The 54,912-nt window shown below is 67.2% G+C and carries 53 protein-coding genes, 2 tRNA genes and 2 pseudogenes; 31 read left to right on the top strand and 26 right to left on the bottom strand.

Features of this window, described 5'->3' with window-relative positions:
* From ACI3KU_RS14615 to ACI3KU_RS14570, 10 genes are all read left to right on the top strand, one after another.
* Positions 1–1,811: FtsX-like permease family protein (locus ACI3KU_RS14615; RefSeq protein ID WP_404923035.1), on the top strand; the 1,811-nt coding region annotated here is incomplete at its 5' end.
* A gap of 242 nt (positions 1,812–2,053) precedes the next feature.
* Positions 2,054–3,079, top strand: a complete 1,026-nt coding sequence (locus ACI3KU_RS14610) for a LacI family DNA-binding transcriptional regulator (protein WP_404923034.1) — start codon at positions 2,054–2,056, stop codon at positions 3,077–3,079.
* Positions 3,080–3,251: 172 nt separating this feature from the next.
* The gene (locus tag ACI3KU_RS14605) at positions 3,252–4,142 is read left to right on the top strand and encodes an ROK family protein (protein ID WP_404923033.1); all 891 of its coding nucleotides are present in this window, start codon (positions 3,252–3,254) and stop codon (positions 4,140–4,142) included.
* The gene (locus tag ACI3KU_RS14600) at positions 4,139–5,962 is read left to right on the top strand and encodes a class I mannose-6-phosphate isomerase (RefSeq protein ID WP_404923032.1); all 1,824 of its coding nucleotides are present in this window, start codon (positions 4,139–4,141) and stop codon (positions 5,960–5,962) included. Before ACI3KU_RS14605 ends, ACI3KU_RS14600 begins: the two co-directional genes overlap by 4 nt.
* 147 nt (positions 5,963–6,109) lie before the next feature.
* Positions 6,110–7,345, top strand: a complete 1,236-nt coding sequence (locus ACI3KU_RS14595) for an ABC transporter substrate-binding protein (protein ID WP_404923031.1) — start codon at positions 6,110–6,112, stop codon at positions 7,343–7,345.
* An 8-nt stretch (positions 7,346–7,353) separates the two neighbouring features.
* Positions 7,354–8,229, top strand: coding sequence for a carbohydrate ABC transporter permease (locus ACI3KU_RS14590; RefSeq protein ID WP_404923030.1), 876 nt, complete (start codon positions 7,354–7,356; stop codon positions 8,227–8,229).
* Position 8,230: 1 nt separating this feature from the next.
* On the top strand, positions 8,231–9,043 hold the full coding sequence (locus tag ACI3KU_RS14585; protein WP_404923029.1) for a carbohydrate ABC transporter permease: 813 nt from the start codon (positions 8,231–8,233) through the stop codon (positions 9,041–9,043).
* Positions 9,044–9,058: 15 nt separating this feature from the next.
* Positions 9,059–11,182: a hypothetical protein gene (locus tag ACI3KU_RS14580; RefSeq protein WP_404923028.1), complete on the top strand. Its 2,124-nt coding sequence runs from the start codon at positions 9,059–9,061 to the stop codon at positions 11,180–11,182.
* A gap of 45 nt (positions 11,183–11,227) precedes the next feature.
* Positions 11,228–12,385 carry a DUF4185 domain-containing protein gene (locus ACI3KU_RS14575; protein WP_404923027.1) on the top strand — a complete coding sequence of 386 codons (1,158 nt, stop codon included), beginning with the start codon at positions 11,228–11,230 and terminating at the stop codon, positions 12,383–12,385.
* Positions 12,382–13,107: an SGNH/GDSL hydrolase family protein gene (locus tag ACI3KU_RS14570; protein WP_404923026.1), complete on the top strand. Its 726-nt coding sequence runs from the start codon at positions 12,382–12,384 to the stop codon at positions 13,105–13,107. Before ACI3KU_RS14575 ends, ACI3KU_RS14570 begins: the two co-directional genes overlap by 4 nt.
* A 179-nt stretch (positions 13,108–13,286) precedes the next feature.
* Here the strand turns inward: ACI3KU_RS14570 and ACI3KU_RS14565 are convergent, their stop codons facing one another.
* The 5 genes and pseudogenes from ACI3KU_RS14565 to ACI3KU_RS14545 all read right to left on the bottom strand — a co-directional run bounded on the left by ACI3KU_RS14565 (position 13,287) and on the right by ACI3KU_RS14545 (position 17,534).
* Entirely contained in the window at positions 13,287–13,937 is a 651-nt protein-coding gene (locus ACI3KU_RS14565; RefSeq protein WP_404923025.1) for a hypothetical protein, read from the bottom strand.
* A gap of 350 nt (positions 13,938–14,287) precedes the next feature.
* Entirely contained in the window at positions 14,288–15,733 is a 1,446-nt protein-coding gene (locus tag ACI3KU_RS14560; RefSeq protein ID WP_404923024.1) for a hypothetical protein, read from the bottom strand.
* A gap of 328 nt (positions 15,734–16,061) precedes the next feature.
* Complete coding sequence (locus tag ACI3KU_RS14555) at positions 16,062–16,559, bottom strand: DUF2690 domain-containing protein (protein ID WP_404923037.1); 498 nt, start codon at positions 16,557–16,559, stop codon at positions 16,062–16,064.
* 120 nt (positions 16,560–16,679) lie between these two features.
* Positions 16,680–16,889 (bottom strand): annotated as a pseudogene (locus tag ACI3KU_RS14550) (helix-turn-helix domain-containing protein); the annotation flags it as partial.
* 569 nt (positions 16,890–17,458) lie between these two features.
* Positions 17,459–17,534: transfer RNA gene (locus ACI3KU_RS14545), tRNA-Ala, on the bottom strand.
* A gap of 59 nt (positions 17,535–17,593) precedes the next feature.
* Here ACI3KU_RS14545 and ACI3KU_RS14540 point away from each other — a divergent pair.
* Positions 17,594–17,824: a hypothetical protein gene (locus ACI3KU_RS14540; protein WP_404923023.1), complete on the top strand. Its 231-nt coding sequence runs from the start codon at positions 17,594–17,596 to the stop codon at positions 17,822–17,824.
* Between the two features lie 96 nt (positions 17,825–17,920).
* The gene (locus ACI3KU_RS14535; protein WP_404923022.1) at positions 17,921–18,784 is read left to right on the top strand and encodes an amidohydrolase family protein; all 864 of its coding nucleotides are present in this window, start codon (positions 17,921–17,923) and stop codon (positions 18,782–18,784) included.
* Positions 18,785–18,909: 125 nt separating this feature from the next.
* On the opposite strand, the gene ACI3KU_RS14530 is transcribed toward ACI3KU_RS14535, so the two are convergent.
* From ACI3KU_RS14530 to galU, 3 genes are read right to left on the bottom strand one after another with little or no spacing between them, the layout of a single operon-like run.
* The gene (locus tag ACI3KU_RS14530) at positions 18,910–19,929 is read right to left on the bottom strand and encodes a large exoprotein (protein ID WP_404923021.1); all 1,020 of its coding nucleotides are present in this window, start codon (positions 19,927–19,929) and stop codon (positions 18,910–18,912) included.
* Positions 19,930–19,985: 56 nt separating this feature from the next.
* Positions 19,986–20,618, bottom strand: a complete 633-nt coding sequence (locus ACI3KU_RS14525) for a GNAT family N-acetyltransferase (RefSeq protein ID WP_404923020.1) — start codon at positions 20,616–20,618, stop codon at positions 19,986–19,988.
* A gap of 17 nt (positions 20,619–20,635) precedes the next feature.
* A complete protein-coding gene (galU, locus tag ACI3KU_RS14520; RefSeq protein ID WP_404923019.1) occupies positions 20,636–21,523 on the bottom strand; it encodes a UTP--glucose-1-phosphate uridylyltransferase GalU in 888 nt (295 codons plus the stop codon).
* 46 nt (positions 21,524–21,569) lie between these two features.
* On the opposite strand from galU, the gene ACI3KU_RS14515 reads away from it, so the two are divergent.
* Genes ACI3KU_RS14515 through mscL form a run of 3 tightly spaced genes read left to right on the top strand, consistent with a single transcriptional unit; the run spans position 21,570 to position 22,900 of the window.
* The gene (locus tag ACI3KU_RS14515; RefSeq protein WP_404923018.1) at positions 21,570–22,166 is read left to right on the top strand and encodes a 5-formyltetrahydrofolate cyclo-ligase; all 597 of its coding nucleotides are present in this window, start codon (positions 21,570–21,572) and stop codon (positions 22,164–22,166) included.
* 34 nt (positions 22,167–22,200) lie between these two features.
* The gene (locus tag ACI3KU_RS14510; protein ID WP_404923017.1) at positions 22,201–22,455 is read left to right on the top strand and encodes an FmdB family zinc ribbon protein; all 255 of its coding nucleotides are present in this window, start codon (positions 22,201–22,203) and stop codon (positions 22,453–22,455) included.
* A 34-nt stretch (positions 22,456–22,489) separates the two neighbouring features.
* Positions 22,490–22,900, top strand: coding sequence for a large conductance mechanosensitive channel protein MscL (gene mscL, locus ACI3KU_RS14505; RefSeq protein WP_404923016.1), 411 nt, complete (start codon positions 22,490–22,492; stop codon positions 22,898–22,900).
* A gap of 50 nt (positions 22,901–22,950) precedes the next feature.
* Here mscL and ACI3KU_RS14500 read toward each other — a convergent pair whose 3' ends face one another.
* Together ACI3KU_RS14500 and ACI3KU_RS14495 are read right to left on the bottom strand one after the other, a co-directional pair.
* Positions 22,951–23,139, bottom strand: coding sequence for a hypothetical protein (locus ACI3KU_RS14500; protein WP_404923015.1), 189 nt, complete (start codon positions 23,137–23,139; stop codon positions 22,951–22,953).
* Complete coding sequence (locus ACI3KU_RS14495; RefSeq protein WP_404923014.1) at positions 23,129–26,851, bottom strand: AAA family ATPase; 3,723 nt, start codon at positions 26,849–26,851, stop codon at positions 23,129–23,131. The genes ACI3KU_RS14500 and ACI3KU_RS14495 overlap by 11 nt, the downstream gene beginning before the upstream one ends.
* Before the next feature lie 157 nt (positions 26,852–27,008).
* Between ACI3KU_RS14495 and ACI3KU_RS14490 the strand changes: the two genes are divergently transcribed.
* The 3 genes from ACI3KU_RS14490 (at position 27,009) to ACI3KU_RS14480 (ending at position 28,987) form a co-directional block, all read left to right on the top strand.
* The gene (locus ACI3KU_RS14490) at positions 27,009–27,590 is read left to right on the top strand and encodes a methylated-DNA--[protein]-cysteine S-methyltransferase (protein WP_404923013.1); all 582 of its coding nucleotides are present in this window, start codon (positions 27,009–27,011) and stop codon (positions 27,588–27,590) included.
* A gap of 81 nt (positions 27,591–27,671) precedes the next feature.
* On the top strand, positions 27,672–28,538 hold the full coding sequence (locus tag ACI3KU_RS14485) for a LuxR C-terminal-related transcriptional regulator (RefSeq protein ID WP_404923012.1): 867 nt from the start codon (positions 27,672–27,674) through the stop codon (positions 28,536–28,538).
* 107 nt (positions 28,539–28,645) lie between these two features.
* On the top strand, positions 28,646–28,987 hold the full coding sequence (locus tag ACI3KU_RS14480; RefSeq protein WP_404923011.1) for an Lsr2 family protein: 342 nt from the start codon (positions 28,646–28,648) through the stop codon (positions 28,985–28,987).
* A 118-nt stretch (positions 28,988–29,105) separates the two neighbouring features.
* On the opposite strand, the gene ACI3KU_RS14475 is transcribed toward ACI3KU_RS14480, so the two are convergent.
* Positions 29,106–29,663 carry a hypothetical protein gene (locus ACI3KU_RS14475; protein ID WP_404923010.1) on the bottom strand — a complete coding sequence of 186 codons (558 nt, stop codon included), beginning with the start codon at positions 29,661–29,663 and terminating at the stop codon, positions 29,106–29,108.
* A 93-nt stretch (positions 29,664–29,756) separates the two neighbouring features.
* Entirely contained in the window at positions 29,757–31,019 is a 1,263-nt protein-coding gene (locus tag ACI3KU_RS14470) for an ammonium transporter (protein WP_404923009.1), read from the bottom strand.
* A gap of 171 nt (positions 31,020–31,190) precedes the next feature.
* Here ACI3KU_RS14470 and ACI3KU_RS14465 point away from each other — a divergent pair.
* A tRNA-Arg gene (locus tag ACI3KU_RS14465) sits at positions 31,191–31,266 on the top strand.
* A 14-nt stretch (positions 31,267–31,280) separates the two neighbouring features.
* Here the strand turns inward: ACI3KU_RS14465 and ACI3KU_RS14460 are convergent.
* The 3 genes and pseudogenes from ACI3KU_RS14460 to ACI3KU_RS14450 form a co-directional block, all read right to left on the bottom strand.
* Complete coding sequence (locus ACI3KU_RS14460; protein WP_404923008.1) at positions 31,281–31,880, bottom strand: hypothetical protein; 600 nt, start codon at positions 31,878–31,880, stop codon at positions 31,281–31,283.
* A 20-nt stretch (positions 31,881–31,900) separates the two neighbouring features.
* A pseudogene (locus tag ACI3KU_RS14455) lies at positions 31,901–32,711 on the bottom strand (formylglycine-generating enzyme family protein).
* Between the two features lie 169 nt (positions 32,712–32,880).
* Entirely contained in the window at positions 32,881–33,804 is a 924-nt protein-coding gene (locus ACI3KU_RS14450) for a DMT family transporter (RefSeq protein WP_404923007.1), read from the bottom strand.
* Between the two features lie 41 nt (positions 33,805–33,845).
* On the opposite strand from ACI3KU_RS14450, the gene ACI3KU_RS14445 reads away from it, so the two are divergent.
* A complete protein-coding gene (locus ACI3KU_RS14445; protein WP_404923006.1) occupies positions 33,846–34,352 on the top strand; it encodes a MarR family winged helix-turn-helix transcriptional regulator in 507 nt (168 codons plus the stop codon).
* A gap of 6 nt (positions 34,353–34,358) precedes the next feature.
* On the opposite strand, the gene ACI3KU_RS14440 is transcribed toward ACI3KU_RS14445, so the two are convergent.
* The 4 genes from ACI3KU_RS14440 to ACI3KU_RS14425 all read right to left on the bottom strand — a co-directional run bounded on the left by ACI3KU_RS14440 (position 34,359) and on the right by ACI3KU_RS14425 (position 38,214).
* Positions 34,359–34,859: an HNH endonuclease gene (locus ACI3KU_RS14440; RefSeq protein WP_404923005.1), complete on the bottom strand. Its 501-nt coding sequence runs from the start codon at positions 34,857–34,859 to the stop codon at positions 34,359–34,361.
* A gap of 357 nt (positions 34,860–35,216) precedes the next feature.
* Positions 35,217–36,083 carry a M23 family metallopeptidase gene (locus ACI3KU_RS14435; RefSeq protein ID WP_404923036.1) on the bottom strand — a complete coding sequence of 289 codons (867 nt, stop codon included), beginning with the start codon at positions 36,081–36,083 and terminating at the stop codon, positions 35,217–35,219.
* Between the two features lie 249 nt (positions 36,084–36,332).
* The gene (locus ACI3KU_RS14430; protein ID WP_404923004.1) at positions 36,333–37,469 is read right to left on the bottom strand and encodes a hypothetical protein; all 1,137 of its coding nucleotides are present in this window, start codon (positions 37,467–37,469) and stop codon (positions 36,333–36,335) included.
* A 43-nt stretch (positions 37,470–37,512) separates the two neighbouring features.
* On the bottom strand, positions 37,513–38,214 hold the full coding sequence (locus tag ACI3KU_RS14425; protein ID WP_404923003.1) for a metal-dependent transcriptional regulator: 702 nt from the start codon (positions 38,212–38,214) through the stop codon (positions 37,513–37,515).
* Positions 38,215–38,311: 97 nt separating this feature from the next.
* Between ACI3KU_RS14425 and serC the strand changes: the two genes are divergently transcribed.
* Positions 38,312–39,424, top strand: a complete 1,113-nt coding sequence (serC, locus tag ACI3KU_RS14420) for a phosphoserine transaminase (RefSeq protein WP_404923002.1) — start codon at positions 38,312–38,314, stop codon at positions 39,422–39,424.
* 57 nt (positions 39,425–39,481) lie between these two features.
* On the opposite strand, the gene ACI3KU_RS14415 is transcribed toward serC, so the two are convergent.
* The gene (locus tag ACI3KU_RS14415; RefSeq protein WP_404923001.1) at positions 39,482–40,303 is read right to left on the bottom strand and encodes a DUF3027 domain-containing protein; all 822 of its coding nucleotides are present in this window, start codon (positions 40,301–40,303) and stop codon (positions 39,482–39,484) included.
* Positions 40,287–40,670: a cold-shock protein gene (locus ACI3KU_RS14410; RefSeq protein WP_404923000.1), complete on the bottom strand. Its 384-nt coding sequence runs from the start codon at positions 40,668–40,670 to the stop codon at positions 40,287–40,289. The genes ACI3KU_RS14415 and ACI3KU_RS14410 overlap by 17 nt, the downstream gene beginning before the upstream one ends.
* Positions 40,671–40,786: 116 nt before the next feature.
* On the opposite strand from ACI3KU_RS14410, the gene ACI3KU_RS14405 reads away from it, so the two are divergent.
* The 6 genes from ACI3KU_RS14405 (at position 40,787) to ACI3KU_RS14380 (ending at position 47,467) form a co-directional block, all read left to right on the top strand.
* On the top strand, positions 40,787–41,062 hold the full coding sequence (locus ACI3KU_RS14405; RefSeq protein ID WP_404922999.1) for a multidrug ABC transporter ATPase: 276 nt from the start codon (positions 40,787–40,789) through the stop codon (positions 41,060–41,062).
* 8 nt (positions 41,063–41,070) lie between these two features.
* Entirely contained in the window at positions 41,071–42,759 is a 1,689-nt protein-coding gene (locus ACI3KU_RS14400; protein ID WP_404922998.1) for a helicase-associated domain-containing protein, read from the top strand.
* Between the two features lie 50 nt (positions 42,760–42,809).
* Entirely contained in the window at positions 42,810–44,453 is a 1,644-nt protein-coding gene (locus ACI3KU_RS14395) for a DNA repair helicase XPB (protein WP_404922997.1), read from the top strand.
* Positions 44,454–44,560: 107 nt separating this feature from the next.
* Complete coding sequence (locus ACI3KU_RS14390) at positions 44,561–45,247, top strand: response regulator transcription factor (protein WP_231092197.1); 687 nt, start codon at positions 44,561–44,563, stop codon at positions 45,245–45,247.
* A 154-nt stretch (positions 45,248–45,401) separates the two neighbouring features.
* Entirely contained in the window at positions 45,402–47,063 is a 1,662-nt protein-coding gene (locus ACI3KU_RS14385) for a sensor histidine kinase (RefSeq protein WP_404922996.1), read from the top strand.
* Between the two features lie 116 nt (positions 47,064–47,179).
* Positions 47,180–47,467 (top strand): WXG100 family type VII secretion target, encoded by a 288-nt coding sequence (locus ACI3KU_RS14380; protein WP_404922995.1) that lies wholly within the window; start codon positions 47,180–47,182, stop codon positions 47,465–47,467.
* Positions 47,468–47,533: 66 nt separating this feature from the next.
* On the opposite strand, the gene groL is transcribed toward ACI3KU_RS14380, so the two are convergent.
* The 4 genes from groL to ACI3KU_RS14360 form a co-directional block, all read right to left on the bottom strand.
* Positions 47,534–49,153: a chaperonin GroEL gene (gene groL, locus ACI3KU_RS14375; RefSeq protein ID WP_404922994.1), complete on the bottom strand. Its 1,620-nt coding sequence runs from the start codon at positions 49,151–49,153 to the stop codon at positions 47,534–47,536.
* A 149-nt stretch (positions 49,154–49,302) separates the two neighbouring features.
* Positions 49,303–49,863, bottom strand: coding sequence for a LytR C-terminal domain-containing protein (locus ACI3KU_RS14370; protein ID WP_404922993.1), 561 nt, complete (start codon positions 49,861–49,863; stop codon positions 49,303–49,305).
* Positions 49,864–49,919: 56 nt separating this feature from the next.
* Positions 49,920–50,180 (bottom strand): DUF3263 domain-containing protein, encoded by a 261-nt coding sequence (locus ACI3KU_RS14365; protein ID WP_404922992.1) that lies wholly within the window; start codon positions 50,178–50,180, stop codon positions 49,920–49,922.
* A gap of 30 nt (positions 50,181–50,210) precedes the next feature.
* Complete coding sequence (locus ACI3KU_RS14360) at positions 50,211–51,182, bottom strand: DUF2332 family protein (protein WP_404922991.1); 972 nt, start codon at positions 51,180–51,182, stop codon at positions 50,211–50,213.
* An 84-nt stretch (positions 51,183–51,266) separates the two neighbouring features.
* Between ACI3KU_RS14360 and msrB the strand changes: the two genes are divergently transcribed.
* Together msrB and ACI3KU_RS14350 are read left to right on the top strand one after the other, a co-directional pair.
* Positions 51,267–51,692 (top strand): peptide-methionine (R)-S-oxide reductase MsrB, encoded by a 426-nt coding sequence (gene msrB / locus ACI3KU_RS14355; RefSeq protein WP_404922990.1) that lies wholly within the window; start codon positions 51,267–51,269, stop codon positions 51,690–51,692.
* Positions 51,689–52,303, top strand: coding sequence for a nitroreductase family protein (locus ACI3KU_RS14350; RefSeq protein WP_404922989.1), 615 nt, complete (start codon positions 51,689–51,691; stop codon positions 52,301–52,303). Before msrB ends, ACI3KU_RS14350 begins: the two co-directional genes overlap by 4 nt.
* A gap of 16 nt (positions 52,304–52,319) precedes the next feature.
* Here the strand turns inward: ACI3KU_RS14350 and ACI3KU_RS14345 are convergent, their stop codons facing one another.
* Positions 52,320–53,276: a DMT family transporter gene (locus tag ACI3KU_RS14345; RefSeq protein ID WP_404922988.1), complete on the bottom strand. Its 957-nt coding sequence runs from the start codon at positions 53,274–53,276 to the stop codon at positions 52,320–52,322.
* A 97-nt stretch (positions 53,277–53,373) separates the two neighbouring features.
* Here ACI3KU_RS14345 and ACI3KU_RS14340 point away from each other — a divergent pair, with 97 nt between their 5' ends.
* Positions 53,374–54,126: a sulfatase-like hydrolase/transferase gene (locus tag ACI3KU_RS14340; protein WP_404922987.1), complete on the top strand. Its 753-nt coding sequence runs from the start codon at positions 53,374–53,376 to the stop codon at positions 54,124–54,126.
* A gap of 15 nt (positions 54,127–54,141) precedes the next feature.
* Positions 54,142–54,822 carry a sulfatase/phosphatase domain-containing protein gene (locus ACI3KU_RS14335; protein ID WP_404922986.1) on the top strand — a complete coding sequence of 227 codons (681 nt, stop codon included), beginning with the start codon at positions 54,142–54,144 and terminating at the stop codon, positions 54,820–54,822.
* Positions 54,823–54,912 lie beyond the last annotated feature (90 nt).

The raw sequence follows: 54,912 nt of genomic DNA, 5'->3' as shown, positions 1-54,912 counted from the left end.
CCCCCGCACTGGTCGCCCTGATCGAGGCGAACCCCGCCGATCGCCTCGCTGATCGCTACGGCACCTTCGCCGGCCAGATCCCGGCGGAGCTGCTGCCCAGCCCCGACACTCTCGCGGTGGTCGTGGGCGCAACGCCGGAGTCGGTCGCGATGATGCGCTCGGCGCTGGCGGTGATGCCGTTCGACGGTCAAACCTTCGGCGGCAACGAGAACTATCAGGCCCTCGCCGTGGTCGGCGCCATCGCCCTGCTGATGCCGGCGTTTCTCCTCGTCAGCGTGGCCACCTCGCTCGGTGCCGCCGCGCGCTCCGAACGTAACCAGACCCTGCGCACCATCGGCGCCTCGGGACGATTCCTGGTGCGGACGGCCGCGGTGGAGGCCGGACTCAGCGCAGCGATCGGCGCCATCGCCGGCATCGGTCTGTTCTTCGCCACCCGCCCCCTGCTCACACTGCTGCGCGTGGCCGGAGAACGATTGACGCTCGAGGACCTCACCGTCAGTGTCGGCGCGCTGGCCCTGGTGGCCCTGGTGGTGATCGTCGGGTCGATGATCGCGGCGACCTGGTCGGCGACGCGCTCAGGAGCGCAGGCCACCACCACCCAGGCCGTGTTCGAGCGCGCGCCGCGGGTCTGGCGGGTTATTCCCTTCCTCGCCGGGCTGCTCGCGTTGATCGGGGTGCGCGTCGCGGGCTCCGCTCTCCCGATCCCCACCACGATCTCAGTCATCGCCTGTTTCGCCGTCCTCGCGGTCGGCATCGTCATCGCCGGGCCGTACCTCACCTACCTCACCGGACGCGTGTATGCGGCCACGGCCACGAGTGGTGCCGGCGTGCTCGCATCGCAACGCATCCTGCGCACCCCGGCCGCAGTGTTCCGCTCCGTCGCGGGCCTGGTGGCCGCGACCTTCCTGGTGTCTTTGTTCGCCACCGCGGTCACCGCGCGAGCGGACGCCGACTCCTTCGGCAGCGATGTGCTGCTGCCTCCGGATGCGGTCGCGGTGGAGTTCAATCCGGCAGGCGAGCATCCGGTCGACGAGGCGGTGCTGGCCGACACACTCAGCGCGGCCCGGAACGCTTCCGGTGTGCGCGATGTGATCGTTGCTCACGGGAACGTCGATGGCACCTTCCTCACCTCCGACGAAGCCCAGCGCCTCGGCACTAAGGCCATCCCGGACAGCTCCGTCCTCTCGGTGGTCGGAGGCCTCTTCTCTCTCGCTCCGGAGACGGCCGCGCTCACGAGCACCGACCTCGCCGACGTCACCGGCCTGCCGGTTGCGGCGGTGATCATTCGCACCGACGGCACCGCCGCGGCCATCGAGCGGGCTCGAACGATCCTGCTCGATCTGCCCGATGTGGATCCCGCTGCCGGAGCCTGGACACGCGGCGAGTTCGTCTCGAGCGCCGACACGAATCTCGCCATCCAGTTCGCCGAGATCGGTCGTTTCGCCATCGTGATCGCAACAATGCTCGCGGCATCCGTGCTCGTCATGGCCACCATCGCCGCACTCTACGACCGCCGTCGCACGCTCGCTCTGCTGCGTCTGATCGGGATGCCCACCAGCACGCTGCGTGGGGTGATCACCCGGGAAACTCTCGTGCCTCTGATCGGCGTGACGATCATCTCTGCCGGGGCGGGCTACCTCACGGCGTGGTTGCTGATCACCTCGCTCTCCGCGGATCGCACGGTCGGCTGGCCCGATCCGCTGATGCCGATCGCTCTGATCGCCACCGCCGTGATGGCCGCTGTCGCGATCTGGATCGCCACCGCTGCGGGCCGTCGGCTGCTCCGTCGCGAGCAGGTCCGCTACGAGTGACCCGTGGAAGCTGGAAAGCACACCTCCGATGAGCGTCGGGGGTGCGCTTTTCATCTTCTACCGGAGCGGAACACCGTGCGGCACGCGCCGGGAGTCACGCGAGGATTCCGCCACGCCGGGCGATCTCGCTCTAGCTCGCGCCGATGCCGCCCGCGCCGCACGACGGCGGGCTTCGCTGGTAACGTTCCCTACAGATCGGCGGTACCGTGGGCCGATCTGCAGGCAGGAGTCGGAGGCACGTCATGGGCGAGGGGGCTCACCGTCCGACCATCAAGGAGGTCGCGCAGCGCGCGGGCGTGAGCCCGATGACCGTTTCGCGCACCCTGTCGGGCGGCCTCAACGTCAGACCCGACGTACAGGAGCGCGTGCTCGCTGCCGTCACTGAACTCGGGTATCACCGCAACGAGAACGCCCGCAGCATCCGCCCGGGCCACTCCAGCGGACTCATCGGAGTCGCGATCACGAACATCGCCAACCCGTACTACAGCACCTTCGCTCTGGGGGTCGAGGAGGAGGCGGCGCTGGCGGGTCGGCGCATTCTGCTCGGCAACACCTCCGAAGACGTCGGCCGGGAGGTGGCGCTCGTGAACGATTTCCTCGGCCGCCGCGTCGACGGGCTCATCGTGGTACCCGCCGGGTCGGCATCCGAGCATCTCGCCCACTCCCAGAATCAGGGCGTCCCTGTCGTTCTTGCCTCCCGCCGCATCGATGCGCTCGCCGCGGACAGCGTCGTTCTCACCGATGATGACGGTGCCCACCGCGGCACCATCGCGCTGATCGATCGCGGCCACACGCGCATCGGCTACCTGGGAAACGCCCTCTCGATCTTCACCGGCGAGCGTCGTCACGCCGGGTTCGTGCGCGCGATGGCGGAACGCGGCCTCGGCCCCGATCCGCGCCTCATCGCCACGAACCAGCAGACCGTCGACCAGGCGCGCGAGGCGATGCGCTCGCTCCTGCACGCTAAGAACCCGCCGACCGCGGTGTTCTGCGCCAACAACCGCAATGCCATCGGCGCGGTCAAGGAGATCCACCAGCAGCTGCACACGGGACTGCGCTCGGTCAGCGACTTCCCCGAGATCATGAGCTTCGACGATTTCGAGCTCGCCGAGCTCTCCCCCGTGCCGATCAGCGTCATCGATCACGACCCCCGCGAGCTGGGTCGCACAGCGGCACGTCTGCTGCTCGACCGCCTCGAAGGCGCTCATCGCGATGCCGTGCCGCGTGCGATCGAGCTGCCGGTGTCGCTGCGCGTCGGCGTGCGCTGAGCTTCTCCTCTTCGCAGCCGCACCACACCGACGCGGGTCTTGCGTCCATCATCGGCGAACCGGCCGTGCCCGGCCCGCTCCCTCCGCGGTGTGAGAAGGCACCTCCGCGAACTCGGGTGTTGACATCATCGAACGCGCGTTGATAACGTTACCAACCACGAAGGAGGAAGCAATGGAGCTCTGCATCGACTTCGGCGGAACCGAGATCAAACTCGCCGTCACCGCCGACCACCGCGTGCTCGCGTCACGCACGGCGGGCGTCCGCGGCGGTGCCGAAGATCTCACGACCGCCGCCTCCGAAGCACACGCCCTCCTTGAGCGAATGGGTGCGCGTCCAGATGCCGTCGGCATCGCTGTCCCCGGTGTGGTCGATCCGACGACCGGACGGATGATTCATGCCAACGCGAAGTACGACCACCTGCGCGATTTCGACCTGAGCGCCTGGTCGCGCCGCGAGTTCGGCGTCGAGGCGACCGTCGAGAACGACGCCCGCGCTGCCCTCATCGGTGAGACGACGACGGGAAGTGCCACCGCGCGGGACGCTGTGCTCGTCACGCTCGGCACCGGCATCGGAACCGCCGCCATGATCAACGGCATCGCGCTCCGGGGCCACAGCGGCCACGCCGGAATCCTCGGCGGGCATGTGACGGTGGACCTCGACGGCCCCGTCTGTCCCTGCGGCAACGTCGGCTGCGCCGAGGCGTGCGCCAGCGCGTGGGTGCTGCGCGAGTCGACGGATCTCAGCATGAGCAACCTCTTTGCGACCGCCCCCGATGACATCGAACGCGACGGCATCCGCAACCGATTCCTGCACGTGTGGGGCGCGACGGTCGTGACCCTCGTGCACATGTACGACCCCGCGGTCGTGATCCTGTCGGGCGGCATCCTGCGCGCCGGGGCCGCCGTGCAGGAGCCGATCGAGATGTATGTCCGCTCCCATCTCTGGCCGTCGATCACGGTCCCCCGTTTCATCGTCCCGCCGGAACCAGAGCTCTCGGTCGTCCGCGGCCTGAGCGTGCTGGCACGCTCAGGCGACACCCGCCACACCCAGGAGGAACAGTGACCACCCCGATCAGTGACATGCACGAAGGCCACACCGTGCGCGCTCGCTACGACACCCAGCCGACCGTTCCACTGCCCGCGGGAGAGCACATCCTCCGCGGTGTCGATGCCTGGCAGGTGGCGGCTTCGCGAGCCGAGGATCGCCACGTCGATCCTGTACTGCTCGTCGACACCTACCCCGGCGTGGACCTGCGCGAGCTGACCGCACAGATCTCCGCTGCCCTTCCCGAGTGGACGATCGTCGATGTCGAGACCGCCGCCCGGCCACTCGCCGAGATCGAACAGCTCATCGCACCCAACCTGACCGACGACCGGGTGTTCGGCGTCATGAGCCACTTCGTGCTCACCGACTTCTACGACTCCGCTGGGCTTGAGGAGATGGCCGCCACCACCGGACCCCGCACCGTCGTCGTCGGGTGGGGGGCTGCGCTCCTGCGCGAGCGCCTCGTCGCACAGCCGGTCACGGTGCTGGTCGACATGGCGCGCTGGGAGATCCAGCTCCGCCAGCGCGCCGGGGCCACGAACTGGCGGGCTGACAACGCCGGCGAGGACAATCTCCGCAAGTACAAGCGCGGCTTCTTCGTCGAGTGGCGCGTCGCGGATCGCCACAAGCGCACCCTCTTCGAGACCGTCGACTTCGTGTTCGACGGCAATGCCATCGCACCTGCCGAACCTCACCCGGACGCGCCGGCCGCCGGCATGATCACGGGTGCCGGGTTCCGGGCCGCCCTGCAGAACGCGGCATCCCGCCCGCTGCGCGTCGTGCCGTTCTTCGACCCCGGAGTCTGGGGCGGCCAGTGGATGAAGAACCTCATCGGCCTCGACCCGTCGAAGGCCAACTACGCCTGGTGCTTCGACTGCGTTCCCGAGGAGAACTCTCTGCTGCTGGAGGGCGAGGGCGGAGTGATCGAGATTCCCGCGCTCGACCTCGTCTTCAGCCGCCCGGTCGACCTGCTCGGCGCCAAGACGTTCGCGCGGTTCGGTGCCGAGTTCCCGATCCGCTTCGACTTCCTCGACACGATGGACGGCGGCAACCTCAGCCTGCAGGTGCACCCGCTCACTGACTACATCCAGAACACGTTCGGCATGCACTACACGCAGGACGAGAGCTACTACATGCTGGATGCCGGCGACGATGCGGTGGTCTATCTCGGCACGAAGGAGGGCATCGATCGGGACGAGATGCTACGCGACCTCGCCACCGCGCAGGACGGCGATCACCCGTTCCCGGCCAAGAAGTACGTCAACTCCTTCCCGGCACGCAAGCACGACCATTTCGCCATTCCGGCCGGCACCGTGCACTGCTCGGGTGCGAACTCGATGGTGCTCGAGATCTCGGCCACGCCCTTCATCTTCACGTTCAAGCTCTGGGATTGGGGTCGTGTCGGCCTGGACGGCATCCCCCGCCCGGTCCACCTCGACCACGGCGCGCGCAACATCCAATGGGATCGCGATACGTCTTGGGTGTCCGAGAATCTCGTCGGTCAGGTCGAGACGATCCACACGGACGGCGAGGTAATCGAGGAGAGCACCGGCCTGCATGAGCTGGAGTTCATCGAGACCCGCAGGCACTGGTTCACCGAGGGAGCAAACCATGACACCGACGGCACCGTGAACGTCTTGAATCTGGTCGAGGGAGACGAAGTGCGCGTGGTCAGCCCGACCGGGGCCTTCGAGCCGTTCACGGTGCACTACGCCGAGACCTTCATCGTGCCGGCCGCGGTCGGACCTTACCGAATCGAGCGCACCGAGGGCTCACGCAGCTCCCGGTTCGCCACGGTCAAGGCCTTTGTGCGCGGCTCGCGCACGAGTGACAACTGAACACGTAGTCCACAAACGGGGAGTCTCCACACGGGGTCTCTTGCACCGCACCGATCACCTTGGTACCGTGAACCCACGCATGGTGGTAACGATACCAATTGAACAAGGGAGTTCTGTATGTTTTCGCGACGCAGATTCGCCGCCGCCATGGCCGGCGTGATTATCGGCGGACTGGCACTCGCCGGATGCTCGGGTGACTCCGGCACCGGCACCGGCGAGGTCACCGGCACGCTCAGCTTCTACACCGACAAGGCAGCGTGGAAGCCGGATTTCGAGTCACTCAACAGCGCGAGCGGCGACGCCGTCGATATCACGCTGAAGACCACCGGCTACTCGGACGCCAACCAGTACGACGCCTTCATCAAGCAGTCGTTCCGCACCTCGAAGTCGCCGGGACTGTTCACCTGGCACACCGGCGACTCGCTCACCCAGCTCGTCGATGAGGGACTGGTGGCCGAGACCACCGATATCTGGAAGAAGGCGATCGATGAGGGGTGGGTGAGCGAGGATCTCGCCAAGAGCTACACCTACGACGGCAAGCAGTACTGCGTGCCGATGAACATCGCCTACTGGATCATGTTCTACAACAAGGCGATCTTCGCCGACAACGGCATCGAGGTTCCCACGACGTGGGATGAGCTGAATGCGGCGGCCACGAAGCTGAAGGCCGCGGGCGTCACCCCGTATTACCAGACGAGCGCTCTGTTCACCTTCCAGTGGTTCCAGCACCTGGTGGCATCGACCGACCCCGACCTCTACGCCGGGCTCGCCGACGGTTCGGTGAAGTACACCGATCCCAAGATCGTCGACATCATGAACCTCTGGCTGGACGAGCAGAAGAAGGACTGGTTCAGCGACCCTGGGAGCACGACGGACCCTGCCGTGGCACTCAAGCAGGGCGATTTCGCGATGATCAACTTCGGCACGTTCTTCGCGGGCAACCTCGAAGGCGCGGGAATGACCACCGACGACTACGGCATGTTCGCCATTCCCGCCGTGAACGACAGCCTCAGCACCACCCCGGTGGGCGTCGAGTCGGGCCCGATCTGCGTGGCCGAGAACTCCGCGCAACGCGACCTCGGACTGGCGTACTCAGAGTGGTGGATGTCGGCCGATGCGCAGACCGCGTGGAACAAGGCGCACGGCGATGTCGCCTTCAACCCGAAGGCGACCGTCGCGGACCCCGCGCTGGCCGCCATCGGAGAACAGATCGCCGGCGACGGGTACTCGCTGTACGACCGCTTCTTCGAGGCGATGCCGACGGAGATCGTGACCACCGCTATCGAGCAGTTCGGCGCCTTCAACGCCAACCCCGGCGACCCGCTTCCCTTCCTCGAGAAGATCCAAGCGACCGCTGACAAATACTGGGCCGAGCAGAAGTAGAGCGGCGGATGGCGAACCAGAAGACGCCCTACCAGTGGTCCGCCCGGGGCTTCATCGCCCCGGGCGTGATCCTGGTGGCAGTGCTGCTCTACCTGCCGCTGCTGTGGACCGTGTTCCTCAGCTTCACCCGGTACAACGGTCTCGGCAGCCCGAAATGGATCGGGTTCGACAACTACGTCGAGATGTTCACCGACGCCGACTTCGTCAGCTCCCTCCTCAACACGCTCCTGTGGGTGATCGGCACGCTGATCATCCCGGTCGGCATCGGCCTCGGAATCGCCCTGCTCACGTGGAACCTCGGCGGGGGCATCTGGCTCCGCCTCCCCTTCCTGATCCCCTACGCCCTCTCCGGTATCGGCGTCGGCGTGGTGTGGTCCTTCATCCTGTCCTCTGGCGGGGCTCTCGATCAGGCGCTCGCCGCCTTCGGGATCACTGATCCGCCGCGGTGGCTGCTCGATGCTCCGCTGAACACGGTGGTCATGATCATCGCCTCCGCCTGGCAGGGAGTCGGGGTCAACGCCCTGCTGTTCACCATCGGTCTGCAGGCAGTCCCGAAGGAGCCTCTCGAGGCCGCACGGATCGACGGAGCCAGCGGCGTCCGCCTCTTCAGCAGCATCCTGTGGCCGATGCTGCGCCCCCTCACCGCCGTGGTTGTCGGCCTGTCGATCGTGGCGAGCCTGAAGACCTTCGACATCGTGTGGGGCATGACGAAGGGCGGCCCGGGAACCGTCTCGGAGACCCTGGCTCTGACGATGTACAAGGACACCTTCGTCAACAGCGACTACGGCCTCGGCTCGGCGATCGCGGTGTTCCTCACGGTCATCACGCTTGTCGCGTCCGTCCTCTACCTGCGTCAGCAGCTCTCTCCGAAGAAGGAGATGTGACATGTCGAAGATCATCCGCACCGTCGTCCTGATCGTCCTGGGCATCATCTGGCTGCTGCCCGCCTATCTCCTCGTGGTCAACGCCATGAAGGACCCCATGACCTTTACTTCGAAGACCTCGTGGATCCCCACCGATTTCCATCTGTTCGAGAACTTCGCCGACGCGTTCGCGCTGTCGGGTCTGGGCAACAGCATCCTGAGCACCGTCATCTACTCGGTCGTGTCGCCCACGATCGCCGTGTTGATCGGTGCAGCGGCCGGCTTCGCGATCGTGGCCCTGCGAATCAAGCGCGGGTTCCTCTGGTTCGTCGTGATCTTCGGCGGCACCGTGTTTCCTCTGCAGATGGTGCTGCTGCCCCTGTTCGACGCCTACTCGCGCACCGGCATGTTCGACACGCGTGTGGGCATGGTGATGATCTACACCGTCATCTCGGTTCCGTTCTCGGCGTTCGTGATGCGCAACTTCTTCACGGGGGTCGCGCACAACGTGTTCGAGGCCGCTGTGCTCGACGGCGCGACCACCTGGCGGATCTTCACGCGGCTGTACCTGCCGATGGCGTCGAGCGCGCTGGTCGCGATCTTCATCCTGCAGGCGACGTTCGTGTGGAATGACCTGCTGCTCGGGCTGACGCTCAGCCAGTCCGATGACATCCGACCCATCATCACCACGCTGTCGGGCATGCAGAGCACGTATGGCGGCGCGCAGCTGTCGGTGGTGCTTGCGGCGGCTGTGCTGGTATCCCTGCCCACCGTCGTGCTGTTCCTGTGCACCCAGAGGTTCTTCGCCAAGGGTCTCGCCCTGGGTCAGTACTGATTGTTGAAAGGCCTCATGCTCTCCCTCATCCCCACGGTCCAGGACCTCGCCGCCGACCCGGTCACGCATCACAACGACGACATGATCGCGCCGACGGGGCTCACGAACATGCGGGGAACGGTGCGGGTCGACCACGACCTCACCGCGATCAGCGCCGTGCAGTTTCCGCCGGTGTCGCAAGGACTGACGCAGACAGCGGCGCTGTTCGTCGACGGTCGGCTCTTCACGTCATATGGCGTGCCGGTGACGCACGAATGGCGACCCGACCGCGTGGTGCGGCGGGCGTCAGTGGCGGGCCTCGAGATCGAGACGACCACGGTGTGCGTGCCCGGACGAACGGCCGTTGCCATACTCATCGTGGTGAACAATCCGGGCCCTTCGGATCGGACGGTACGCCTCGGCCTCTCCGCAGCCGCGCGGGTCACGCGATCAGCAGACGCCTGGCTCGACGCCGAATCGCCGTCATCGCGCAACGCGGCGACGGTCGATGGCGAACGTCTGGTGTTCGCCGCGGCGGATGGTGCCGCGTGGAGCGTGCAGGGTCTCATCGGAGGAGCTGCGACGCTGAGCGGCGTGGCGGAGCTCCCCGATCAGTTCGACACCGGCATCGGTGGCAACGGCCGTGGGGGCGAGCTGACCGCCGAGCTCGCGGTGCCGTCGGGCGGCACCGCGAGCACCGGCTACATCCACGCGATCGGCGCGACCGAGCACGCCGCTGCCGACGTCTATGCGGCAGTGGCCGCGGATGTGTTGGCCTCTGTCACCTCCGCCGAGGAGTTCTGGAACCGACAGCTCAGCGCGGCATTCGACCCCGAGGATGCGGAGTTCTCGGGCTCGCTGCCCGTTCTCGAGACGACCTCAGCGCCGCTGCGCCGTCTGTACTGGTGGGCGATGCTGGGCGTCATCTGGTTCCGCCGGGACTTCGAGGGCAACGTTCTCGGTCGCTCGTACGACACCCTCATGCCGAACTACTGGGGCACGACCACCTTCATCTGGGACTACAGCCTCAGCTCGGTCAGCCACGCCCTGCTCGATCCCGCCGAGATGCGGCGGCAGGTGCGGCACTGGATCTCACTCGACATCCACTCGCACTTCGGGACATCGTCGCTCACCGGTGGTCCGGTCGGGCGCTGGTATTCGGTGAACGACTATGCGATGACGCGGTTGGTGCACGACTACGTGCGTTTCACGGGCGACACTGGGTTCCTCACCGAGCTGGTGGGCGACGACAGCATCGCGCAGTCGGTGCGGCAGTGGGCGACAGCGTGGACCACGCTGCGAGGGGGTTCGGCGCTGGCTGATTACGGCGAGATCGACAATCTGCTCGAGTGCGTCAGCTCCTACACTCATGAGGTCGCGAGCCTCAACGCGGCGAACGTGTGGAGCATGCGCGCGGCCGCAGACTTGCTCGACCTGCATGGCGACACCACCGCGAGCGCGGAGCTGCGTGCCCAGGCCGACGCACTCGTGCCGGAGGTCACGGGCCGCTACGTCCCCGGCACAGGCGTCTTCGCCGCCGGACAGCCCGACGGCACACTGCTGCCGGTACGCCACTGCTACGACTTCAGCATTGTCGGCACCACGATCGCCGCCGACCTCGCTCCCGACGTGCGTGCCGAGATGGTGGATTTCTTCCGTCGAGAACTGCAGACGGACAACTGGATGCGGGCGCTGTCGCCCTGGGATCCGGACGCGAGCTACAGCGTGCGCCCCGACCACCAGTGGAACGGCGCATACGCGGCGTGGCCCGCGGATGCGGGTCGTGCGCTGGCCGCGCTGGGTGCTCCGGAAGTCCTGACCGACTGGATCGAGGGCCTGTCACGTACGGCCAACCAGGGGCCGATGGGACAGGCGCATTTCGTGGACGAAGCCGTCCCGAGCGTCAATGGCGGTGCCCGCAAGGCCCCACCGCAGCTGCCGTACATCATCGACTGGGCCTGCTCGTCGTCTGGCGCGTGGATCGAGCTGGTGTTGGAGGGGCTGTTCGGCGTCTCGGTGACCGTCAACGGCGAGGTGCGTGCTGCGGGATGCGTCAGCGCTCTCGATCCGCACGCGGTGCTTCGCGGGCTTCGCGTTCACGACCGCGTTTACGACGTGCATGCCGGTGGCCGGGTCGAGCGGGCGTCCCAGACGCGGTGAGATTCGCGACAAGACAACGGACAAGGACCACGAAGGAGTGATCGCATGAGAATCCGCACGATCGCGGCCACAGTCGCCGCCGCCGCACTCTGCGCGGGAACTGCGGTGGTAATCCCCGCCGCCGCCGCGCCCCCGTCCGGAGCGGGCAGCCCAAGGACGTGTCACCTCGTCGACCGGACGCTGTCGGCCACCGCATCCGTCAACCAGACGCTGACCTCGCAGTTCACGACCTACGGAGACACCGGCGGCGCGTGGACAGGCGGCGACAGCACTTTCTCTCTGCCTCTCGGCAAGGGCGCGACCGGGTGGTTCTTCTCGGACTCGTTCCTCGGAACCGTGAACGCCGACGGCTCCCGCCCGCAGGACTCCCCCTTCATCAACAACTCGGTGGTGGTGCAGAACCGTCACGGCGGGTTCACGACGATCACCGGAGGAACGGCCGACGAACCGGCCGGCATCATCCCGCCCGAAGCTGATGGGCGCTGGTACTGGATCGGCGACCCGACTCCCGGCCCCGGTGACACCGTGCAGGTGCCGTTGCTGCAGTTCGCCCGCACCGGAACCGGCCAGTGGGATTTCGCCTGGACCGCGAACCGACTCGCCACTCTCAACGGCGACACTCTCCAACTCGAGTCGATCATCGACCGGCCGTCGACCACCGGCATCAACTGGGGCTCGTGGACGCTCGAAGAGGGCGATACCACCTACATCTACGGAATCGCCGATCTCGGCGGCGTGCGCTCCGCGTACGTGGCCCGGGCGCACGGCGACGGCATCGGCGGCGAGTGGACGTACTGGGACGGAACCGGCTGGTCGGCGCAGGAGGCGGACGCCGTCCCCGTGGTGCCGTATGTCGCCAACGAGTTCAGCGTCGCGTCGTATCGTGACGGGTACCTGCTCGTGACGCAGGACACGTCCGAGCTGTTCAGCACGCGCATCGTCGCGCGCACATCGTGCTCGCCGATCGGCCCGTTCACGGATCCGGTCGAGCTGTATCGGACCCCGGAGACGGGGCTGCTCGGCAGCTACGGGGACGCCGATGTCTTTACGTACAACGCGCACGAGCATCCGAACCTCCGCACCGGCAACCGCATCCTCGTGTCATACAACGTCAACACCTTCGACAATGTGGGCGATGTCTTCGACGACGCGTCGATCTACCGCCCTCGGTTCATCGACGTACAGCTCCGGGTGACGGGATGACGCGCGACGTTGCCCGCCTGATCGGCTCCCCTCAGCCGCTCACCTGGGTGTTCACCGGCGATTCGATCACGCACGGCCTCATCCATACCCGAGGTGCGCGGAACTATGTCGATCACCTGCACGAGCTGATTCGGGGCGACCTCGGTCGTGTACAGGACATCGTCATCAACACCGCGATCACCGGGTGGCGCGCCGATCTGGTGCTCGGCGATTTCGACCGTCGCGTAGCGAACTGGCGGCCCGATGTCGTCACGCTGATGATCGGCACCAACGACTGCACGACGGAGTGGTTGGACACCGTGATCGATCCCTCGACCTTCGAGGCGTCTATCGCCGCGTTCGTGCGGAGCGTGCGAGCGATCGATGCTGTCCCGGTGCTGCAGACGCCGCCGACCATCGACCTTCTGCGCGCGCCGGATCGGGAGCGGATCGGCGAGTTCGCGCAGCGCATCCGCGACGTCGCGGCTCGGGAAGACGTGGTGCTCGTCGACCAGCACGCGCGATTCACGGAGTTCTCGGCGGGCACGGGCCCGGGCAATGAGGGAATGCCTTGGGGGCTGCTCGACGACGCCTTCCATCCGAACGCCGCCGGCCACGCGCTGCTCGCGCTGGAGCTCGCGCGGGGCCTCCGACTCGACGCGGTCGTGCCGCGCTCGCCTGTGCTCTTCGACCTCGCCGCCCGCGTAACGCTCGCCGAGCATCCGCAGTGGCCACCGGCATGACGTAGGTGCGATGTTGGCACCATCCCGCACACTGCTCATGGGCAGGCAGGAGCATGTCGCTGACGCTGAGAGGCAAGTAACCGCGGCTCACCCCGTCGGAACGGCAGAGCTCCGTAGTCGTGAATCGCTGTCCGGGATCTCAGCCGTCGCTGGTTCAACGTCTTGATTCGTGGCCTCAGTTAAGACAGCATCCCTTCAATGACACCGCGGGCCACGCCTCTGCTGACACCCTCCACGATCTCGACGACGAGACCAGACACGGCCGAGGGTTTGCGCGGCTTCGATGCAGCTGCACCGGACGATGATGGAGTCACGGTAACGGCCTGCGCTGTCCGCGCCACTCCTCGTCGCGGTTGCAACTGATCCTCCGCTCTCCGGAGCCAATCGCGGGCGTCCTTCGTCTCGTCCGTGTCTGTGCCCGACGCTTCCAGCCGTCGGCCGTAAAGCTCCTGCGCCAGCGGCAACATCTCGGCGTAGCGTCGGAGGCGGTCGAGGTTGTAGATGCACAGGTGGAGTGCGCTGAGCGTGCCCAGTGCACTCGGGCCCAGGTGTGTGTCCCGCTCCAGATACGCTTGACCTGCGACGCGGAGCGACTCCGCGAAGCGAGCGTCTCGGAACAGTGCCCAGGCGAGCCCAACCCGCACGGTCGCGATGTATACCGCATCTGCTGCCGCAGTCTCGAGCTTCTCGATCTCGCGCGCGCGGATCTGCGCGGCCTCATCGAACCGCCCGAGCTCGAACAAGGAGCGCGCCTGAAAGTTGAGCGCCGATGCTTGCTGCCGCGCCGTGAGAGCGTCGCTGGTGAGCAGCCGACGGCAGAGGTCAACCACGTCGAGATGATCTGAACGTGAGAGAGCATCTCTGATGGGGTCGAATGCGGATGACACTTTGGCTTCCGTTCTCTTGCTGCGACATTCTGCATCCGCAGCATGTCGCCGTCGTCATCGTGGAGCCAGGATGGTGAGTGGACGATTCGCTGATGTTCCTCGCTGGCGCTCCGTGCGTTGGCGCCGACTCCGCTTGGAGAGGACCCGGAGTGGCTCGTCGTTCGCGTTGGCGCAAACAGCGAGCCACCACCGGGGTCCGACCGGCGAGCACGCACGAGGTCCGACTGTTCGCTCGGTCAGCGTGCGTGGTCGTCGTGACGCACGCATCGGGCCCGTAGCTCTCGCGACTCAGCTCAGCTCAGCTGGCGCAACCGGCTCACGCCGATCGCGGCCCCTCCACACATCATCAGCAGCAGCGCGCCACCGATCAGCGCCGCGAGCGGAAGTTCGGCGCCGGTTGCAGCCAGCTCTTCGCCGTCGCTGCTCGGTGTGCCAGTTGACCCATCGTCTCCTCTGCCAGGACCTCCATTGCCCGAGCCATCGCTGCTGGTGCCGTCTCCGCCGTTGTCGCCGTCACCGTCTCCTCCGTCAGGCGCGACGTACTCGAACGTCCATCGTTGCGTAGCGCCCTCAGGGAAGTCGTAGCCTTCTTCTGGAACCGCAGTGATGGTCGTGTCCTCGGTGATCTCGATCACTCCAGGCTCGAGAGGGTTGCCGTCCCCACCCTGGTAAGCGACGCCCGGGGTGTCCGGGATGGTGATCACATTGCGGTCCTGAGTCGGCGCGGCCGGGGTCACTGGAACGGGTTGCGGATCCACCTCGTCCGGCGTGTACGAGAACGTCCACTCAGTATCCGCCCCGTCGGGGAATACGTACCCGTCCGCAGTCACCGCCACGACGGTGGTGTCCTCCTTAATCGTGTGCTCGCCCGGCTCAAGCGGGTTGCCGCCCGCGTTGCCGTTGCGGTACTCGACGCCGTCGACGTCGGGGATCGTGAGGACGTTGCCGTTCTGGGTGGGCACCGCCGGCGTGACTTCGGTCAGCATGTAGTCGTACGCCCAGGAGGTCGTGACGCCTTGCTTGAAGCCGAAATCGAGCACACTCCGCGTGTCAGCGAGCGCCCAGACTCTCAGTCCGCCCTGCGGGATCTCGACCGACGCAGTGGGGTCGATCTTGAAGTCGACCAGCTCTCCGTCGCTTCCGACCACCCAGCATCCGACGAACGCCCCTCCGTCGACGAAGCACTCCACCGGGTCGCCATTCACCTCGCGCGGTGCCGCCACGTACGTGATTCCGGCGTGATCCACTACCGAGATCGAGTTACCAGCTCGCATCGGCTCGGACGGCAGGTCCCGACACTGCGTGTAGTCGACCCCACTCCAGGAGCGTCCGTCGGCGTCCACCCAGACCCTGAGTCCGCGCTCATCCACCGGCAGCTCAACCGTCTCCCAGGTGCCAGGGAGAACTTCGACCTCCGTCGTCCCGATCACATCCGCGGGATCGATGTTGGACGTTCCCGGAAGCATCTGCGCGTCCAGGCCACCGTATGTAACAGTGAAGGTCGTTCCATTTCCCCATTCGTCTGACAGCGCGATTGTGAACTCTGCTATGCCGATGCCGTCGACATCGCACACGGTGCTGGTCGGCAGTTCCAGATAGCTGTCACTGAACTCGAAGGGATCGAATGGGAGCCACGGCGGTGTCCCCGGCTCGGCAGCCGAGGCACCGGCGACCCCGGCAGAGATGAGCATCGCAGCCCCGACAAGGGTGCCGAACGTGGCACGTAGAGGATTCTTCACGGAAGGTTCCGATCTAGCTGAGGTGAGGATGGGAGCCTGAATGAGGGCCGGCGGACATGCGCCCGACACTGCTGTGGCACGTCCGAAGCTAGCGAGAAGTGGCCCGTGTTCGAGACGGATTCGGCACCCGAACGGAATCTCCGAACAATGAGCCCAACCCCTGTTCCACGGCGATGGCCGAGCTCGCGCCGCGATGATGTCACCAGCCGGGCCTCGGCGTGCAGTTCATGAATAGCGACGTTCGGCTAGGTTTGAAGCGCCTCAGTGGATTCCACGCCATAAGCCCCAGGCATATCGCCACCGACGCAAACCCATGCCCGCTCACGCGTCAAATACACAGCGGCGGCCCGAGCTCGATCGATTCTTCGCCCCGGGTGACGGCTGCGATGCCGCAGACGCGCGCCTCGACGTCTGGTTCGATCATGAGCGTGGTGTAGATCGACTGCACATCGAAAGCTGAACGCTCCTGGTTCCGCTCGCTCTCCAGATCGATCGCCGGATAGATAAGCATCGAGAGCGAGTTTCCTGCGGCTTCACCGTCGTAACGCGTGACGCGCCCCCAGACCGCCATGCACTGATTGGAGTACATCATCTGGACCAGGACGTCTCCTCCGAGGCGTTCCTCGCTCGCAGCGATCACTGCGTCCTCGCGACAGACCGTTTGCATCGGGTCGACTCCGTCTGCATACTCCAGAAACTCGCTACTGGGCGCGGAGGTCGTCGGCCGCTGCCCGGCGTCTCCCGCTCCTGGGCCACGTAGCATGCTCCATATAAGGCTCGTCGCACCCGCCGCGACCACCGTCGTCACGGCGCAGGCGATCACCATCGACACGAGTGGAAATCGCCGAGCCATCCACCCGCCGGAGTTCGGGAGTTCAGCTGAGTTCCCTCCAGCGGCTATCCGAGGATCCAGAGCTCTGCGTCGTGCTGTCCACATCCGTCGATCAGCGCCGAGCGCCTCCGCAAGACTCGCCACTGTTCGCTCTGTCGGAAGCTTGCGCCCCGAGAGCGCTTCGGATAACACGCTCTTGGAGATCTGCGTGCGTGTGTGGAGGGCGCCAAGTGTGGGGTTTCCGGCTTGCATGCGGAGTTCACGCAGGTCGGTGGCGAACCGCTCCACGCTGTCGGGCTTCGTACTTGGCGCGTCATCGCTCATGATTGCAGCTCCAGTTGGATTCGGGCTCGGTTCGGAGAGGGCCGTCCAGACGTCAAGGTGCGCGACGCGGCATCGGACAATTGCCTATCATCTTCCCGTAGAACGCGCTCGTTCGATGCTGTGATGTCCGCCCGCTCCGCTCATTTCGAGGCTTCTGAGCCCGGTTCGTGTTCGTTCCGGGTCCGAACGGAATGTTCGAACGCGGCCGGGCTCCAGCGATCGTCGCTAGCACCGCTGAGCGGAGCCGCCGCCGAGAATGGCCAGGCACCGGCGCTGCCGCGCGGTCGAATCGATCATCACGCTCCACGGACCCCCCTCGAGCGAGCACTCGCCCTCGCTCACGCACACCCTGCGCCGCCGCCGGTCATCGAACTCGAAGCACCAGGAGGGCCAGCACGTCGCGACACCGGCCGAGACGCCACCGACTCGGGCTACGTACCGGATGGGCAGGACGCGGATGACACGCGCGAAGCCATCCACTCTTTTTGGCCTATAAGCCGTACAGCCTCGATGCTGGGCGGAATGCACATACCCCCACTCGCAACAGCAAGTGGGGGTATGTGATGCTCTGGTGGACCTAAGGGGATTCGAACCCCTGACCTCCTCGATGCGAACGAGGCGCGCTACCAACTGCGCCATAGGCCCGTGAACAGATTCAGCCTAGCACGCTCGCGAGGGTCGTCCCGACCCGCGAGAATCGTTCCATGACCACCCCGCTGTTCCCGTCCGTCCGCCTCCTCCGCAACGTCCGCCCCTGGGGTCGGGAGTCATCCGACATCCGGATCGACGAGAACGGCATCATCACTGAGATCGCCCCGACGGCCGCTCGCGACAACGCTGCGGGCACGGTCGACGGACGCGGTCTGCTGGCCATCCCCGGGCTCATCAACGCGCACGCCCACGTCGACAAGTCGTGGTGGGGACACCCGTGGTAGTCCTACGGCGGCGAGCAGAGCACCGAGGGCCGCATTCGTCACGAGCGAGAGCGCCGCGGCGAGCTGGGCATCCCCGGCCCAGACATCACTCGTGCGGTGCTCGATCAGTCGGTGCGGACCGGCACCACCGCGTTCCGCACACACGTGGATGTGGATCTCGGCCTCGGCTTGGACGGCATCAGCATCGTCCGGGACGCGTTCGCGCAGTTCGACGGGGCGCTGGGGCTGCAGATCGTCGCCTTCCCGCAGGACGGGGTGCTGCGCCGGCCGGGCGTCGTCGACCTGCTCGCGCAGGCCGCTGCATCCGGTGTCGAGTTCATCGGGGGTCTGGATCCCGCCGCGATCGATCGGGATCCCGTTGGCCAGTTGGACGCGCTGTTCGACATCGCCGCCGAGCACGGCTGCGGCATCGACATCCACCTGCACGACGGCGGCGAGCTGGGCGCCTTCGAACTGGAGCTGATCGCGGAGCGCACCGAGCGGTACGGCCTCCAGGGCCGGGTCAACATCGCGCATGGCTTCGCCATCGTGCAGATTCCGGAGAGCCGACGACGCGACCTGCTCCAGACGTTCGGCGAACTCGACGTGACCTGGACCACGGTCGCACCGCTGCGCCTCCCCCAGCTGCCGCTGCACGAGCTCGCCGATGCTCGCGTCGACTTCGCCTTCGGAACGGACGGGATCCGCGACCTCTGGAGCCCCTACGGCACGGGCGATCTGCTCGGCATCGCGTGGCAGTACGCCCGTGCGGGCGGTGTGGTTCGCGATGAGGATCTGCTCCGGGTCGTCGAGATCGCCAGCTCCCGCGCCGCGCGCTTCGTCGGACGCGAGGTGCACGATCTGGTCGTCGGCTCCCGCGCCGACATCGTCCTGCTCGAGGCGGAGAACCCGATGGATGCACTCGTGCGCACGCCCGCGCGCGAGATCGTGATCGGCGGCGGTCGCCTCCTCCACACCTGATACGGGCACAGCGAGACGAACCGGTTCCGGCGGCTACTTCGTCCCGCTGGCGCTCACCCAGCAACCGAGGGGGCCAACGCTCAGGACGCGCGTCAGCGAGCCCGTTCGGCGCCAGACGTGCGACGTCAGCCGGCGGCGCGGCGGGCGAGGAGGGTGCGCACGTGCGCCTCGATCTCCTCGTCGCTGACGACGCCCATCGTCGCGTATGGCGAAGCCGCAGCCGGACGCTGCGGGGCGCGGACCGGACGAATCGGCACCGGTGCGGCTTCGGCCGCCCGCTCCCGTGCTGCCTCTTCCATCGCGGCACGCCGCAGCGCCTCGCGGGCGTCGCGCGCGTCCTGCGCGGCTGCAGCGGTGGTACCGGTCACCGTGCTCAGCGGCCGGGGCAGCACACGCGGCTGCCACTCGGGCACCCGCTTGTCGATCGGGACGACAACGGCAGGGCGCGAGACCGCAACAGGTGCCGCCTCGACGACAACCTCGGCAGATGTTCGCACCACCGTGCGTCGTGCAACGCGGTTCATCCGCTGCAACACGGAGAGACCCGCCACGACCGCGACGACACCGACGGCGATCAGCAGGCCGCCGAAGCCGGCACCTGCCGCCACGACGAGTTGCCACACTCCGGTAGCGAGAGCCCCGAGGCCGGCGACAGTGAGCACTGTGGCGATGAGTCGCGTGATCCGCCGCGCCCGCGCACGACGTTCCGCCGACGCACGCCGCTCGGCGACAAGCCGCTCACGCTCTGCGATGAGCTCGGCGCGCTGGCGTTCCTTCTCGATCCGCGCCTGCTCGGCCGCGACGCGGTCGCGCTCCTTCTGCACCAGAGCCTCGGCCCGCTGCTGCTCGCGAACCGCTTCCGCCGACGCGCGCACGCGATCGCGCTCCGATCGAACGCGATCCGCTTCCAGCGCGCGGGCGAGACGAGCCTGCTCGTGCGCGGTGCGAGCGTTCAGCTCAAGCTGCAGCTCTTCCGGATTCTCCGCCGTCTCGGCCAGGACGCGCAGTGCCTGATTCAGACGTACGGCGTTGCGCTCCGTTGCGTTGAAGCGACTGCGCGATTGCCACACGGGCACGAGGTACACCAGCCAGAGGACAAGCGCGATCACCACGATCACGCCGCCGCCGAGTACCGTTCCGCCCATGCGTCCACGATATGGGAGCTGGACAAGGCTCCCCGTGATGTGTTGGGCGTGTCGGACTAGGCCGGGCCGATCCGATCCGCCGGGGGCACGGTCGCGGCACCCGGGGGAACCGCGCCGAGCAGGTAGCGATTCAGCACGCCCCGAGGCACATCCTCCGTGGTGAGCGCGTACGCGTAGTGATCGCGCCAGTCGCCGTCGATGTGAATGTATCGACGACGAAGGCCCTCATAGCGGAAGCCGAGCTTCTCCACCACGCGCCGGGACGGATGATTCTCCGGCCGGATGCAGATCTCCATGCGGTGCAGCCGCAGCTGAGTGAAGGCGATATCGGTCGCGAGCGCCACGCCGATCGTCGTGATCCCGCGCCCCGCGACCCGCTCTGAGACCCAGTACCCGATCGTCGCGGACGCCAGCGAGCCGCGAGCGACACCCCAGATGTTCAGCTGACCCGCGATCTCTCCGTCGTATTCCATGACGAACGGGACGCCGGCCCCTTCCCGGTACTGCTGAAGGAGCCGGCGCACGCCGCTTCGCATGTCAAAAGAAACCGGTCCGCCGGGAAGCGTCGCCTCCCACGGACTCAGCCACGAGCGATTCGAGAGAAGCTCCTGCTGCAGGATGCGCGCGTCCCGCGGCTTCACCAGCCGCAGCGACACGGATCCGTGCCTGCTCGCGATCAGCGGTTCCACGGGGCGATGTGCCGGACTCAGAGCGTCTCGGCGAAGTCCTTCAGCCAGGCGCGCAGCTCCGGACCGAGGTCGGGGCGTGCGACGGCAAGCTGCACGATGGCCTGGATGTAGTCGATCTTGGCGCCGGTGTCGTAGCGACGGCCACGGAAGACCACACCGAAAACGCCGTTTCCGTTGGGGTCCGCTGCCTGCTCCTGAAGGGCGTCGGTCAGCTGGATCTCCCCGCCCTTACCCGGCTTGGTGTGCTCCAGGACATCGAAGATGTCCGGACCGAGCACGTAGCGGCCGATGACGGCGAGGTTGGACGGAGCGTCTTCGGCAGAGGGCTTCTCCACCATGCCGGTGATGCGGACGACGCCCTCATCCTCGGTCTGCTCCACGGCGGCAACACCGTAGAGGTGGATGTGCTCGCGCGGAACCTCCATCAGTGCGACGACAGCCGCGCCGCGCTTGGCGTGCTGCTCGATCATCTGCGGCAGCAGCGGGTCGCGCTCATCGATGAGGTCATCGCCGAGCATGACAGCGAACGAGGAGTCGCCCACGTGCGCCTTCGCGCGCAGCACCGCGTGTCCGAGGCCCTTGGGCTCACCCTGACGCACGAAGTGGATGTCGGCGAGGTCACTGGAGGCCAGTACCTGCTGCAGCTTCTTGTCGTCGCCCTTCTCCGCGAGCTTGCTCTCCAACTCGGGGACGGCGTCGAAGTGGTCGGAGATCGCGTTCTTGTTGCGCCCGATGATCACCAGCACATCATCGATTCCGGCGTTGACCGCTTCCTCCACCACGTACTGGATGGCGGGCTTGTCGACGACCGGAAGCATTTCCTTCGGCATCGCCTTGGTGGCGGGAAGGAAGCGCGTTCCAAGACCGGCGGCAGGGATGACCGCCTTCATACGAGACTGAGACATTCAACCACTCTAAAGGATGGGTCGCCGTGCGCCGTAGAATCGAGGTATGGCGAGACATATCGCGGATGAGAAGCAGGCCCTGCGCGCGGACATCCGCACGCGGCGGCAGTCGCTGTCGGAGTCCCAGCGCGATCGGGCCACGGCCGAGATCGCCGCTCGTCTGGACGAGCTGACCGAACGCACGCGAGCCCGCACAGTCTCCTGCTACCTCTCCTCTCCTGCCGAGCCGGGCACTCGCACCTTCATCAACCACGCGATGGATCGCGGCATCCGTGTGCTGCTGCCCGTCACGCGAGCGGACGGCCTCCTCGACTGGACGGTGGCCACCCCCGACGGCGGCGAGTACGAGGGTCTGTTCGGCCTGTCCGAGCCGGAGGGCGAGCTGCTCGGCCCGATGGCGGTCGATGACGCAGACCTGATGATCGTGCCCGCGGCTGCGGTCGGCACCGACGGCACACGCCTGGGGTGGGGACGCGGCTACTTCGACAAGACTCTTGGCTCCATGCAGAAATGCCCGCCGGTCTATGCGGTCGTGTACGACAACGAGGTGCTCGACGCCGTGCCTCGCGAGGCTCACGATCAACCCGTCACCGGCATCGTCACCCCCACCCGCATCATTCCTCTGACCTCCAGCGCCCGCTGATCCGCTCGCGGCGCGATTCACGAAAGAACATCACATGCCCACCTACGTCTATGCCTGCACGCAGTGCGGCCACCGCTTCGATGCCGTCCAGTCCTTCAGCGACGACGCTCTCACCGTCTGCCCCGAGTGCGGTGGGCCGCTGCGCAAGCAGTACGGATCGATCGGGGTGACCTTCAACGGCGGCGGCTTCTATCGCACCGACTCCCGCGCGTCCTCTGGTGGCGGCGGAGGCAGTGAGACATCATCGAAGGCTGAGACGGGTTCGTCTTCCACTACGACCTCCGCGTAGTGGTCTCGCACGGTGAGTGGGTAGGGGAAAGAACATGATCAAGGGATTCCGGCAGTTCATCCTGCAAGGAAATGTCATCGATCTCGCCGTGGCGGTCGTCATCGGCGCGGCGTTCGGCACGATCGTCACGAAGCTGGTCGAGGGGATCATCAACCCCCTGATCGCCTTCTTCTTCTCGGTCAAGAACCTCGACGACCTGACGTTGCCGGTCGCGAACCTCCAGGGCGGCACAACGGTCTTCGGCATCGGGGCTGTGATCGGCGCGATTATCAACTTCCTCGCCGTCGCCCTCGTGGTCTACCTCTGCCTCGTGCTGCCGATGAACAAGTGGAAGGAGCGCCAGGCCGCGAAGGCCGGCACCTCCGTCGAAGAGGAGCTGGCCCTTCCCAGCGAGCAGGAGCTGCTCTCCGAGATCCGTGATCTGCTCGCGAAAGATCGCGCGTAATCACCACCTCAGAAAGGCGTCGATCCCCCGGGTCGGCGCCTTTCTCGTCTTCAGTAGTGCGGCGGGACGTCCTGGCGCAGGCGCGCGTCGTTCGGCCCCTCACCCTGCGAAACGGGAGCCGCGACCTCATCCGGAGCCGCCCCGGGCTCCGCGAACGTCCCCGGTGCCGCCGTCAGCTTCGCACGACGAGAACCCACGCGGACGACACGCTGTCGCGGGTTCGTCGCGTCACTCGCCATCGACGGACTGCAGGTCGATCGGCTGCGTCTCATCGCCACGAGCGGGCGCGGATTCCACACCGAGGAGCACGGCGATGCGCTGCGCGACGCCCGCGGGATCGCTGTACAGGTCGAAGGCGTGGACGCGCACGTAGTGCCAGCCGAGCTTGCGCAACGCCTGCGGACGCAGCCGAACGCTCTCCCGGAGCGACTGGTTGGCCACATCCGGGTCGCTCTCCACGACGACGGCCTTGCCGCCGTGACGTGCCACGAGCGGGAGGATCCCGCGATAGTTCAGCTCGACATCCGCACCGAGATCGCGCAGCTCGCGCGCAAGTCCGCGGGTGAGCACATCGACGCCCTCTTCCGGATACACCTCGGCGGCACGCTCATCGACGCCGGCGAGGATGCCCATCAGGGTGGCGGCGCCATGCTCCAGTCGTCCGTCATCGAAGGCGGACGGCTGGATGCAGGAGACGATCACCATGGAACGCCGCGCCCGGGTCATTCCCACGGTCAGCAGTCGCTCCCCGTCGGGGGTCGACAGATCGCCGAAGTCGCTGAGCACCCGGCCATGCTTGGTGAGACCGAAGCCGAGCGAGAAGATCACGCGGTCGCGGCTCTCGGCCACCGATTCCTCGAGGGTCAGCACCGCGAACGGCTCCCCCGCGTCGCGCGAGACGAAGTCGGCCACGTCGGACCGGCCGGCGAACGCCGCGGCGACGGAACGGCGCACCCGCTCCGCGTGACGGCGGCTCGCCGTGATGACCATCAGCGACTCGCGGGGGCGCTTCACTGCGTGCTGCACCACAAGGGCGACGACGCGGGACACCTCGGCGTCCGTGCTCTCCACCGCTCCGGAATCGGGATCGGGGGCGCCATAGCCGCCCTCGACGTAGTCCACGCTCAGGCTGCCACGGCCGAGATACGACCCCGCCCACGGCAGCGAGACGATCTCGCCGCCGTAGAACGCGTCGTTCACGAGCTCAGCGAGGTCCTCACCGCCGGCGCGATAGCTGCGCGTCAGCGTCTCCACCGGCACGATCTCGGCCAATCGCTCGAACACGCTGGTCGCGTCGAACGGGTCTTCGCTCTCCCACTCGCCATCATCGGACGCGGCGATGCGGAACGGTGTCGGAGCCTGGGTAGCCGGGTCGCCGAGCGCGACGATCTGGTGCGCGCGACGGATCGTGGGCGCGGCTTCGGCGAGGCTGATGGCGCCGGCGTCGGCGATGATCGCCACGTCGAAGCGGACGTCGTCGCCGAGCGCGGGGACCTCATAGGGCGAGGCGATCCACACCGGCGCCACGATGTCGGCGAGGTGGGGTGCCACGCGCATCAGCTCGCCGGGGCTCGGGGTTCCGCGAGTGAGGGTGTGCTTGAGGCCGATCGCCTCGTCCGGATGATCCACGATGCCGATGCGCCAGTCGGTGGCCAGCCGCGCGGCCAGCAAGGGACCCGAGGCGGCGTTGTGCGCTTCGTCGACGAGGCGGAAATCGCGCTCCAGCCGGTCGACGATCGACGTGTTGGCGCCGAGCAGTCGGCGATCGTTCTGCAGCAGGTGCTCCAGCACCGATTGCCACCAGGTGAACTCGAGCTCGTCGCTCACCCGCTCTTCATCGACGTGGCGAACCGACAGCTCCTCGAGCAGTGGCTCCAGGCCGAGGCGGGCAAGCTCTGTGCGCAGGCTCGCGCGCTCGACGAGGTTGTCGAAGTACTTGGACTCGGCGGCAAGGCCGGCCAGCGTCCGCACCAGCTGGGCGACCGGCATCGCCGACAGCCGCGCGGTTCCGGCGCGCCCCAGCACCGTGTCGAGCGAGGCGAGATCAGCATGCACGCGCTGCCACGCAACCGTGACGTCGTGCAGTCCGACCGGGACCTCGGGAACCGCGCCCTGCTCCACGTAGCGCTGCCACTGGGTGCGCTGCTGCTGGATGCGCTGCAGCCCGGCATGCATGTCGGCAACGTGCACACCGGGGCGCACCAGATCACGCGAGAGGTTCTTCAACCGGCGGCGGTTGGCGTTGCTCATCTCGGCCGTGCCGCGGCGCGGGCCGTGCGCGTCGATCATCTCGCCCAGCGGGCGCTCGAACGCGGTGGGAAGGAACTTGTCGAGAGATTCACCGATGCCCTGCAGGAGACGGAGGTACTCCCCCAGCTCGTCCACCGTGAGGAACGGCCGCATACGTGTCTGCGCGATCAACTCGTATCCGCGCTCCAGCAGACTCGACACGTCGCTCTTGTGGAGGCGCGCGGCCAGCGCGTGCGCGTCGGTGGCGGACGCCGTGGTGCTGAAGCTCACGCCGTACCACGGCGAATCGTCGGGCCCGAAACGGAACTCGCCCAGGCGCGCGGCAAGGGTGAGCTTCTCGGCCGCTTCCCGACGCCCGCTGGCGAGTGCCTGCAGGGCACGCGTATCCAGACGCGCGGCCGTGTTCGGGGCGGTGGGCTTCTGCGCCAGCGCCGACAGCGCGCGCGTGGCGTCGAGCGCGGAGACCCCGAAGACGGGGTGCGCGGCGGACAGTGCGGCGCGGTAATCGGTGAGGATCGCGCGCAGACGCACGAGCGCTTCGTCCACGTCAGCCACCTGCGGCTGTTCGGCCTTCTCGTTGCGACCGATGGCGCGGATCAGATCCTTGCGGACCGCAGCGGGGGCGATCGCCAGAGCGTCGAGCCCGACCCCCGCCAGACGATGACGGATGCCGTCGAGCGTGGATCGGCGGGCGCTCACCACGAGCACCCGCTTGCCGTTGTCCACGAGCGATCCCACGGCATTGATGATCGTCTGCGTACCGCCCGTGCCCGGGAGGGTGGTGATGGCCAGCGACTGACCGGCCATGATGCGTGCGAGCACGCGCTCCTGCTCGGAATCCGCGTCCAGCAGCAGAGTGTCGGCGGCAGGCGCGCGGGTGTCGGGGTTGGTCGGCACCACGTCGCCGCGCGCCGCCCGCAGGCGAGCACGATCGTCCTGGTGACCCCCGAGCGCGTTCAGCACGGGGTGATCCAGAGACCCATCCCGTGACATCGCGTTGGCGACATCGGCGAACACCGACACCACGAGACGGGGGTGGACGGAGAACGTGTCGATGCTGGCAGTGGCTCGGCGGAGATGATCGATCACCGGTTGCGGTTTGAACACACCGCCGTCATAGGCGAGCGCCGCAAGCCGCGGTCCGTCGATCGTGATGCCGAAGTGCTCCTGCGCGGCTCGAACCAGTTCGGGGTTGATCTGGAAGTTGCCGTGCAGTTTCAGCTCGAAGTCGTGCTGGTGACGCCGAATGGCGAGGGGACGCAGCAGCACCGGGGCGGTGTACGCGACCCCGCCGATGCGCCACGACGCGAGGCCCACCGCGAGGTGCACCGGGTCGAGGCCGCGCACTGCGCGCAGCTCGAGATTCTTCGTCGTGATGCGTTCCGCCGCCATGCGCGCCGTGCGCAAGGCGACCTCGTCACGAAACAGCCCGGACAGCAGGGTGGAGCGGCCCGTGATGAACTGCGGGAGGCTGCCCGGATGGGCTTTCGTGATCTCGATTCCGGCTTCCGGGATGTCGTGATAGCGCAGCAACGGGGAGGGTCCGCCGAGATCTGCCGCCTGACGGACGATGGCGTCTCGCGTCGTCTGCGCGGCGTGGGTCACGTGCACACCGGGCGCGAGCGAGTCGATGTCGCCCGGGACGATCGGTTTCGCCGTCGCGCCCGCACGCTCGTCGTCTTCGGTGTTGTCGTGCCGCACACGACCAGACTAGGTCGAGAGCCCGCGGATTCGCCGTATTCCGCGCCGCGCGCACCCGATCCTCCCCTTCTCCTCCCCCGGCCCGAAATCACGCCGAGTTGTTCCCATCGACCCGACAGAGACGGATCCACGCTCGAGCGACGAAGATGATGTGGTCATGAAATACACCTGGGACGTCATATCAACCCCCTTTGGCGCGGCTGTGGGAGTCGCCGGCGAGCGTGGACTCGTCTGGTTCCACCTGATCGACGGGGACCCGCAGTGGGAAATCGAGCGGGTCTCGGCGCAGCTCGGCACCGTACCCGTGAGCAGTCCGGGGTCCCTCGCCGAGCTGTGTGAGCAGATCGAGGAGTACTCCGACGGCAAGCGTCGAGAATTCGACGTGGAGCTGGACTGGAGTCTGGTCAGCGGGTTCACGCTGGACGCACTGCAGGCGGTCACCGAGATCCCGTATGGGGCCACGGCGTCGTACGGCGAGATCGCGCTGGTCGCCGGACGCCCGCGGGCAGCACGAGCAGTGGGCACCGCCTGCCGACTGACACCTTTCTCTCTCATCGTCCCCGTTCACCGCGTGGTCCGCTCCGACGGATCCGTCGGTGAGTACGGCGCGCATCCGGAGACCAAACGCGCCCTGTTGGAGCTGGAGGGCGCGATCGCCCCGAGAGCGGTGCCGCGCCGCACGACCCGGGTCGACGATGAGGCGGCGGACGAGGCCTTCGATCGAGCCGCGCGGGGCTGATCCGGCGATATCCTCGAATGCTCGATCCTCTCGGCGTTGTGGTACCGATTGCCCGGAGCACAGAGGCACCATGGAGGCACGGTGAACGCACGCACGGCACCGCCCAGCGAGGCGGAACTGGTAGCGCACGCGGTGCGCGAACTGTCCCGTCGCACGGGTTTCCCGGTGGCCTTCGGCGGTCTGTTCCGAGACGGCGAGGTGTCCATCACCGCCGTTCACGGCGCGCGCACCCGCAGTCTGGATGGCCTGCGCGTGCATCCGGAGCGCGGACTCGGCGGCCGAGCGGTGGTCGAACTTCGCCCGCGCATGACGAGTGACTACGGTGCCAGTCGATCCATCACCCACGATTACGATCGAGCGATTCTTGGCGAGGGGATTTCCACCCTTCTTGCGGTTCCCATCATTGTGGGCGGAATCGCGCGCGGCGTTCTGTACGGCGGATCCTGGAGCGGCCAACCGGTCGGCGAGGTGAATGCCGCACCGGCATTCCAGGTGGCCGAGGCACTCGCGGCTGAATTGCGTGTGCGTGATGAAGTGGAACGTCGGGTTCGCATGCTGGGAACGTCGAGTCCGCTTCCGGTTGTCAGCGATCCACTTCCCATGGCGCATCGGGAGGAATTGCGATCGATCTATGCGGCCCTTCGCCCACTCATCAATCGAGCGGCCGAAGCAGATGCACAACAATTGCGCACGCTTTCCGAACGATTGGCATCGCTCGCCGGCGATCACCTGCCTCTCCCGTCGCCTGAAACGCCGCGGCTGGCGCCGCGCGAGGTGGACGTCCTCGCCTGCGCCGCGCTCGGAGGAACCAATGCCGATATCGCTCGGCAACTCGGCCTGATGCCCGGAACGGTGAAGGCCTATCTGGCCACTGCGATGTCGAAATTGGGAGTTTCCACGCGTCTCGCCGCGGTAACCGAAGCCCGGCGGGCCGGCATCATTCCCTGATCACCCGCTGTCACGCCATCCAAAACCCGATCCCCACATCACGACACAGGAACTTTCTGTGAAAGTCCTCCTGGGAAATTGATGATTCATCTTCTATTGTTATGCACATGGCAAAGAAGATCGTTCACCAGATCATTGACGACCTCGACGGCACTGTCCTCGAAGTCGGCGACGGCGAGACTGTTCATTTCTCGCTCGATGGCGTCGCCTACGAGATCGACCTCACGGATGAGAATGCTGCAGCGCTTCGCGGCGCTGTAGCACCGTTCATCTCCGCCGGCCGTCGTCTCGCACGCGCTGCCGCTATTTCCTCTCCCGCCCCCAAGCGTGGCTCCGGTCGTACTGACCTCGCCGCCGTGCGCGCCTGGGCCAACGACAATGGCCACCCGGTCTCTGACCGTGGTCGCGTGCCGGCGAGCGTCCTCGAGGCGTACGACGCCGCGCACTGACCTTCACCGCATTCGGGCCGTTCTGCAGAGATTGCAGAACGGCCCGAATGCTGTCCATCCGAGGGGCGCTACCTCGCTACACGCAGTCCATCGACACAGACGTCGACCCATCGCTGAGTCATGAAGCCACCCGTGTCAGGAAACGCGTGAGCGCTACCCGACCATGCCCGGTGACGACACCATCGCCCCCGCTGCCGACGAGCACTGTCGTCGTGGGCTCCAGATCCTGGGCCTCCAGCGAAGCGGCTCCCGCGATGACCGTGATGGAGGTGACGTCGCCGGTCAGACCGGTCGGCTCGCTGACGGTAACCGTCGACAGGGTGGCAATCGCCTCGCGCTGGTCAAGACTCAGACACAGCAGTCGGCTGATTCCCCGAGACGCCCAGCGGCGCAGCTCCACCGTCTCCCCCGCGGATCGCAGGACCTCCCCCGACCGCAGGGGTCGGTACGCGCCGCGTTCACCGATCGCGATCTGAGCCCCCGAGAGCCCGACCACCTGATAGCTGGCGTGACGCTCGGGAAGCACGAACGTTCCGTTTCGCGAGCGCAGCTCCAAGACGTGCAGACCGGCATCCGACCATCGCTCATCCGCGGAGAGCGCCGTGAGGTGCCGGATTCGCCCGTCGCCGGCGTCGAGCGGTCGTACGGCGACCGCCTGGTTGATCGGAGTGAACATGTTCCTGCCTCTGGGGTCCCGGTGAAATGCCGGGGCGGGAGCCGCGTTGTGTGCGGCCCCCGCCCCGTCTGGCCTTGCTCAGCGATCAGCGGATCAGCGATCAGCGAGCACGTACCCCGCCTCACCGTGGATGACCTTGTCGATACCGGCGATCTCGTCCTCGTCCTTGATGCGGAAGCCGAGCGTCCGATCGATGACGAACCCGATGCCGTACGCGAGTGCGAAGGAGTAGATCAGCACCGAGAACGCAGCGATTGCCTGAACGAGCAGCTGCGTGCCGTCGCCGCCCAGGAAGAGGCCGGTGCCGTTGGCGAAGAAGCCCAGGTACAGGGTTCCGATGAGTCCACCGATGAGGTGGATGCCCACCACATCCAGCGAGTCATCGAAGCCGAACTTGAACTTCAGCTCGATCGCGAGGGCGCACACGGCACCGGCGATGAGACCGAGCAGGATGGCCCAGATGGGCTGCAGCGACCCGCAGGCCGGCGTGATGGCGACGAGGCCGGCCACCGCACCCGATGCCGCGCCCACCGAGGTCGGCTTCTTGTCCTTGATCTTCTCGACCACGAGCCAGGCGAGCAGGGCGGCGGCAGGTGCCGCGAGCGTGTTGACGAAGGCGAGAGCAGCGGTGCCGTCGGCGGCGAGTTCCGAACCCGCGTTGAAGCCGAACCAGCCGAACCACAGCAGTCCCGCACCCAGCAGCACGAACGGCGGGTTGTGGGGCACGTGCGCACCCTTCTGGAATCCCTGACGCTTGCCGAGGACGAGAGCGAGAGCGAGAGCAGCGGCACCGGCGTTGATGTGCACCGCCGTACCACCGGCGAAGTCGATCGCGCCGACACCGAAGGCCTCCTGCAGGCCGTGCGTGATCCAGCCGCCGTAGGCGAAGCTGCCGTCATCGGCCAGACCGAAGTTGAACACCCAGCTGGCCACCGGGAAGTACACGACCGTCGCCCAGATGGCGGCGAAGATCATCCACGACCCGAACTTGGCGCGGTCGGCGATCGCACCCGAGACGAGTGCCACCGTGATGATGGCGAAGGTGGCCTGGAACGCCACGAATGCCAGCGGCGGGTAGGCCGCTCCCTCCGGCACCTCGATCAGGCTTTCCAGTCCCACCGCCGACCAGTCGATCGCCCAGGGCGCGAGTGTGCCCTCTGCGCCGGGGAACGCGATGGCGTAGCCATAGAGCACCCACAGCACACCGATGAGTCCCAGCGCACCGAAGCTCAGCATCATCATGCTGATGACGCTCTTGGCCTTCACGAGCCCGCCGTAGAAGAACGCGAGGCCGGGAGTCATCAGGAGCACAAGTGCCGCCGCGATGAGAATGAACGCTGTATTTCCCTGGTCCATCCGAGTCCACCTTTCCGAGAGGTCGCGAACTGCGCGAGTGCGCTGCGACACGCCCTAATCTGGCGCACATGAATTTCCCAGGCGCTACGCGGTTGTTTCCAACGCGTGACATTTTGCGCGGCCACCCCCCGGCGGTGGACTGCTCGGGGGTCAACTAGGCTGGGGAGTCGCGCCCCTGTAGCTCAGTGGATAGAGCGTCGGTTTCCTAAACCGTGCGTCGCTGGTTCGAGTCCAGTCAGGGGCACCAGAACAGGTCGCCGATCACGCCGGGGAGTAGACGCGGAACCCGACCGATGCGCCCAGGGCAACCATCCGGTCGTACTCCGCCTGCGGAACCAGATACAGGTGATAGCTGTCGCTCTCCGTGTCGATGACGGTGAGCGCGTAGCCGCGTTCGCGCACATACCCGGCGATCTGCTGAAGCGCCGCCTCGGTATGCTCATCGCCCGGGAACGGAATCTCGGCGAGGTCAAGCGAGAGACCGAGGCTGTCGGCGACTCGCTTCAGTTGCCCCACGATGTCGTCGGTCGCTTCTTTCCAGTCGATGTACGCGCCATACACGAACGGGGTGTCGTAACCGGCGAGCCAGTAGACGAACGCATCACGAATCGTCGCGTGAAGCTGCTCAGGCTCGGGGTCGCCGAAACGCATCTTCGCGCACCAGTCGGGATGCGCCGTTCTGAACGCCTCGTATCCCTGAGCCAGCGTCGCTATATCTGCTGCGACCTGGGCGTCGTTGTTGCTGATGATCGCCGCCATCGGCACCAGCGGAGCGAAATCCACCTGCTGCGTCTCGACAGTCGGCGCACTCTGCGCTGGCGTGACCTTGCGATCACGGGAGAAGAAGTCGAAGAGGCCCATGAGGGAACCCTACCGATGAGTCAGAGCGCGACGGTGCGGAAGCCGGCGTTGCCCATCGAGGAATCCGGAGTGTTCTGTGAACGGGCGGAGTTGCGATACCGGTTGCAATACAAGATGTGGCAGAGGTAGCTGCCACCCGCGAAGAACGCGAGTGTCACCCTCCGCTGGCCCCAGCGGATCCGATTCGGACGACCGCCCATACGACCGCGGGTCGAAGCGGTCCTCGCACCACTCCCACACGTTGCCGACGGTCTGCCAGAGCCCGAAGTCATTCGGGGCGAATGTGCGCACCGGCGCCGTGGTCGCCCATCCGTCTTCGACGGTGTTGTGCGCGGGAAACTGCCCCTGGAAGATGTTCGCCCGCCAGCCGCCCTCGTCGACCTCGGCGTCGCCCCAAGGGTACTTGGCACCGTCGAAGCCTCCGCGGGAGGCGTACTCCCACTCCGCCTCCGTCGGCAGGCGCCGCCCGGCCCAGACGCAGTACGCCTGCGCGTCATTCCAGCTCACGTGCACCACCGGGTGATCGCCGCGGCCCGCGATATCCGAGCCGGCACCACCCGGGTGACGCCAGTCCGCTCCCCGCACTCCACGCCACCACGGTGTCTGCGGCGGAACGCCCACCACATCCTCCTCTGGTGCCGTGACCGCGAGGTGGAAGACGGCCGAATAGCCGAACACCTCCGCCTCGGTGCGGTAGCCGGTGGCGTCGACGAAGGTCGCGAACGCATCGTTGGTCACCGCGGTGGCATCGATCGAGAACGCGGAGAGACGAACGACGTGGCGGGGCGTCTCGCCATCGGCGGGGTTCTCGTCACCCGACGAGTCGCCCATGGTGAACGCGCCGGACGGGATCGCGATCTGCTCGATCGGGCGCTCCCCTCGAGCCGAAGACAGAGGTGTCGCAATCGCCTTGCTGATCTGGAGCAGTGACGACCGAGCCGGGGCACCGCACCCGCAGCCACAACCGTCCTGCTCGCTCATGCGCGTCTCTCCGTTCGCCCTAGCCGCGCGTCGCCGGCTCAACGCTGCGCCCGCTTGCGAGCCTATCGGGCGCAGGAACGGCACGGATCCGAGGGCGGCGTGTGCCGATCACGACCCCCGCCACCACCAGCACCATGCCGATCGCCTGTGCCGGCCCGAACATCTCCCCCGCGAACGCGACGCCGAGGATGACACCAGAGACCGGGTTGAGGAGGCCGACCGCACCGATCGCCGATGCCGGCAGGCGCTGGAGACCGGTGAACCACGCCGCATACGCCAGCGCGGTGGCGAACAGCGAGACATAGAGGAATCCGAGCCACTGCTGCGGCCCCTGCGGGATCGGCGGCGCCCCTTCGACCAGCGCGGCAACCGGGATCAGCGCCATCGCCCCGGCCATCAGCTGCCAGGACGCCAGCGTCACCGGTGGGATCTTGGCCCCCCACTTCGCCGTGAGAACGAAGCCGATGTTTGACGAGAGCATGGCGGCGAGTGAGGCGAGCAAGCCCCAGCCGTTCACCCCCGTGGTCCCGATCCCGATCATCACCACGACTCCGATGATGCCGATCAGTGCGCCAGCGACGGCCATGATGCCGGGGCGCTGGCCCAGCAAGCCCCAGCCGAACAGGAGCATGGTCCCGGCCGACGCCGACATCACGGTCGCCGCGAGACTGGAGGGCAGCAGCGTGCCGGCGAGGTAGATCAACGCGAAGAAGCCGCCCACGTTGAGCAGACCGAGGACGAGCGATTTCCACCACCAGTCACCGCGGGGCAGGCGACGTGCGATCACCAGCAGCACGATTCCTGCGGGAAGGGCGCGGTAGACACCGCCCCACAGCGGAGTGCCTGCGGGGAGGAAGTTGCGCGTGATGAAGTACACACTCCCCCAGGCCAGCGGCGCGATCGCCGCAATCAGGATCCACTTCCACCGCGAGTTATCTTCCATGGAAGATAACTTACACCTTCCGAGGAAGATAGATTGGCCCGATGGCAGACGAACCTCGGAACGATGACCGGGTCGACCGGATCCTCGCGGAGTGGCGCCGCGAGAGACCCGACCTGGACACCACCCCGCAGGCGGTGATCGGCCGCCTCCACCGCCTCGCGATGATCCTTGATCGCGCCATCGACGATGAGTTCGCTCGCTTTGGCATCTCGCAAGGCGAGTTCGATGTCCTCGCCACCCTCCGCCGCGCCGGAAACCCCTACCGTCGCAGCGCGGGCGAGCTGGCCGAGCACACCATGATCTCGACGGGCGGGTTGACCAAGCGCGTCGATCGTCTTGTCGCACGCGGACTCGTCCAGCGCGAGGGTGACGCCAGCGATGGGCGGCGTCGCCACATCAGCCTCACCCCCGCGGGGCTCGAGCTCGTCGAGCGCGCCGTGGAAGGACACACCGCGAACGAGCACCGCCTGATCAGCGGGCTCGATGGTGACGCCCCGCACCTGGCTGAGCTGCTCAGCCGCTGGCTGCGCGCTCTCGACGTCGACTGACGCGGGTCAGGCCGCCGCCGCGCTGAGGTACGGCGCCCACGCCGGCTCCGCGCGCTCCGTGCCGCGCACGGTCCACTGCGTACCACGCGGGGGCTGCGGGATGAAGCGCAGCTCCCACCCCATCTCGTGCGGCGTCCGATCGCTCTTGACGTTGTTGCAGCGCAGACAGCACGCCACCAGGTTCTCCCACGAATCCGCGCCTCCGCGCGAGCGCGGCATCACGTGATCGATCGTGGCCGCGGGTTTGGCGCAGTAGCCGCACCGAAACCCGTCACGACGCAGCACGCCGCGCCGCGTCACCGGGACGTCGTAGGTCGTGGGCACTCGCACGTAGCGGGAGAGCAGGATCACCGCCGGGCGATCGAACACGCTGCTCGTCCCCCAGACCGGCGAGTCCTCGACCCGTTCGATAATCGTTGCGCGGTCATTCATGACCAGCAGCAGCGCTCTCTTGAATGAGATCACTGCGAGTGGTTCGTATCCTGCGTTCAACACCAGCGTGCGCATCCGTCATCCTCTCGATTCGCCCCGGCTGGTTGCCGGGTTTCACGATGCGTTGCGACGCGGTCGATTCATCCCGGAACGACACAGGGCGCCACCCGAACGGATGGCGCCCTGTGAGAGCTCGCGGACATGCTCGTTTGCGATAGGTGATGCTCATGCGCGCGCGACTGACCCACACCCGTGGTTCGGATGCTCGTCGTCGTATGCATGTGCGCCCTCCGCGTTTCGACCGGCGTCAGGAGACAGCGTAACCCCGACACGCCCGGGACGCATACGACGCGCAGGTGAACATCCCACGTCCGGCATCAACGACGAGGGGCACCGCACGTGTGCGATGCCCCTCGTCGAGTGTTCGTTGCGTCAGCCGGCGTTGGCCACGAGGAACGCGTAGGAGTCCACCAGCGAGCCATCCAGACGGACTTCGAGGTGGAGGTGATTGGCGGTCGAGCGACCCGTGCTGCCGACGAGACCGATCAGCTGACCGGCTTCCACATGGTCGCCCTCGGACACCACGCGCGAACCGGAGGTCATGTGACCGTAGCGCGACTCGACCGAGGTGCCGTTCACGTCGCCCGTGATCTCGACGAAGTTGCCATACCCGCCGTAGCTCTCGGCCGAGATGGTGACCGTGCCGGCGTTCATCGCGTAGATCGGCGTACCAGCGGCGATCAGCAGGTCAGAACCCTCGTGTCCACGGCCGGCACCGAGGGTGTCGCCCAGGATGAAGCCTGTGACGGGCCAGACGAAGGTTCCGGTAGCGCCGGAGAACGTGGGCACGTTGGAGAAGTCGATCGAGACCTTCTTGTCGGCCGCGGCCTTCTTCGCCGCCTCGGCGGCAGCGGCGGCCTCCTGCGCACGGCGCAGGGCTTCCTCTTCCGCCTTCTTCTGCGCGATCTCTGCCGCAGTCGTTGCGGCATAGGCGTCGCGCTGAACGGCATCTCCCGTGACATCGGATGCCACGACCAGCGCCTGTGCACCGTCTGCGGCGGCCTGCTGCAGGGTGAGGCCCTTGTTATCTGCGGCGGCGCTGTTGGCACCGTTGTATGCGCCGTAGGCCGACAGTCCGACCGTGCCGATCAGGCCGGCGACGATGACCAGGCTGCCAAGGATGCGCGCGGGTCGGGCTCGCCCCCCGCTCGCGGGGCGGGGCTGACGACGCGCACGACGCACCACCGCTGCGGTCGACTCCGGCGCCCCCTCGGACTCGGGCGGGTTCGACTCGTTCACTGCACTCAAGCTGGTTCCTCCGTCGCCTCCACGCCGAAGCGTCCGGCTCGTCGGCACTCGGTTCAGGGCACTTTGTGCATCGGGACCCGCGGAGGTGACGAGCCGTTGAGGCAATTCCGGGGTGTCCTTCGGCCAGCTTGCGCCGACGGACATTTCCAGAGTACGGGAATGTAACGATTCTGTCACTCTGAATCCCAAACTCTCAGCATGAGCCTCACAGATACCCCGTGGACCAGGCCTTTTTCCGGCCTACTTCAACTGGAACTGCGATGCCACCGCGTCCAGAGCATCCTGAGGAACCTCCGTGCCGTCGCAGCGGACCGCGATCTCATACGTTCGATCCCCCGCCACATCAACGCGTGTGTAGCTGACCGATGCCTTCTCGTAGTCCCCCGTGCTGATCTCCGTATAGCCCGAGAACTCGTAGAGCACCCCGTCCGGCCCGGGCACCAGCAGCGAGGCGACGGAGGATGCTGTCGTCCCTGGTGCCGCGTACTTCTTCGCCAGTTCACCCCAGTACTCGCTGCCGTCCCGATCATCGTCACCGAAGGAGCCGGGGTTGGAGTGCAGGGCGAAGTAGCACGGGCTGCGCCACGCGTCCTCGCCCTCGGGAGCGGCGGGTCCCAGAAGGTGCTCGGGGTCAGCGGTGTCGTACGGTGCCCAGTCGGCTGTCTCTGCCATGGCGAGCACCGTGCCGGCCGGGAGGTTCGCCGACATGTCCAGCGTCACCGTCCCCTCGGGCGCGGGCGCACCCGGCGTCGGCACGGCCGAGGTGCCCGGAGGCGCCGGGTCAGCCGCGGGCGATGCCGTGAGGATCCGCGCGGCGGAACCGACGACCACGACGATGATGACGACGGCGACCAGGACGACGACGGCCCAGCCCCAGCCGGGGAGCCCGCCCGCGCGCGGCGCGGCGGCATATCCGGGGGGCGGGGTGTACCCGGGTTGCGGAGCGTATCCGGGTTGCGGGGTGTATCCGGGTTGTCCGGTCAGCGGCTGCGCAGCGTACGGGGCGGAAGCATATGGCTGGGATGCGGGGGCAGAGGCCGGGGCTGCAGACGGCGCAGACGCGTACGGTGCCGACGTGCCAGGCACAGGACCAGACGGCGCCACGGCAGAGGGCGGGACAGCTGCCGGCGCGGCAGACGGCGCAACGCCACCGGGAGGCACCGCGCCCCCCGGTGGCGGCGCATACACCGGAGGAACGTAGGGCGTGCCGTACGGCGGCAGACCGCCATACTCCGGTCGGCCGTTCGGCCAGACCGGCGGAGCGGACGGCCCCAGCCCGAGTTCCTCGGACGAGCGCTGTCCGAGTGGCATCGGCGCAAAGCCGTCGTACCCACCGGACTCAGGCGGCGTGCCGTCCGTGTTCTGTTCACCCGCCATGTCGTCCCCCTCGGACCTGCCGTGTGCGATTGTCTGAGCCGGTTCAGCGCCGGTCGTCGACGAGGAAGATGTGGCTCGCGATCTCCACGGGAAGCTCAAGGCCGTCCTCGTGGCCGTCCATCTCCACGAGGACATAGCCCTCGTTGAAGCGGAAGCCGCCGTGCGCTCCGGGCAGGACGCCGGCGTCGCGCAGCTGCTCGAGCAGTTCCGGATCCACCTGCGCCGGCTCAGCTAAGCGGCGAACCGTTCCCTCGATCGGCGTGCCGGCGTCGGTGAGCCGGTTGACCAGCCCGATGACGCCCTGCTCGAAATCGGTCGCGACTTCGCTTCCCAGCACATCGAGTCCGGGAATCGGATTGCCGTAGGGCGACTCGGTCGGGTGGCCGAGCAGCTCGATCAGCCGGCGCTCCACCTGCTCGCTCATCACATGCTCCCAGCGGCATGCCTCGTCGTGCACGTATGCCCAGTCGAGTCCGATGACATCGGACAGGAGGCGCTCCGCGAGACGGTGCTTACGCATCACGTTCACAGCCTTCCCGCGGCCGCTGTCGGTGAGTTGGAGGCGACGATCATCCGACACGACGACGAGACCGTCGCGCTCCATACGACCGATGGTCTGCGACACCGTCGGTCCGGAGTGCCCCAGTCGCTCGGAGATCCGTGCGCGCAGCGGCGTGATGTTCTCCTCCTCCAGCTCGAGGATGGTGCGCAGGTACATCTCGGTGGTGTCGATGAGATCAGTCATGTGCCCCTCACGATCGCGACGATTGACTTCCTCAGCCTATCCGTCACCAAGCGTCACGCGGTCGGGAACGCCCCGACGCCCGCCCTAGAATCTGTTCATGGCGAGCGTTGAGATCCCCCGTGACCTTCTCCCCTCCGACGGACGCTTCGGCTGCGGTCCGTCCAAGATCCGGCCCGAGGCGGTGTCCGCCCTCGCGAGCGTGGGATCGTCACTGCTCGGCACCAGCCACCGGCAGGCGCCCGTGAAGAACCTCGTCGGCTCCGTTCGCTCGCAGCTGGCCGACCTGTTCCAGCTGCCGGAGGGGTACGAGATCATCCTCGGCAACGGCGGCTCGACCGCATTCTGGGACGCCGCGGCGTTCGGTCTGATCGAGAACCGCGCGCAGAACCTCGTGTTCGGTGAGTTCGGCGGCAAGTTCGCCGCCGCGGCGAAGGCCCCGTGGCTGCAGGCACCCGATGTGCGCACCGCGGAGCCCGGTTCCGTGGCGTTCGCGGAGGTCGTCGACGGTGTCGACGTGTACGCCTGGCCGCACAACGAGACGTCGACGGGTGCTGCGGCTCCCGTGACCCGCGTGAACGGCGCCGCCGGTGCGCTCACCGTGATCGATGCGACCAGCGCTGCCGGCGGATTGCACGTCGATATCGCGCAGACGGACGTCTACTACTTCGCGCCGCAGAAGAACTTCGCCTCCGACGGCGGCCTCTGGTTTGCGGCCGTGTCGCCGGCCGCGCTGGAGCGCATCGCCCGCATCAACGCCAGTGACCGGTACATCCCCGAGTTCCTGAACCTGCAGACCGCGGTCGACAACTCGCGACTGAACCAGACGCTGAACACCCCGGCGCTGTCCACTCTGCACCTGCTGGACAGCCAGGTGCGCTGGATGCTGGACAACGGTGGCCTCAGCTGGGCTGCATCCCGCACGGCGGAGAGCTCCGGCGCCATCTACGACTGGGCCGAGGCATCGGCCGTGGCCTCTCCGTTCGTCACCGACCCGGCATACCGCTCCGGAGTGGTGGCCACCATCGACTTCGATGAGAGCGTCGACGCCGCGGCCGTGGCCGCGACGCTGCGCGCCAACGGCATCGTGGACACGGAGCCGTACCGCAAGCTCGGCCGCAACCAGTTGCGCATCGCGACGTTCGTCGCGATCGACCCGGACGACGTTCGTCAACTGCTCCGGTCGATCGACTACGTGCTCGCGAACTCCTGACATACACACAGGGGGCCGGACGATCTCATCGTCCGGCCCCCTGTGCGTCAGCGCTCGTTACTCCTCTTCGGAGTTGTCGTCCTCGGACTCCTCGTCATCGTCCGAGTCGTCATCGTCCGAGTCGTCATCGTCCGAGTCGTCATCGTCCGAGTCGTCATCGTCGTCGTCTTCGGGATCCTCGTCATCCGAGTCATCGTCGTCGTCCGACCCGTCATCCTCTGATTCGTCGTCGTCCGCGTCGTCACCATCCATAAGCTGCGGGTCGAGCTCATCGATGTCGACGCCGTCGAGATCTCCGGAGTGGAGAATCGGCGATCCGTCGGAGTCGAAATCAGCCTCGTCCAGGTCATCGTCGTCATCGTCGTCATCGTCATCGTCGTCCAGGTCCGCCACGGCGGCATCCTCATCTGCGAAATCGACGTCCTCATCATCGCCAGCGGTCTCCGCGGCTTCGGCGAGCGCGACCTGTGCGGCCTGGTACTCGGCGAGACGCACGGCCCACGGCACCCAGTCGGGCGCCAGGAGGGCGTCTTCGCCGGGCAGCAGTTCGGCTTCCAGAACCGTCGGTTCCGCATCAGCAACGCGTGCCACGGACACGGTCCAGAACCAGCCGGGGTATCCCCGCAGATTGCTCGCGAACAGCAGCGACACCACGCCGTCTGCTTCCACGCGGTGTCCGACCGGCGCACCGACGGAGGACGCGGCAGTGATCTCACGAAGAGCGACGAGCGCCACATCGTGCGCGGCGAGCAACGCCGGGTCGGCAACGACCTCGACCGCGTCGGCGGACGCGGCGGGCGACTCGGAAGCCTCGGCCGCAGCGATGGTAGTCACCGTCGAGTCCGCGGCAGTCGCGTCGACCTCAGGCATCGAGTTCATCCGCAACCTTGCGCAGCACGGTGGCCACCTTACGTGCGTGGGAGGACGACGGGTACCGGCCGTGACGCAGATCGCCGCCGATGCCGTCGAGAAGACCCACCAGGTCTTCGATGATGATCGCCATGTCGTCGGCGGGCTTCCGGTTCTTCTTTGCCAGGCTGACGGGAGCGTCCACGACGCGGACAGAGAGCGCCTGAGGACCCCTCTTGCCCTCCGCGACGCCGAACTCGACGCGCGTTCCGGGCTTGGGTGTGGGAGCTCCCGCGGGAAGTGCTGAGGCGTGCAGAAAGACGTCCTGGCCGTCCTCGGATGTGATGAATCCGAAGCCTCGGTCCTCGTCGTAGAACCTGACCTTGCCGCTGGGCATGCTGACCCCTTCGAACTGTTGCACGGCGCGGCGTGCTGATGGTAAACACGGCCCGACAGATCGTGTGGGGCCGCCCCTTCAGCCTAGCGGTCCCTGGGGCGACTACGCTGGGACTGATGAATACCCAGAACCAGACCGACGACCTCCCCGTGAAGAGGATCGATCGCATCCTCGCGTTCAGCTCGGTGGTTCTCATCGGCGTGTCGATTCTGTGCTTCATCGCGATCATCGTGGCCACCGTCGCGCACGCTGATTTCGCGACTCCGATCTGGGGCATCATCTTCACGTTCATCAACGTGGCCCTCCCGGTCGGCGTGCTCCTGTTCTTCGTGCTGCTGATCATGAACATGGTTCGGCGCTCGCGCGCGGCCAAGCAGTCCCGGAAGGGCTGACCCGGGGGATGTCCCTGGACGCACGGGGTCTGGCCGGTGCGCTCGCTGCACGGAGCGACACCGAGTTGCGGGCAGTGCTGCTGGCACGCAGCGCCTCTCCCACCGCGCCCTGGCGCGATCCGTTCGATGCGGCCGAGGCTCTGCTGGAGCCGGCATCGGTGCGTGCTGCACTCGCCACGCTGACGGCCGCCGAGGCCGCTGATCTCAGCGCCGCCGTATCGCGCGGCACCCTGGCTGCGGATGACACCGGGCGCCTGAGCGCACTCGCGCTGGTTGACGCCGGCGTCCCGTACCCGAGCGTCGCCGATGTGGTGCGCGCACTCCCCGACGTGCCGGCACCCGACCTCACCGCCGCAGTCGCGCACGACTCCCCCTCGGCCGCCGAACGCGTGTTCACGGCGGCCGGGCAGTTGGCCGAGCTCCTTCTCGCCTCCTCCGTCCGCCCCCTCACGGTGATTGGCACGGGATCGATCGCCGCAGGCGACCGCAAGCGCGTCGTCGAGGACGGGCTCGTTCGCGATCCTGACGACATCGATGATCTCGTCTGGATCGCCGACGCCGCGGGCCTCATCCGGCTGATCGAGCGCGAGTGGCTCGTCTCCATGTCCGCCGCCGCTTGGCTTCGTGCCAGCACCGCCGAACGGTGGCATCACCTTGCCCGCACCTTCCGCGATCGGCTGCCGGCGGGGCTCCGCCGTGATTCGGGCTGGGCGCTGCCCGAGCACTGGCAGCAGGCGTATCCGTGGAATCCGGACTGGGACGCGGCAACGTGGCTTCACCGCGCGGTCCTGCTCGGACTCATCGACCCCGCGACGCTCCTGCCCACCCCCTGGGCGCTCTCCGATGACGACGCAGCGCGCGAGTTGCTGGCCGGTCATCTGCCGCACGAGGTGGACCGCGTTTACCTGCAGAACGACCTCAGCGTGATCGCGCCGGGGCCGCTGGCACCCGGGCTCGACATCCGCCTGCGCAGCGTGGCCGATCGCGAGTCGCACGCCCAGGCCTCGACCTACCGTTTCACCCCCGATTCGCTGCAGCGCGCCCTGGCGCAGGGCGAGACCGAGGCGAGCCTGCGGGAGTTCCTCACCACCCTCTCCCTCACCGGCATTCCCCAACCGCTGTCGTACTTGATCACGGAGACGGTGCGCCGCCACGGAACGATCACGGTGGGTGCGGATCCGGTGACCGGGCGCACGCGCGTGCAGGTCGGCTCCGCAGCGCTGCGCGACACCCTGAGCATCGATCAGACGCTGCGCCCCCTGGGACTGCTTCGCGATGGGGACGATCTGATGTCGCGGGTGGGGCGCGACAGCGTGGCGCGAGCTCTTGCCGAGGCGCACTATCCGGTGGCGGTGGTGAACGCCGCGGGCGAGCCGGAGCCGCTCCAGGCGGGACGAGTCGCCCCCGAGGACGCGACAGGTGCGCTCGCCCCGAACCTCGATCCGCTGGTCGCCCGGCTGCGCTCTGCCGACGCCGCCGATCTCGAAGCCGCGTGGATGCAGCGCGAACTCGAGGCGGCCGTTCATGCCCGGGCCCTGCTGCACGTCACCGTCTCTCTCCCCGACGGCGCCGAGCGTACGTTCACTCTCGAGGCGTCGGGCATCGGTGGTGGGCGGCTGCGTGGTCTCGACCGCGCAGCCGACGTGGAGCGCGTGCTGCCGATCTCCCACATCACCCACCTCGCGGTCGCGAGCTGATCCCCTGCTCTCGGCGCCTCCTCATGCCGGGACAGCTAAACTGGATCGCTATGGCTGACGGACCCCTCATCGTGCAGAGCGACCGCACCGTGCTGCTGGAGGTGGCGCACCCGGACGCCGAATCCGCGCGCCACGATCTGGCGGTCTTCGCTGAATTGGAGCGTGCTCCCGAGCACATCCACACCTATCGCGTGACCCGCCTGGGGCTGTGGAACGCACGTGCTGCCGGCCACACCGCCGAGGACATGCTGGCCACCCTGGAGCGTTACTCGCGCTTCCCCGTTCCGCCGTCGGTGTCCGTCGACATCCGCGAGACCGTGAACCGGTACGGCCGACTCGTCATCGAGCGTGATGATGACGGGCAGCTGATCCTGCGCTCCAGCGACGTTCCCGTGCTCTCCGAGGTGACGCGCAACAAGCGCATCCAGCCGCTGCTCATCTCCCACCCGTCCCCCGACACCTACGTCATCGACACCTGGGCGCGCGGGCAGATCAAGCAGGAGCTGCTGAAGATCGGCTGGCCCGCCGAGGACTTCGCCGGGTACACGCCGGGAACACCGCATCCGATCGGTCTGGTGGAGGACGACTGGGAGCTGCGCCCGTACCAGCGCCAGGCCGTCGACACCTTCACTGCCGGCGGTTCCGGTGTCGTCGTGCTCCCCTGTGGAGCCGGCAAGACGCTGGTTGGCGCGGGGGCGATGAGCGCGACCCAGACGAACACGCTGATTCTCGTGACCAACACGGTCAGCGCCCGCCAGTGGCGGGACGAGCTCCTCAAGCGCACCACCCTCACCGCCGACGAGATCGGCGAGTACTCCGGCCAGACCAAAGAGGTCAAGCCGGTCACCATCGCGACGTATCAGATCCTCACGGCGAAGCGGAAGGGCGACTACGCCCACCTCGCCCTGCTCGACGCGCTCGATTGGGGACTCATCGTCTACGACGAGGTGCACCTCCTGCCCGCCCCGGTGTTCAAGCTCACCGCAGATCTGCAGGCGCGCCGTCGTCTGGGCCTCACCGCCACGCTCGTACGCGAGGACGGCCGCGAGGGTGACGTGTTCAGTCTGATCGGCCCCAAGCGCTTCGATGCGCCGTGGAAGGAGATCGAGGCGCAGGGGTTCATCGCACCGGCGGCCTGTTACGAGGTGCGCATCGACCTGCCCGATGACGATCGACTCGAGTACGCGGCAGCAGCCGACGATGAGCGCTATCGCATGGCGGCGACCGCCCCCGCGAAGATCCGCACGGTGAAGGATCTGGTCGCCAAGCACGCCGGCGAGCAGATCCTGGTCATCGGGCAGTACCTGGACCAGATCGACACCCTCGCCCAGGCGCTCGACGCACCGCAGATCACCGGGGCGACGCCCGTGGACGAGCGGGAGAGGCTCTTCAACGCGTTTCGCACCGGAGAGATCTCGGTGCTCGTCGTGTCCAAGGTGGCCAACTTCTCCATCGACCTTCCCGATGCGTCGGTCGCCATCCAGGTGTCCGGATCGTTCGGCTCGCGCCAGGAAGAGGCGCAGCGCCTCGGCCGGCTGCTGCGTCCGAAGGCAGACGGGGCCACGGCGAGCTTCTACACGCTCATCGCCCGTGACACCGTCGATCAGGACTTCGCCCAGAATCGCCAGCGCTTCCTCGCCGAACAGGGCTACAGCTACACCATCCTGGATGCGGATTCGCTGACGCCCGCCTGACACCCGGCTGTTCGAGTGCTGTGTGCACACTGTCTTTCGCCCTCGGGGTGAGCGAATTCCCGCGCTCCACTGCCGATTCATAGGCGCGGGTGGCCATAATGGGGGGCATGACAGCACCGCGCATCCTCATCGTGGACGACGAACCGAACATCCGCGACCTGCTGACCACGGGTCTGCGCTTCGCCGGTTTCCAGACCCGTTCGGTCTCCAACGGCGCTCAGACCATCTCCGCCGTTCTGGAAGAAGAGCCTGACCTGATCGTGCTCGACGTGATGCTTCCCGACATGAACGGATTCAGCGTCACGAAGCGACTGCGCGAGGCAGGCTACACCGCGCCGATCCTCTTCCTGACGGCTAAGGACGACACCGAAGACAAGATCGCCGGCCTCAACGCCGGCGGTGACGACTACGTCACCAAGCCGTTCGCGCTCGACGAGATCGTCGCGCGCATTCAGGCCATCCTCCGCCGCACCATGCAGGCCGACGAGGAGTCGGTGATCCGTGCGGGCGAGCTGACCATGGATCAGGACACGCACGACGTCTTCGTCGGCGACGCGGCCATCGACCTCAGCCCCACCGAGTTCAAGCTCCTGCGTTACCTGATGCTGAACCCGAACCGCGTGCTCAGCAAGGCGCAGATCCTCGACCACGTCTGGGAGTACGACTTCAACGGCGACGCCGGCATCGTGGAGAGCTACATCTCCTACCTCCGCCGCAAGATCGACCCGCACACCGAGGAGTCGCTCATCCAGACCAAGCGCGGATTCGGCTACATGCTGAAGACCGCCAAGTGACGGATATCTCCTGGAAGAACACAACGACGCCCTGACCCGGTGGTGGCGCGGGATCAGCCTGCGCGCCAAGATCACCGGCGTCACCGTCACCATCCTGGCGATCGGTCTGCTCTCGGCGGGCCTCGGCTCTGTTCCGTTGTTGCGCAACGCCTTCGTGACGCAGATCGATGAGCAGCTGCGCCAGTGGTCCAGCAATGAGCTGGTGGACCAGCTCTTTGACGTGTCGACAGATGGGTCGAAGCTGCAGGTGAGCCCCAAGGCGTCGATGGCGGTGGCCAACCCTCCGTACGTCGTGATCTACGGCCCGGACGGCACCCGGTACGCCAGTGGCGGACCGGAGGGCGAACTGCAGCCGGCGTACTGGGATTCGATCACGCTCGATCAGTCGCTCAACCAGACCGGCAACCCCCTCGATCTGTCCAGCGATGACGGAGAGCCGCACGCTTTCCGCGCCCTCATGAGTAACGTCACGATCACGGTCGGTGACGCGCAGACGATGATCACGCTGGTGGTGGCGCTGCCCACCAACCAGGTGGACGCGTCGATCGGCACCTACCTCTCCATCTTCCTGCTGCTCGCCGCCATCACGGTCGTTGTCGCCGCGCTCGCGACGCGATGGATCGTGACCCTCGCGTTCCGTCGGCTCGGACAGGTGGAGACGACGGCGATGGCGATCGCCGCGGGCAACTTCAGCCAGCGCATGCCCGGTGCGGAGCCACGCACCGAGGTGGGCCGGTTGAAGCTCGCCATCAACACCATGCTGGGCCGCCTCGACGCCGCGCTCGCGCAGCGCGACACCACCGTGAAGCAGATGCGACGGTTCGTCGGAGACGCCAGCCACGAGCTGCGCACCCCCCTCGTGACGGTGCGCGGGTACGCCGAGCTGTATCGGATGGGCGCGATCCGCGGCGAGGAGGACACGGCGGCGGCCATGGATCGCATCGAGAAGGAGGCGATCCGCATGGGAACCCTGGTGGAGGATCTCCTCGCCCTCGCCCGCCTGGACGAACGACGCGAGCTGGTGTTCTCCGCGGTGGATCTGCGGCCCATCGGCCGCGACGCGGCCATGGACATCCGCGCCGCCGCCCCGGAGCGCACGGGCACCTTCATCGACGCGACGTCCCAGCAGGCGACCGCCACGCCACAGGTTGCCCTTCCCACCGATACCGGTGAGACCGCGAAGCGCCGCACGCCCACCACCACTGCCATCATGCAGGTCGGTGCCACGATCGGTCGCCGCCTCGGGCGCCGCCGTGCCTCGGACGGCACCGAGCTGGAGCGCACGCCCACCGGCGAGCTGGCCCCGCTTCCCGCGATCACCTATGCCGCGCCGATCATCCCGGATGCCGAGCCGATCGTGCTCGGCCAGGAGGACAAGATCCGTCAGGTTGTCACCAACCTCGTGGGCAACGCCCGACGGTACACACCGGACGACTCCCCCATCGAGATCGCCGTGGGCGTGGATGATGCACGGGAGTTCGGCTGGATCGCCGTGATCGACCACGGGGATGGCATTCCCGATGAGCTCAAGACGCAGATCTTCGAGCGCTTCTGGCGTGCCGACACCTCACGAACGCGGGAGACCGGCGGAAGCGGCCTCGGGCTGTCCATCGTGGCGTCCATCGTGGAGGCGCTGCACGGGGCGATCACCGTGGAGGACACCCCGGGCGGTGGCGCGACCTTCCGCGTGAGCATCCCCCTGGTGCGTCAGCGCACTCCGCAGGAGCACCTCTACGTCGAGACGCAGCCGTTGGAGCGTCTCGCGCTGGACGCGAATGGCGACCCGTTGCCGCCCGTCATCACGCCGCGTCGCTGACACTGTTCCTCCCCAGTTCTCACAGCCCGCTCTCTCGTCCCCATCGAGGCGATCTCGCCCGCACGGTGCTGTCCAGGTTCCTACCGTGGATCCCAGAGAGAGAAAGGAACGGGACCATGGCTGTGTTCTCGGTTGACAGTGAAGCGGTAATGAGCGCGACGGGTGCCGCCCGTGCGTCGAGTGATCGGATCCGGGCGGAGGTGGCGGGGCTTTCGGCCTCGCTGACGGCGCTGCGCGATTCCTGGACGGGCAGTGCCTCCGCGGCCTTCCAGACGACGGTGGAGGATTGGCGAGGCACGCAGCAGATCGTTGAACGCTCGTTGGATTCCATCCATCAGGCGCTCGACACCGCGGCGCGCAACTACGCCGATACGGAGCAGGCTGCGCTCAGCATGTTCCGCTGATCGCACGCAGGAAAAAGCACGGGGCCCCGGCTGTCGCCGAGGCCCCGTGCTTTCAGATGTGCTGGATCAGAAGTCCATGCCACCGGTCGGGTCGCCCGCGGGAGCGGAAGCCTTCTCCGGCTTTTCGGCGACGACTGCCTCGGTGGTGAGGAACAGCGCGGCGATCGACGCAGCGTTCTGCAGAGCCGAGCGCGTCACCTTGGTGGGGTCGATGATGCCCTGTGCGAACAGGTCACCATACTCACCAGTGGCGGCGTTCAGACCGAAGCCCGAGGGGAGCTCGGCGACCTTGTGCGCCACAACTCCGGGCTCGAGGCCCGCGTTGATGGCGATCTGCTTCAGCGGTGCCTCGATGGCGACACGCACGATGTTCGCACCCGTTGCCTCGTCGCCGGTCAGCTCCAGGCCCTCGAAAGCGGTCTTGCCGGCCTGGATCAGGGCGACACCACCACCGGGGACGACGCCCTCTTCGACGGCAGCCTTCGCGTTGCGGACAGCGTCCTCGATGCGGTGCTTGCGCTCCTTGAGCTCAACCTCGGTCGCAGCGCCGGCCTTGATGACCGCAACACCGCCGGCGAGCTTCGCCAGGCGCTCCTGCAGCTTCTCGCGGTCGTAGTCGGAGTCGGTGTTCTCGATCTCGCGACGGATCTGCGTGACGCGACCCTCGATCTGAGCCGAGTCGCCGGCACCCTCGACGATGGTGGTCTCGTCCTTGGTGACGATGACCTTGCGAGCGCGGCCGAGCAGGTCGAGGGTGGCGTTCTCGAGCTTGAGACCGACCTCCTCGGTGATGACCTGGCCACCGGTGAGGATGGCGATGTCCTGCAGCTGAGCCTTGCGACGGTCACCGAAGCCCGGAGCCTTGACGGCGACGGACTTGAAGATGCCGCGGATCTTGTTCAGCACGAGCGTCGCGAGAGCCTCGCCCTCGACGTCCTCGGCGATGATGACCAGTTCCTTGCCGTCCTGGATCACCTTGTCGACGATCGGCAGCAGGTCCTTGATGTTGCCGATCTTCTGGTTGGCGATGAGGATGTACGGGTCCTCGAAGACAGCCTCCTGGCGCTCCGGGTCCGTGACGAAGTACGGGTTCAGGTAGCCCTTGTCGAAGCGCATACCCTCGGTGAGCTCGAGCTCGGTGCCGAAAGTGTTGGACTCCTCAACGGTGACCACACCCTCCTTGCCGACCTTGTCGATCGCCTCGGCGATCAGCTCGCCGATAGCGGTGTCAGCAGCGGAGATCGACGCGGTCGCAGCGATCTGCTCCTTCGACTCGATCGGCTTCGCGTTGGCGTGCAGCTGCTCGATGATGGCAGCAACAGCCTTCTCGATGCCCTTCTTGAGCGAGATCGGGTCAGCGCCGGCCGCGACGTTGCGCAGACCCTCGCGAACCAGAGCCTGAGCCAGAACCGTAGCGGTCGTGGTGCCGTCACCGGCGACGTCGTCGGTCTTCTTGGCGACCTCCTTGACGAGCTCCGCACCGATCTTCTCGTACGGGTCGTCCAACTCGATCTCCTTGGCGATGGAGACACCATCGTTGGTGATCGTGGGGGCGCCCCACTTCTTCTCGAGCACGACGTTGCGACCGCGCGGGCCGAGCGTCACCTTCACGGCGTCGGCCAGGATGTTCAGGCCGCGCTCGAGGCCACGGCGGGCCTCCTCGTCGAAAGCGATCATCTTTGCCATGTGTGTGTCGTCCCTCCCGGACGTAGGCGAATCTTCATTAGCACTCAAACACTACGAGTGCTAATGCTCATTCTGGCACTCGACCTAGGAGAGTGCAAGCGACGCACACCGCCTTCCCAGAGACTCCTCCGGGCCCGCAGCACTGGTGCTCAGCCGGCGTCGGCACCGAAGTCCACGCCGAGCACGACCGTGAGCTGACGGCCGGCGGAGTCATCGATCGGCTTGTAGGCGTCAGTCTGTGCAACCTGCGAAATGCCCAGGGACGCGGCGAGTGCTCGCGCCGGACCCTCATCAGCCGCGTCGCTGAAGTAGACCGCGGAGGTCTCGAAGTCCTTCTGGTCCGCTTCCGACGTGGACACCGCGTCCTCCGCGTACCCGACACCGACCACCAGCGACTTCGCGCGATCCGTCTGTGCGGGATCAGGACCGGCGTTGAGAATGAACACCGTGTAGCTGGTGTCGATTGCGTCGGTGGGTGCCGGGGACTCCGCAACGCTCGATGCCGTGGGCTCCGGGCCGAAGGAGATGCGATCCGTCCAGAGCAGGGACAGGAAGACGCCGACGGCGAACAGGATCACGGCGGCGACCGCCGCCCAGAGGATGATCAGCCCCGCGCGCATGCGCGGGTTCTCTGCGCGATGCGCGCCCACCCGGTGGCGTTCGCGAGGCACGTCGTCGAAGCGGTCGCGCTGCTGAGTGTTGGTGGGCACTCGACGATGCTACCGGGAGTGTCCGAGAGCCACGTGCAGGAAGCGCCGGGCCGACATCAGGCGATCGCCGAGCGAGGCTGCGACACGCGTCTTGCCCGATCGGCATCACGGAGCCGGCGCAGTCGCCGCACAAGAAGGGGGTCGTAAGCGAGAGCCGCCGACGAGTCCAGCAGGTGCCCGAGGAGTTGGTAGTACCGCACCGCTGACAGGTTGAGAACGGTGTCGATCTCCTCTTCCTTGGGCACCGAATGCACCGGGAGGCGCGATTCCAGATCGAGGATGGCGATATCTCGCGGGCTGAGAGCGGCAGGGTTCATGTCGCCCACGCTAGGCGGGGGTTCGGACATTCAGTCCAGCATCCGCACCCACCGACCGAGTGGGTCGACGGCGGCGATCACGCGGCCGTCGAGCGCCAGCGCGAACCCGTCCTCGACCCCCGACACCGGGGTGGTCCACCCGGCATGGAGGCCGGGCGCATCCATCGTGATCCATCGCGCTCCCGACGCCCGAATCGCGTCGATGAGCTCCGCCCGGGCCGCTTTCGGAAGGAAGGGCAGGATGCCGGGCGTCGAGATCACCGGGGTGAGCCCGCTCGGCACCTCGGCGAGGAGTGCGGCGATCGCCTCGGCACCTGTTTCCGCGAGGTCGAAGGCGTGCAGGAGCGGTGGTTCCGCTGCCGCCACGTCCAGCGCCGCGTCGATGCGCTCCGTCCGTCCCGTCTCCCCGGGCCACACCAGCGCGGTGAGCCAGGCGCGATCGTCCGGATCCTGCGCGTTCAGCGGATCGCGGTCGACCCCGGCACGCCAGTCGATCATCGGAAGCCGCTGTGGCACGGGCAGATCTGAGCGCCACTGGCTGGTCAGGATGACAGCGCTCGAGTTGTCCCCCGCTGTGGTTGTCCCCTCACGAGTGATGAAGCGATAGCCATACCGGTCCGGATAGAGGCAGAGACCGGCCGCGGCGCCGAGCTCCAGCAGGGCGATCGGACCCTCGATCCGTGCCAACGCCGGGAGCAACGCAGCACAGCGCAGCGGTTCGTTCGTCTGCACCGAGCGCCGCTCGGCAAGCTCGCGCACCTGCGCGCTCTTCGTCCTGAGCACCGCGGCGAGCTCGTCCGTGCCCGCTCCCGCACCGAGAGTACGCGCCAGCGCGAACACCAGCGGAGGCTGGCGTCGCTGCTCCGGCAGCGCGGCGATGACCGCGGCCAGGGCGGAGTCGTGGGCGACGGCGCGCGCCCAGCGTTCGTACACCTCGCTGCGCCCGGGCGCTTCCTCTCGCGCGAACCTGGCGTAGCGCTCCTGCACGTCCGAGACGGTCACCCGCCCATTCTCCCCCAGTGCACAGGTGCGCGCGGAACAGGGAGCCGACGAGCGGTGTTGAATGGAGTGAACCTAGGAGGACACATGTGGCACAGCGAGAACAACGCTTCGTACACCGTGAACAAGTCCCAGCAGGAGTGGCGCGAGGAGCTGGATTCGGCACGCTTCGCCGTGCTGCGAGAGGCCGCAACCGAGCGCGCCTGGACCGGAGAGCTGCTGGACGAGCACCGCGCCGGCCTGTACACCTGTGGTGCCTGTGGCGCCGAGCTGTTCCAGAGCGGAACGAAGTTCGACTCCGGCTGCGGCTGGCCGAGCTTTTATGAGTCGGTGCGCCCGGACGCCGTGGAGCTGATCGAAGACACGTCGCTCGGGATGGTGCGCACCGAGGTCCGTTGTGCGAGATGCGGGTCGCACCTCGGCCACGTCTTCCCCGATGGCTTCGGCACGCCGACCGGTGACCGCTACTGCATGAACTCTCTCGCGCTGTCCTTCACGCCGGAAGCCGAGTGAGCGCGTACGACGCGGCGCTGCGCCGCCGATCGGCCTCGAAGGTGACCGACGCCGCGCCCGATCGCGCGGAGCTGGTACGGCTGATCGAGGCGGCCGGCCGCGTGGCGGATCACTCCAACCTGCAGCCGTGGCGACTCATCGAGCTGCGCGGTGAAGACCGTGTGCGCCTGGGGCGCGCCATTCACAAGGCGGACGGGCACGACGGCGTCTCCACCAAGCCGTTGCGGGCGCCCCTGCTGATCGCCGTCGTCTTCTCCGAGAAGCCGAGCGGCAAGGTACCGGCCTGGGAGCAGGAGGCGGTGGCCTCCGGCGTCGCCCACCTGCTGAGCCTGTTGCTGGACGAGGCCGACTGGGGCGTCATCTGGCGCACCGGCGGTTACACGCGCTCGAAGGCGGTCGCCAAGGCGCACGGGCTGCGCACGGGAGAGCAGCTGCTGGGATGGCTGTACGTCGGCGGGAAGCCGGATGAGCGGATCCGGACGCGTCGTCCGATTGACGCTGCATCCTTCGTGACGTCGATGCCCGCCGGCTCCGGCTCCGCGATTGCGAACGCCACGAAGTCCGCCAAGCCGGCGAAGAAGTGCAAGAAGAAGAAGTCGAAGAAGAAGTGACCCTGTCGCGCGCGTCCTAGTGACGCGCGCGACGACCCCATGGCACGGCGGCCACGAAGACCGACGACAACGCGAGGATCACCATGGCTGCCGCCTGCCAGGCGGACCCCGCGCCGGGCACCGGCCAGATCAGATCGATGACGACGGACGTCAGGATCTGACCGACGACGCTGCCGAGGCCCAGCAGCAGCACACCCGTTCGTGCGACGATCGCGGCACCGAGGAAGATGTAGATCACTCCCATAGCGCCGCCCAGGTAGAGCCAGGGGTCCGTGGGCCAGGGTTGCGTCGGCCCCATCACGAGGACGGCGATGACAGCTGCCAACACCAACACCGCGGTGCCGCCGATGAAGTTGACGAGTGTGGCCGTGAGCGGAGTTCCCACCTGAGCGCGTAGTCGGCCGTTGACCGCCTGCTGCCAGGCGATGCCCACACCCGCCGCGAACGGCATCACGAGCATCCACCAGGGCACCCGGGTGAGGGCATCGCCCCCGAGCGAGACCGCCACCGCGCCAAGAGCCAGCACGGCACCGCCGATGCGCCCGAGGCTGAGGGCGACCACTCCCGCCGGACCGAAGCCGACGCGGTCGATGACCAGACCGCACAGTGCCTGCCCCGCGATCACCCCCACGGTGAACAGGGACACTCCGATGATCGCCGCGGTCAGGCCCTGCGTGCTGACCGTGAGAGCGCCCGCGAGGCCGCCGAGCACCATCCACGTCGGAATCGTGCGTTCGCGGAGTCCCCCGACCAGCGCGCGAAAGCCACGGCGTCCCTCCGGCAGGATCAGCGAGATCACGATCATGAGGATCAGTCCCGAGCCGAACGAGATGGCCGCCGCGACGAATCCGTCTTCCAGACGTGCCCCGAGGAGGCCGTTCACGCGCGCCTGAATCGCCGTGAGGGTCCCGATGAACACCGCTCCCCCGATGGCGAGCCACAGCGGAAGGCGAGGACGGGTGGAGGATGTCACCAGACAACGCTACGCGAAGGGTGACCGCCCGGCGTGCACAGCAGGTGCCGGAAGCAGGCGCTCTGGATCATCCGCCAGCAGAAAGGGACCGCACCGCATGACCGAGACCACGACGGCACCGCGCAGGCCGAACATCGTCATGATCCTCACCGACGATCACGCGGCACACGCGATCGGCGCCTACGGCTCCGTGGTGAACGCGACGCCACGCATCGACGAGATCGCCCGCGCGGGAGTGCTGTTCACGAACTGCTTCGTGACGAACGCGCTGTGCTCCCCCAGTCGCGCCTCGATCCTCACCGGCACCTACAGCCATGTCAACGGCGTGACGACCCTCGTCACTCCGTTGGACGCCTCGCAGCCGACGTTCGTGTCGCAGCTGAAGGCGGCGGGGTATCGGACAGCGGTCGTCGGCAAGTGGCACATGGGACACGGAAGCGGACACGATCCGCAGGCCTTCGACTACTGGGATGTTCTGGTGGGGCAGCAGGGCCAGGGCGAGTACTGGAACCCGCAGTTCCTGTCCGCCACGGGCGAGCGGGTCGAGGAGGGGTACGCTACACGGATCATCACCCGATTGGCCACCGAGTGGGTCGACGCGCTGGACGCGGAGGCACCGTGGTGCGTCTTGATCTATCACAAGGCCCCGCACCGGCCATGGGAGCCGGATGATGCTCACCGAGACGATTTCTCGGCGCCGATTCCGGTTCCCGCCACCTGGGACGACGACTACGCCACGCGGTCGGCTTCCGCGCGGCGCTCGGCGATGCGCGTGGCTGACCATCTCACTCTCACCGACCTCAAGCAGACGCCTCCGCAGGGGCTGACCTACGAGGAGGAGGGCCTGTAGAAGTACCAGCGCTACATGGAGGACTACCTGCGCTGCGTCGCCAGCGTGGATGACTCGGTCGGCGAGGTCGTCGACTGGTTGCACGAGCGCGGGGACTTCGACGACACGCTGCTGATGTACGCATCCGATCAGGGGTTCTTCCTGGGGGATCACGGCTGGTTCGACAAGCGGTTCATGTACGAGGAATCGCTGCGGATGCCGCTGGTGATGAGTTATCCGCGAGCGATCGCCGCCGGCCAGACGCACGAGGGAATCGTCACCAACGTGGACTTCGCGCAGTCGATTCTCGCGTTCGCGGGAGTCGCGCCCCACGAGCGGATGCAGGGTCGCAGTTTCGCCGGCGACATCGCCGCCGCCCACCCGGGCTCCGCGCCGAGCGCGGGCATGTACTACCGGTACTGGGAGAACGACGATCACAACCACAAGGCTCCGGCGCATTGCGGCTATCGCGACGCCCGGTACAAGCTGATCTTCTTCTACAACGACGGGCTCGGCCTGCCGGGGACCAGCGGTGCGCAGTACCCCACGGACTGGGAGCTCTACGATCTGAAGTCGGACCCGACGGAGGTGCGCAACGTCTACAACGATCCGGCCTACCTCGAGATCCGCGAGCGCTTGAAAGTCGATCTGTGGCGCGCGCAAGCGGCCGTGGGCGATGCACCCCATCCGCTCCAGCCCGTGCCTGACGGCATCTGAACAACGACAGAGGCGGGGCCCCCCCCCCCCCCCCCCCCCCCCCCCCCCCCGCCCCCCCCCCCCCCCCCCCCCCCCCCCCCCCCCCCCCGC

Source organism: Microbacterium sp. ZW T5_56 (genome assembly GCF_044987425.1).
Lineage (GTDB): Bacteria > Actinomycetota > Actinomycetes > Actinomycetales > Microbacteriaceae > Microbacterium.
The sequence above is the reverse complement of the archived record's forward strand: the minus strand, read 5'-3'. Positions and strand labels throughout refer to the sequence as shown.

Excerpts from the sequence above, each read along its gene's own strand:
- ACI3KU_RS14595 (WP_404923031.1), top strand. The coding sequence starts at position 6,110 with ATGGCCGGCGTGATTATCGGCGGACTGGCACTCGCCGGATGCTCGGGT.
- ACI3KU_RS14390 (WP_231092197.1), top strand. The coding sequence starts at position 44,561 with ATGACAGCACCGCGCATCCTCATCGTGGACGACGAACCGAACATCCGC.
- ACI3KU_RS14430 (WP_404923004.1), bottom strand. The coding sequence starts at position 37,469 with ATGGCGGGTGAACAGAACACGGACGGCACGCCGCCTGAGTCCGGTGGG.
- ACI3KU_RS14500 (WP_404923015.1), bottom strand. The coding sequence starts at position 23,139 with ATGGCGAGTGACGCGACGAACCCGCGACAGCGTGTCGTCCGCGTGGGT.
- ACI3KU_RS14380 (WP_404922995.1), top strand. The coding sequence starts at position 47,180 with ATGGCTGTGTTCTCGGTTGACAGTGAAGCGGTAATGAGCGCGACGGGT.
- ACI3KU_RS14575 (WP_404923027.1), top strand. The coding sequence starts at position 11,228 with ATGAGAATCCGCACGATCGCGGCCACAGTCGCCGCCGCCGCACTCTGC.
- ACI3KU_RS14440 (WP_404923005.1), bottom strand. The coding sequence starts at position 34,859 with ATGCGCACGCTGGTGTTGAACGCAGGATACGAACCACTCGCAGTGATC.
- ACI3KU_RS14410 (WP_404923000.1), bottom strand. The coding sequence starts at position 40,670 with ATGCCCAGCGGCAAGGTCAGGTTCTACGACGAGGACCGAGGCTTCGGA.
- ACI3KU_RS14610 (WP_404923034.1), top strand. The coding sequence starts at position 2,054 with ATGGGCGAGGGGGCTCACCGTCCGACCATCAAGGAGGTCGCGCAGCGC.
- ACI3KU_RS14555 (WP_404923037.1), bottom strand. The coding sequence starts at position 16,559 with ATGGTGATCGCCTGCGCCGTGACGACGGTGGTCGCGGCGGGTGCGACG.
- mscL (WP_404923016.1), top strand. The coding sequence starts at position 22,490 with ATGATCAAGGGATTCCGGCAGTTCATCCTGCAAGGAAATGTCATCGAT.
- ACI3KU_RS14480 (WP_404923011.1), top strand. The coding sequence starts at position 28,646 with ATGGCAAAGAAGATCGTTCACCAGATCATTGACGACCTCGACGGCACT.
- ACI3KU_RS14395 (WP_404922997.1), top strand. The coding sequence starts at position 42,810 with ATGGCTGACGGACCCCTCATCGTGCAGAGCGACCGCACCGTGCTGCTG.
- msrB (WP_404922990.1), top strand. The coding sequence starts at position 51,267 with ATGTGGCACAGCGAGAACAACGCTTCGTACACCGTGAACAAGTCCCAG.
- ACI3KU_RS14530 (WP_404923021.1), bottom strand. The coding sequence starts at position 19,929 with ATGGGCGGAACGGTACTCGGCGGCGGCGTGATCGTGGTGATCGCGCTT.
- ACI3KU_RS14510 (WP_404923017.1), top strand. The coding sequence starts at position 22,201 with ATGCCCACCTACGTCTATGCCTGCACGCAGTGCGGCCACCGCTTCGAT.
- groL (WP_404922994.1), bottom strand. The coding sequence starts at position 49,153 with ATGGCAAAGATGATCGCTTTCGACGAGGAGGCCCGCCGTGGCCTCGAG.
- ACI3KU_RS14460 (WP_404923008.1), bottom strand. The coding sequence starts at position 31,880 with ATGGGCCTCTTCGACTTCTTCTCCCGTGATCGCAAGGTCACGCCAGCG.
- ACI3KU_RS14515 (WP_404923018.1), top strand. The coding sequence starts at position 21,570 with ATGGCGAGACATATCGCGGATGAGAAGCAGGCCCTGCGCGCGGACATC.
- galU (WP_404923019.1), bottom strand. The coding sequence starts at position 21,523 with ATGTCTCAGTCTCGTATGAAGGCGGTCATCCCTGCCGCCGGTCTTGGA.
- ACI3KU_RS14405 (WP_404922999.1), top strand. The coding sequence starts at position 40,787 with ATGAATACCCAGAACCAGACCGACGACCTCCCCGTGAAGAGGATCGAT.
- ACI3KU_RS14580 (WP_404923028.1), top strand. The coding sequence starts at position 9,059 with ATGCTCTCCCTCATCCCCACGGTCCAGGACCTCGCCGCCGACCCGGTC.
- ACI3KU_RS14335 (WP_404922986.1), top strand. The coding sequence starts at position 54,142 with ATGGAGGACTACCTGCGCTGCGTCGCCAGCGTGGATGACTCGGTCGGC.
- ACI3KU_RS14475 (WP_404923010.1), bottom strand. The coding sequence starts at position 29,663 with ATGTTCACTCCGATCAACCAGGCGGTCGCCGTACGACCGCTCGACGCC.
- ACI3KU_RS14415 (WP_404923001.1), bottom strand. The coding sequence starts at position 40,303 with ATGAACTCGATGCCTGAGGTCGACGCGACTGCCGCGGACTCGACGGTG.
- ACI3KU_RS14425 (WP_404923003.1), bottom strand. The coding sequence starts at position 38,214 with ATGACTGATCTCATCGACACCACCGAGATGTACCTGCGCACCATCCTC.
- ACI3KU_RS14450 (WP_404923007.1), bottom strand. The coding sequence starts at position 33,804 with ATGGAAGATAACTCGCGGTGGAAGTGGATCCTGATTGCGGCGATCGCG.
- ACI3KU_RS14445 (WP_404923006.1), top strand. The coding sequence starts at position 33,846 with ATGGCAGACGAACCTCGGAACGATGACCGGGTCGACCGGATCCTCGCG.
- ACI3KU_RS14400 (WP_404922998.1), top strand. The coding sequence starts at position 41,071 with ATGTCCCTGGACGCACGGGGTCTGGCCGGTGCGCTCGCTGCACGGAGC.
- ACI3KU_RS14605 (WP_404923033.1), top strand. The coding sequence starts at position 3,252 with ATGGAGCTCTGCATCGACTTCGGCGGAACCGAGATCAAACTCGCCGTC.
- ACI3KU_RS14490 (WP_404923013.1), top strand. The coding sequence starts at position 27,009 with ATGAAATACACCTGGGACGTCATATCAACCCCCTTTGGCGCGGCTGTG.
- serC (WP_404923002.1), top strand. The coding sequence starts at position 38,312 with ATGGCGAGCGTTGAGATCCCCCGTGACCTTCTCCCCTCCGACGGACGC.
- ACI3KU_RS14340 (WP_404922987.1), top strand. The coding sequence starts at position 53,374 with ATGACCGAGACCACGACGGCACCGCGCAGGCCGAACATCGTCATGATC.
- ACI3KU_RS14540 (WP_404923023.1), top strand. The coding sequence starts at position 17,594 with ATGACCACCCCGCTGTTCCCGTCCGTCCGCCTCCTCCGCAACGTCCGC.
- ACI3KU_RS14570 (WP_404923026.1), top strand. The coding sequence starts at position 12,382 with ATGACGCGCGACGTTGCCCGCCTGATCGGCTCCCCTCAGCCGCTCACC.
- ACI3KU_RS14365 (WP_404922992.1), bottom strand. The coding sequence starts at position 50,180 with ATGAACCCTGCCGCTCTCAGCCCGCGAGATATCGCCATCCTCGATCTG.
- ACI3KU_RS14470 (WP_404923009.1), bottom strand. The coding sequence starts at position 31,019 with ATGGACCAGGGAAATACAGCGTTCATTCTCATCGCGGCGGCACTTGTG.
- ACI3KU_RS14585 (WP_404923029.1), top strand. The coding sequence starts at position 8,231 with ATGTCGAAGATCATCCGCACCGTCGTCCTGATCGTCCTGGGCATCATC.
- ACI3KU_RS14590 (WP_404923030.1), top strand. The coding sequence starts at position 7,354 with ATGGCGAACCAGAAGACGCCCTACCAGTGGTCCGCCCGGGGCTTCATC.